Annotated in this window: 32 protein-coding genes and 1 tRNA gene; 15 read left to right on the top strand and 18 right to left on the bottom strand. The window is 66.4% G+C overall.

Annotated features, from left to right (window positions below):
- From ABZW74_RS14925 to ABZW74_RS14910, 4 genes are all read right to left on the bottom strand, one after another.
- The coding region (locus tag ABZW74_RS14925; protein WP_355277143.1) for an Mrp/NBP35 family ATP-binding protein at positions 1 to 1,071 on the bottom strand (1,071 nt) is incomplete at its 3' end.
- Between the two features lie 35 nt (positions 1,072 to 1,106).
- Positions 1,107 to 2,213, bottom strand: coding sequence for a lytic murein transglycosylase (locus ABZW74_RS14920; RefSeq protein WP_240858951.1), 1,107 nt, complete (start codon positions 2,211 to 2,213; stop codon positions 1,107 to 1,109).
- 263 nt (positions 2,214 to 2,476) lie between these two features.
- On the bottom strand, positions 2,477 to 3,004 hold the full coding sequence (locus ABZW74_RS14915; protein ID WP_240858952.1) for a DUF1003 domain-containing protein: 528 nt from the start codon (positions 3,002 to 3,004) through the stop codon (positions 2,477 to 2,479).
- Positions 3,001 to 4,326 carry a CBS domain-containing protein gene (locus tag ABZW74_RS14910; RefSeq protein WP_355277140.1) on the bottom strand — a complete coding sequence of 442 codons (1,326 nt, stop codon included), beginning with the start codon at positions 4,324 to 4,326 and terminating at the stop codon, positions 3,001 to 3,003. Before ABZW74_RS14910 ends, ABZW74_RS14915 begins: the two co-directional genes overlap by 4 nt.
- A 102-nt stretch (positions 4,327 to 4,428) precedes the next feature.
- Between ABZW74_RS14910 and ABZW74_RS14905 the strand changes: the two genes are divergently transcribed.
- From ABZW74_RS14905 to ugpC, 5 genes are all read left to right on the top strand, one after another.
- On the top strand, positions 4,429 to 4,917 hold the full coding sequence (locus ABZW74_RS14905; RefSeq protein ID WP_240858954.1) for a general stress protein: 489 nt from the start codon (positions 4,429 to 4,431) through the stop codon (positions 4,915 to 4,917).
- A 301-nt stretch (positions 4,918 to 5,218) separates the two neighbouring features.
- A complete protein-coding gene (locus ABZW74_RS14900) occupies positions 5,219 to 6,652 on the top strand; it encodes an extracellular solute-binding protein (RefSeq protein ID WP_240858961.1) in 1,434 nt (477 codons plus the stop codon).
- Between the two features lie 107 nt (positions 6,653 to 6,759).
- On the top strand, positions 6,760 to 7,887 hold the full coding sequence (locus ABZW74_RS14895; protein WP_276614977.1) for a sugar ABC transporter permease: 1,128 nt from the start codon (positions 6,760 to 6,762) through the stop codon (positions 7,885 to 7,887).
- Between the two features lie 3 nt (positions 7,888 to 7,890).
- A complete protein-coding gene (locus ABZW74_RS14890; protein ID WP_240858963.1) occupies positions 7,891 to 8,721 on the top strand; it encodes a carbohydrate ABC transporter permease in 831 nt (276 codons plus the stop codon).
- A 3-nt stretch (positions 8,722 to 8,724) separates the two neighbouring features.
- On the top strand, positions 8,725 to 9,894 hold the full coding sequence (gene ugpC, locus ABZW74_RS14885) for a sn-glycerol-3-phosphate ABC transporter ATP-binding protein UgpC (RefSeq protein WP_240858965.1): 1,170 nt from the start codon (positions 8,725 to 8,727) through the stop codon (positions 9,892 to 9,894).
- A 212-nt stretch (positions 9,895 to 10,106) separates the two neighbouring features.
- Here ugpC and ABZW74_RS14880 read toward each other — a convergent pair whose 3' ends face one another.
- Positions 10,107 to 10,964, bottom strand: a complete 858-nt coding sequence (locus ABZW74_RS14880) for a chromosome partitioning protein ParB (RefSeq protein ID WP_240860358.1) — start codon at positions 10,962 to 10,964, stop codon at positions 10,107 to 10,109.
- Complete coding sequence (locus ABZW74_RS14875; RefSeq protein ID WP_355277135.1) at positions 10,954 to 11,646, bottom strand: metallophosphoesterase; 693 nt, start codon at positions 11,644 to 11,646, stop codon at positions 10,954 to 10,956. The genes ABZW74_RS14880 and ABZW74_RS14875 overlap by 11 nt, the downstream gene beginning before the upstream one ends.
- A gap of 24 nt (positions 11,647 to 11,670) precedes the next feature.
- On the opposite strand from ABZW74_RS14875, the gene ABZW74_RS14870 reads away from it, so the two are divergent.
- Positions 11,671 to 12,246 (top strand): suppressor of fused domain protein, encoded by a 576-nt coding sequence (locus ABZW74_RS14870; RefSeq protein WP_355277133.1) that lies wholly within the window; start codon positions 11,671 to 11,673, stop codon positions 12,244 to 12,246.
- Here ABZW74_RS14870 and ABZW74_RS14865 read toward each other — a convergent pair whose 3' ends face one another.
- Positions 12,247 to 13,332 carry a magnesium and cobalt transport protein CorA gene (locus ABZW74_RS14865; protein WP_240860371.1) on the bottom strand — a complete coding sequence of 362 codons (1,086 nt, stop codon included), beginning with the start codon at positions 13,330 to 13,332 and terminating at the stop codon, positions 12,247 to 12,249. It lies immediately after the preceding gene.
- A gap of 95 nt (positions 13,333 to 13,427) precedes the next feature.
- Here ABZW74_RS14865 and ABZW74_RS14860 point away from each other — a divergent pair, with 95 nt between their 5' ends.
- Both ABZW74_RS14860 and ABZW74_RS14855 read left to right on the top strand, forming a co-directional pair.
- Positions 13,428 to 14,048 (top strand): MarC family protein, encoded by a 621-nt coding sequence (locus tag ABZW74_RS14860; protein WP_240860352.1) that lies wholly within the window; start codon positions 13,428 to 13,430, stop codon positions 14,046 to 14,048.
- A gap of 49 nt (positions 14,049 to 14,097) precedes the next feature.
- Positions 14,098 to 15,015 (top strand): glycine betaine ABC transporter substrate-binding protein, encoded by a 918-nt coding sequence (locus ABZW74_RS14855; RefSeq protein WP_355277130.1) that lies wholly within the window; start codon positions 14,098 to 14,100, stop codon positions 15,013 to 15,015.
- A gap of 10 nt (positions 15,016 to 15,025) precedes the next feature.
- Here the strand turns inward: ABZW74_RS14855 and ABZW74_RS14850 are convergent, their stop codons facing one another.
- The 5 genes from ABZW74_RS14850 to ABZW74_RS14830 all read right to left on the bottom strand — a co-directional run bounded on the left by ABZW74_RS14850 (position 15,026) and on the right by ABZW74_RS14830 (position 20,569).
- Complete coding sequence (locus ABZW74_RS14850; RefSeq protein WP_240860350.1) at positions 15,026 to 15,658, bottom strand: NifU family protein; 633 nt, start codon at positions 15,656 to 15,658, stop codon at positions 15,026 to 15,028.
- 7 nt (positions 15,659 to 15,665) lie between these two features.
- Positions 15,666 to 17,717 (bottom strand): ferrous iron transporter B, encoded by a 2,052-nt coding sequence (locus tag ABZW74_RS14845; protein ID WP_355277127.1) that lies wholly within the window; start codon positions 17,715 to 17,717, stop codon positions 15,666 to 15,668.
- Positions 17,714 to 17,962 carry a FeoA family protein gene (locus ABZW74_RS14840; RefSeq protein WP_240860348.1) on the bottom strand — a complete coding sequence of 83 codons (249 nt, stop codon included), beginning with the start codon at positions 17,960 to 17,962 and terminating at the stop codon, positions 17,714 to 17,716. The genes ABZW74_RS14845 and ABZW74_RS14840 overlap by 4 nt, the downstream gene beginning before the upstream one ends.
- A 216-nt stretch (positions 17,963 to 18,178) precedes the next feature.
- A complete protein-coding gene (locus ABZW74_RS14835) occupies positions 18,179 to 19,009 on the bottom strand; it encodes an SDR family NAD(P)-dependent oxidoreductase (protein ID WP_355277124.1) in 831 nt (276 codons plus the stop codon).
- Positions 19,010 to 19,030: 21 nt separating this feature from the next.
- Positions 19,031 to 20,569 (bottom strand): NAD(P)/FAD-dependent oxidoreductase, encoded by a 1,539-nt coding sequence (locus tag ABZW74_RS14830; protein WP_240860346.1) that lies wholly within the window; start codon positions 20,567 to 20,569, stop codon positions 19,031 to 19,033.
- Positions 20,570 to 20,702: 133 nt separating this feature from the next.
- Here ABZW74_RS14830 and ABZW74_RS14825 point away from each other — a divergent pair, with 133 nt between their 5' ends.
- Positions 20,703 to 21,287 (top strand): TetR/AcrR family transcriptional regulator, encoded by a 585-nt coding sequence (locus ABZW74_RS14825; RefSeq protein ID WP_355277149.1) that lies wholly within the window; start codon positions 20,703 to 20,705, stop codon positions 21,285 to 21,287.
- Between the two features lie 61 nt (positions 21,288 to 21,348).
- On the opposite strand, the gene ABZW74_RS14820 is transcribed toward ABZW74_RS14825, so the two are convergent.
- From ABZW74_RS14820 to ABZW74_RS14805, 4 genes are all read right to left on the bottom strand, one after another.
- Positions 21,349 to 25,209, bottom strand: coding sequence for a multifunctional oxoglutarate decarboxylase/oxoglutarate dehydrogenase thiamine pyrophosphate-binding subunit/dihydrolipoyllysine-residue succinyltransferase subunit (locus ABZW74_RS14820; protein WP_355277121.1), 3,861 nt, complete (start codon positions 25,207 to 25,209; stop codon positions 21,349 to 21,351).
- A 192-nt stretch (positions 25,210 to 25,401) separates the two neighbouring features.
- Positions 25,402 to 29,190: an ABC transporter ATP-binding protein gene (locus ABZW74_RS14815; RefSeq protein ID WP_355277146.1), complete on the bottom strand. Its 3,789-nt coding sequence runs from the start codon at positions 29,188 to 29,190 to the stop codon at positions 25,402 to 25,404.
- A gap of 74 nt (positions 29,191 to 29,264) precedes the next feature.
- Complete coding sequence (locus tag ABZW74_RS14810) at positions 29,265 to 30,005, bottom strand: hypothetical protein (RefSeq protein WP_240860345.1); 741 nt, start codon at positions 30,003 to 30,005, stop codon at positions 29,265 to 29,267.
- A 35-nt stretch (positions 30,006 to 30,040) separates the two neighbouring features.
- Positions 30,041 to 31,108: a glutathione S-transferase C-terminal domain-containing protein gene (locus ABZW74_RS14805; RefSeq protein ID WP_355277118.1), complete on the bottom strand. Its 1,068-nt coding sequence runs from the start codon at positions 31,106 to 31,108 to the stop codon at positions 30,041 to 30,043.
- Between the two features lie 97 nt (positions 31,109 to 31,205).
- Here ABZW74_RS14805 and ABZW74_RS14800 point away from each other — a divergent pair, with 97 nt between their 5' ends.
- From ABZW74_RS14800 to ABZW74_RS14780, 5 genes are all read left to right on the top strand, one after another.
- Entirely contained in the window at positions 31,206 to 31,868 is a 663-nt protein-coding gene (locus tag ABZW74_RS14800; RefSeq protein WP_240860343.1) for a PadR family transcriptional regulator, read from the top strand.
- Positions 31,865 to 33,379 (top strand): MFS transporter, encoded by a 1,515-nt coding sequence (locus tag ABZW74_RS14795; protein ID WP_240860342.1) that lies wholly within the window; start codon positions 31,865 to 31,867, stop codon positions 33,377 to 33,379. Before ABZW74_RS14800 ends, ABZW74_RS14795 begins: the two co-directional genes overlap by 4 nt.
- A gap of 56 nt (positions 33,380 to 33,435) precedes the next feature.
- Positions 33,436 to 34,665 carry an exonuclease SbcCD subunit D gene (locus ABZW74_RS14790; RefSeq protein WP_355277113.1) on the top strand — a complete coding sequence of 410 codons (1,230 nt, stop codon included), beginning with the start codon at positions 33,436 to 33,438 and terminating at the stop codon, positions 34,663 to 34,665.
- Positions 34,662 to 37,634 carry an SMC family ATPase gene (locus ABZW74_RS14785; protein WP_355277111.1) on the top strand — a complete coding sequence of 991 codons (2,973 nt, stop codon included), beginning with the start codon at positions 34,662 to 34,664 and terminating at the stop codon, positions 37,632 to 37,634. The genes ABZW74_RS14790 and ABZW74_RS14785 overlap by 4 nt, the downstream gene beginning before the upstream one ends.
- A gap of 56 nt (positions 37,635 to 37,690) precedes the next feature.
- A tRNA-Arg gene (locus ABZW74_RS14780) sits at positions 37,691 to 37,766 on the top strand.
- Positions 37,767 to 37,894: 128 nt separating this feature from the next.
- Here the strand turns inward: ABZW74_RS14780 and ABZW74_RS14775 are convergent.
- Entirely contained in the window at positions 37,895 to 38,695 is an 801-nt protein-coding gene (locus ABZW74_RS14775) for a DUF305 domain-containing protein (protein ID WP_240860322.1), read from the bottom strand.
- Between the two features lie 15 nt (positions 38,696 to 38,710).
- Positions 38,711 to 39,532: a DUF3105 domain-containing protein gene (locus tag ABZW74_RS14770; RefSeq protein ID WP_240860321.1), complete on the bottom strand. Its 822-nt coding sequence runs from the start codon at positions 39,530 to 39,532 to the stop codon at positions 38,711 to 38,713.
- Positions 39,533 to 39,720: 188 nt separating this feature from the next.
- Between ABZW74_RS14770 and argS the strand changes: the two genes are divergently transcribed.
- Positions 39,721 to 41,373 (top strand): arginine--tRNA ligase, encoded by a 1,653-nt coding sequence (gene argS / locus ABZW74_RS14765; RefSeq protein ID WP_240860320.1) that lies wholly within the window; start codon positions 39,721 to 39,723, stop codon positions 41,371 to 41,373.
- Positions 41,374 to 41,404: the final 31 nt, after the last annotated feature.

The raw sequence follows: 41,404 nt of genomic DNA, 5'->3' as shown, positions 1-41,404 counted from the left end.
GACGGCGCGCAACGCCGACCCCGACGGTGAGTCGGGCGCGGACAGGACGACGGGGACGCCGGCGTCGCCGCCCTCGCGCAGCGCCTGCTCCAGTGGGATCTGTCCGAGCAGTTCCACCGGCGCGCCCACTGCTCGTGTGAGCCGCTGCGCCACCTGCTCGCCGCCACCGGATCCGAACGGCTCCATCCGGGTGCCATCCGGCAGTTCGAGCCACGACATGTTCTCGACGACGCCCAGGATCTTCTGGCGGGTCTGCAGCGCGATGGCGCCGGCCCGTTCGGCAACCTCGGCCGCCGCCTGCTGCGGGGTCGTCACCACCAGGATCTCCGCCCCCGGGATCAGCTGTGCGATGGAGATGGCGACGTCGCCGGTGCCGGGCGGCAGGTCGAGCAGCAGAACGTCGAGATCGCCCCAGTAGACGTCGGCGAGGAATTGCTGCAGCGCACGGTGCAGCATCGGCCCACGCCACGTCACCGGAGTGTTCCCGTCGGTGAACTGTCCGATGGAGATGAACCGAACGTCGTGGCTGATCGGCGGCATGATCATCTTCTCGACCTGCGTCGGCTTGGCGTCGCTGCCGAGCATCCGCGGGACCGAGTGGCCGTAGATGTCCGCGTCGAGCACACCGACCGAGAGGCCTCGTGCCGCGAGTGCGGTGGCCAGGTTGACGGTCACACTCGACTTACCAACACCGCCCTTGCCCGACGCGACCGCATAGACCCGCGTCAGCGACCCGGGCTGGGCGAAGGGGATCACGGGTTCGGACTTGTCGCCACGCAGCTTCTTGCGCAGTTCGGTGCGCTGCTCGTCGTTCATCACGTCGAGGCCAACGCGCACCGTGCCGACACCGGGGACGTCGGCGACCGCGTGCTCGACCCGCTCGGCGATCTCGTTGCGCATCGGACACCCGGAGGTCGTGAGGTAGACCGCCACGTCGACACTCGCGTCGTCGTTGATCGAGACCGACTTGACCATTCCCAGGTCGGTGATGGGTTTGCCGATCTCCGGGTCGCGGACCTTGCTGAGGGCGGCGCGAACCGAGGATTCCGTTGGTGCGACTCCGGTTGTCATCAGCGCCAGTTTACCGGCGGCATCCGACGTGGGATTCAGCGCACCGGTACCGGCGTGGAACGCCCAGCGGACGGGTTCGCCGGCCGTGCGCCCGGATTGGGCGCCGTCCGCTTGGGGCTCGTGCGCGGCTGGCCGGGCAGTGGCGGCAAGGTGATGTCGGGCAGGCAGATCACCACACAGGGCTTGGTGGTCGTGGTGGTGCTCGACGACGAGGACGAATTCGACTTCGAACCGCTCTTGGAGGAGGACGGCTTGGATGGCTTCGACGACGACTTCTTGGAGGACGACGCCGCGTGCTTCGGTTCCGGGATCGGATTGGTCGGCATAACGCCCGTCGCATACGCCCCCGCCCAGGACAACACATTGGCCACGTACTCCATCGAGTGGTTGTAGCGCAGCACCGCGGCGACTTTGTTGCTGTCGTTCATGATGTCGGAGACGCCCGCGCACAGATAGCGTCCGGCCGAGTAGGTCGCGTCGAAGACGTTGTTGGGGTCGGCCTTTCCGTCGCCGTTGGCGTCGGAGCCCCAACTCGCCCAGGTGCTCGGGATGAACTGCATCGGCCCCATGGCGCGGTCGTGCGCAGAATCGCCGTCGATCCGGCCGCCGTCGGTGTCGTGGATGACGGCGTTGCCGGCCAGTGAACCGTCGAGCACGGGACCGGCGATCGGGTTGATGGTGGTGCCGTACTGGTCGACCGACCCGTTGCTCGCGTGGTTGGACTCGATGCGTCCGATGCCGGCCAGCAGGAACCATGGCAGCTTGCACTGCGGGGACTCGGCTCCGAGTCGATTTGCGGCGAGTTTGTAGGCCTGCAGGACGACGCCCGGGATACCGAGCGGACCGCTGGGCAGGTCGGTGGCGATCCGCAACTGCGGTGTCAGCGCAGCCGCTGCCTTGGGTGGTGGCGGAGCGAAACCGAGCACGGTGACCGGCTCGGACGCGACTACCGCGGCGACCACCACGGGTGTCTGTTCTTCGGCAGCGACAGCGGTCACGCCGCCATGCGCACTCGAGGTGGCGGTGCCGAGCACCATCGCACCCACCAGCACGCTGCCGGTGGCGACGCCGATGGCCCGCCGGGGTACCCGCAGCGGGCGACGCGGGCCCTGGGCACGTCTGAAGAGGTCACCTGGCCTCATCGCTTGCCACCCGCCATATCGGCCCCATCCACGATGCCGATCCCGCACGCTTGTGCAGACTCGCTCACGTCAGCTCCGTTGCTCGCACACATCACTCAATTCGCCCCCGACAGCGCATTGGAAAAACGTTGCGGGTCGCGATGCCGAACACGGACGGGCGACCCGAATCTGTGACCCACCATACATATGGGTCGCACGACCCAATGCAGGAACCGTCGCTTTGTGTGCTCACCTGCAGATGATCGGTCCTTGGACCTCGGAAGTTACTCAGACCGCCTTCTGGTGCGATCCGCCTTCGCCGAATCGTCGTCGCCGGCCGCGGTGATGCGTTCGGTCAGCTCGTCGAGCAGGTCGTCGAGTTCCTTGCGCAGGTAGTCGCGGGAGACGGTGTCACCGACGGCAAGTCGGACCGCGGCGAGTTCGCGTGCCAGGAACTCGGTGTCGGCCTTGGTTTGGGCGGCGCGGCTGCGGTCCTCGTCGAGCGCGATCCGGTCGCGATTCTCCTGCCGGTTCTGGGCCAGCAGAATCAGCGGGGCGGCGTACGCGGCCTGGGTGGAGAAGGCCAGGTTGAGCAGGATGAACGGGTACGGGTCCCACCGGATGGAAACCGCGATCAGATTCAGCGCCACCCACACGATGACGATGACGGTCTGGATCGCCAGATACCGGCCGGTGCCGAGGAAGCGGGCGATGCGCTCGGCATAGCTGCCGACGATGTCGGAGTCGAGGTTGAACGAGATCCCTCGACGCGTGCTCGGCTGATCCAGTTTGCGCCCGGACTGCTCGCTCATGAGCGGCCCACTCCGGGTACGTGGGTGCCCAGCCCGACGGTCGGGGTCTCATCGTCGTCGGGCTCGTTCTCGCGCCAGTCGCGGGGGAGGATCTCGTCGAGCAGGTCGTCGACGCTGACGGCGCCGAGCAGATGGCGCTGTTCGTCGACGACCGGCCCGCAGACCAGGTTGTACGTCGCGAAGTACCGAGTCACGGTCTCGAGGGAGTCCTCGGGCCGCAGGTTGGCCAGGTCGGTGTCGAGGATGCCGCCGACGATGTTGGCCGGGGGCTCACGCAGCAGCGCCTGCAGGTGCACGCAGCCGAGGTACTTGCCCGTCGGTGTGGCGGTGGGCGGTCGGACCACGAACACGATGCTCGCAGCGGCCGGGGTGAGGTCCGGATTACGGACGCGGGCCAATGCCTCGGCGATGGTGGTCGACGCGGTCACGACGATGGGCTCCGACGTCATGATGCCGCCGGCGGTGTCGGGGGAATGCAGCAGCAGTCGACGCACCGGTTCGGATTCCTGCGGGTCCATCTCCTCGAGCAGGGCCTCGGCCTCGGTGTTGGGCAGCTCGCCGAGGAGATCGGCGGCGTCGTCGGGATCCATGGCCTCGAGAATGTCGACGGCCCTCGCGCGATCGAGGTGGGCGAGGACGTCGGTTTGGTCGTCGGGCGGCAGTTCCTGCAGCACGTCGGCGACGCGTTCGTCGTCGAGGGCCGCGACGATCTCGTCGCGCCGTTTCGCCGGTAGCTCACGCAGGGCGTTGGCAACGTCGGCGGCGCGCATGCCCTCGAACTGGAGCAGGACCTGAGCCACTCCCTGGCCGGGCAGGTTCAGTGCGCTCTGGGTCAGCCCGCTGACATGCGACCACTCCACGACGTGTGTTTCACCGCGGCGCCGCAAGCCACGACGACCACCCCGGATGGCGACGCGCGACACGACCCAGTCGCGGGTCCGAGTCTGCTCGATGCCGAGATCGATGACGTTCACCTCGGCGTCGGCGAGTTCGGGTAGGTCGGGATCGTTCACCTTGACGTGACTGTCCAGGATCTGACCGATCGCGAGGGCCTCGCCGGGGCGCAGATGCAGGCGTCTGAGACTGACATTGCCGGTGTTCAGGGTCACCGCTTGGGGGTCGATCGAGGTGACGCGCAGCATCGGAACGAAAATTCTTCGGCGAGTGGTCAATTCGACCGCGAGGCCGAGCGCGCGAGGTTGTTGGCCGACGAGTCGGACGCTCACCACCACGTCGCGGACGCGACCGATGGATTCACCATCAGGACCAAGGACGGCCAATCCGACTAATCTGGCCACGAACACCTTGCTCACCGACGCCATGGGAGTAAGGGTAGTGGTAACGGCGCCGCGTGCGGTGTCGCCGACCGTCGTGTTGGGGATGTCGCGCGCCACACGTACAGGTGCGATCCAGAGGAGCCCGACATGACCAATCCGATGCGACCCGGCCAACAGACACCGGGCCTGCCGACTCCGCCCAAGGGCTGGCCGATCGGTTCCTACGCCACCTATGCCGAGGCTCAGCGCGCCGTCGACTACCTGTCCGACGAGCACTTCACCGTGCAGGACGTGACGATCGTCGGCGTCGACCTCATGCAGGTCGAGCGCGTGATCGGTCGGCTCACCTGGGGCAAGGTGATCGGTGGCGGCGTGGTGTCCGGAGCGTGGTTGGGCTTCTTCTTCGGTCTGCTGGTGTCGTTGGTGTTCACCGGCTCACCGTTTGTCCCGATCCTGGTGGGCATCGTCGGTGGCATCATTTTCGGCCTGATCTCGGCCACCATCCCGTACGCGGCGACCCGGGGTCAGCGCGATTTCGCGTCGACCATGCAGCTCGTCGCCGGACGATACGACGTGCTGTGCGACCCGAAGAGCGCGGAGAAGGCCCGCGACATGCTCGCCCGACTGGCGGTCTGAGGACCCTCGAGGGGTTATCCGAGTCCGATGCTGCGCGGACGCTGCCGAGCAGGACACGACCCGATCACAATCGGCGACGATGTGGCACGTCCATGCCGAATGTGTTGCATGTCACGAATCTTGCCGTATAGCGTAGCCCTCCAGACGCTCACGGTGCGGTCACGTCGTGCTGCACCGCGTACGACATCGAGGAGGCTCCGTGCGGAGTTCGGTCAGCGCTGGTGGTACGAGTCGTCGGGGATCCCCAACTGAACAGGCAGGCCCACCAAGACAGGTGGGCGCGACTGAGTCGCGAAAGTCGATGGGAACCAAACGAATAGGGCGCAAGGCCACCGTCGCGGTCGCAGCACTCGCGGCGGCTCTGCCGATCATCAGCGCGTGCGGGGACAGCTACTCACCCGGGGTCATCAACTTCTATTCGCCCGCCGACGGTGCGTCGACCTTCGCCAAGATCGGTGACCGGTGTTCCTCGGAGTCCGGCGGCGAGTACAAGGTGGTCACCACCGTCCTGCCGAAAAACGCCGACGACCAGCGACTTCAGTTGGCCCGACGTCTGGCCGGCAACGACAAGGGTCTCGATCTGATGTCCATGGACGTCGTCTGGACCGCGGAGTTCGCCGATGCGGGTTGGGTGGTGGCGGTTCCCGACCAGGTGGCCGCCGAAGTCACCGCGCGCACCCTTGGGGGTCCGCTGGAAACCGCGACCTGGCGCAAGAAAGACGAAGATCGCGAACGTCTCTTCGCGATCCCGATGTCGACCAACACCCAGTTGCTGTGGTACCGCAAGGATGTCCTCAAGACGATCGGCGCGAGAGGTCCGGCCAAGAACTGGGAGGGGATGCTCGTCGACGCCCAGAAGAGCCTTGCGGACGGCGGACCGTCGTACATCATGGTGCAGGGCAAGCAGTATGAGGGCCTGATGGTCTGGTTCAATTCGGTGCTCGTGAGCGCCGGCGGCCAGGTCGTCGATCCGGAGAACCCCGACAAGGTCACGCTGGTCGACACCCCAGAGCATCGGGCCGCCACCGTGCGCGCGCTGCAGATCATGAAGTCCATCGCCACGGCACCGGGCGCCGATCCATCCCTCACCAACTCCGACGAGGGGTCCTCGCGTACCGGAATGGAGAAGGGGCAGGCCATCTATCAGGTGAACTGGCCGTTCGTCTTCTCGGGGATGGCGACGAATGCGGCGGCCGGGTCGGTCGATTTCCTGCCGGACGTGAAGAAGTACGCGGACCTGTTCGACGCCGACGGGCCGAAGGAGGACACCACCGACGAGCAACTGGCCCCGGTGAATGCCGAGGTACGTAAGGTCTTCGACTTCGCCCAGTACCCGGGGGTCGGCGACCGGCCGTCGCGAACCACCTTGGGCGGATTCAACATCGCGGTCGCCAGCACGTCTGCGCAACAGGATCTTGCATTCAAGGCCGCCCAGTGCATCACCTCGGCGGAATCGCAACGGCAGTTCGCGCTCGAAGCCGGACCGCCGCCGGTGATCGGGGCGCTCTACTCCGATCCCGAGTTCCGGGCCGCCTATCCGATGGCCGACGACGTGAAGGAGCAGCTGGAGGCCAATCGCGCTGCAGTCCGGCCCAAGTCTCCTGTTTACCAATCCATTTCGACGCTGGTCACGGCCAAGTTGAGTCCGGTCGGGCAGTGGGACCCGGAGACGATGGCCGACGAACTCGCTGATGCGGTGCAGAAAGCGATCAACGGGGAGGGGCTGATCCCGTGACAACCGGAGACCACGAACCAGGCAGCGTCAACGAACCAGGCACGGTCGACGAACCAGGCGCCGGTGACACCGGTGACGATTCCCGGCCACGCGCCGGGCGGCACGCACTGCCCGACGACGCTCCGCCGGCGACCGGCGGAATTCCGTTGCGCAAGGACGAGTCCGGCACTCCTCCAGTGCACTCGGACATCTGGACCCCGCCGGCGTCCGCCGGGCATGCCGAACCGCAGAATGCCGACACCGTCGCGTCGCCGACGGTTGCCTCACCGGCAGCTGCGGTCCCCGCATCGGCCGCCACCACCGCTGTCGCCGAACGGACCGCCACACCGGAAACCCCGAGTGCCGGAGGCAAGATCAGCGAGGGCAAGTCCGCGGAGCGCCGGCTGGCCTTCTGGCTGGTCGCGCCCGCGGCGATCATGATGCTGCTCGTCACGGGATATCCGATCCTCTACGCGGTCTGGCTCTCGTTGAACAAGGCGAGCTTGTCGGCGCCGGGTGAGCGGGAGTTCGTCTGGTTCAGCAACTACGTCACGGTGCTGACCGACAGTTATTGGTGGACGGCGTTCTCGGTGACGCTCGGGATCACGATCGTGTCGGTGGCCATCGAACTGGTTCTGGGTATGGCGATCGCACTTGTCATGCACCGCACCATCTTCGGTAGGGGCACTATTCGCACGGTTGTGTTGATCCCGTACGGCATCGTCACCGTCGCGGCGGCGTTCTCGTGGTACTACGCCTGGACCCCGGACACCGGATACCTGGCCAACTTGCTGCCCGACGGGACCGCCCCGCTCACCGAGCAATGGCCGTCCCTGGCGATCATCGTGCTGGCCGAGGTCTGGAAGACGACGCCGTTCATGGCGCTATTGCTTCTTGCGGGCCTGGCGCTGGTACCCGACGACCTGCTCAAGGCTGCGCAAGTCGACGGTGCAGGTGCGTGGACGAGGCTGTGGCGCATCATCATTCCGCTGATGAAGCCGGCCATCCTGGTGGCGTTGCTGTTCCGCACGCTCGACGCATTCCGCATCTTCGACAACATCTACGTGTTGACCAGCGGATCGAACAACACCTACTCGGTGTCGATCCTCGGTTACGACAACCTGTTCGGGGCGTTCAACCTCGGTGTGGGCTCGGCGATCTCGATCCTCATCTTCGTCTGCGTCGCGATCATCGCGTTCATCTTCATCAAGGGATTCGGCACCGCCGCCCCGGGTAGCGACGAGGAGGGGAGGTAGTTCATGAAGCACAGTGCGAAATCCAAGGCGTGGTGGTCGATCGCCAACATCTTGGTGATCCTGTACGCGGTGATCCCACTGCTGTGGATCATCAGCCTCTCCTTCAAATCGCCGGCGACGGTTCTGGACGGCAACTTCATCCCGCAGGAGTGGACGCTGGAGAACTACAAGGGCATCTTCGACACCAGCTCGTTCACGTCGGCCCTGCGTAACTCCATCGGAATCGGACTGATCACCACGCTGATCGCGGTGATCCTGGGCACCATGGCGGCCTATGCCGTCGCCCGGCTGGACTTCCCCGGAAAGAAGCTGCTCATCGGGGCGTCCCTGTTGATCGCGATGTTCCCGCAGATCTCGCTGGTGACACCACTGTTCAACATCGAGCGTCGTCTCGGCCTGTTCGACACCTGGCCGGGACTCATCCTGCCGTACATCACCTTCGCGCTGCCGCTGGCGATCTACACGCTGTCGGCCTTCTTCCGGGAGATCCCCTGGGAGCTGGAGAAGGCGGCCAAGATGGACGGCGCCACCCCATGGCAGGCGTTCACCCGGGTGATCGCGCCGCTGGCCGCGCCGGGCGTCGTGACGGCCGCGATCCTGGTGTTCATCTTCGCGTGGAACGACCTGCTCCTCGCCCTGTCGCTCACGTCGACGGAACGAGCGATCACCGCTCCGGTGGCCATCGCCAACTTCACCGGTTCGAGTCAGTTCCAGGAACCCACGGGATCGATCGCCGCCGCCGCCGTGGTCATCACCATCCCCATCATCATCTTCGTGCTCTTCTTCCAACGTCGAATCGTGGCCGGACTCACCTCCGGCGCCGTGAAGGGATAACCCATGGCAGAGATCGTTCTGGACAACGTCACCAAGAAATACCCCGACGGTTCGACCGCGGTCCACGAGGTGAACATCGAGATCGCCGACGGCGAGTTCGTGATCCTCGTGGGGCCCTCCGGGTGTGGAAAGTCGACCACGCTCAACATGATCGCCGGCCTCGAGGACATCACCTCGGGCGAACTGCGCATCGGTGGTCAACGGGTCAACGAGCGTGCGCCCAAGGACCGGGACATCGCCATGGTGTTCCAGAGTTACGCGCTGTACCCGCACATGTCGGTGCGCGACAACATCGCCTTCCCGCTCACCCTGGCGAAGATGTCCAAGGACCAGATCGCGTCGAAGGTCGAAGAAGCGGCGCGCATTCTCGACCTCGGTCAATACCTGGATCGTAAGCCCGCCAACCTCTCCGGCGGCCAGCGCCAACGTGTGGCGATGGGGCGCGCGATCGTGCGCTCGCCCAAGGCATTTCTCATGGACGAGCCGCTCAGCAACCTCGACGCCAAGCTGCGTGTGCAGATGCGTGCGGAGATCGCCCAGTTGCAGAACCGACTGAACACCACCACGGTCTACGTCACCCACGACCAGACCGAGGCGATGACGCTCGGCGACCGTGTGGTGGTCCTCCGCGCCGGCTACGTTCAGCAGATCGGGACACCGCAGGAGCTCTACAACCACCCGGCCAACGTGTTTGTCGCCGGCTTCATCGGCTCGCCGTCGATGAACTTCTTGCCGGGCCGACTCGGCTCGGCGGGGATCGAAACCGCCATCGGCACAATCTCACTCGACGATCACCAGCAGGTGGTCTCCCGGGCAGGCGACGTGGGCAGCAACGGCGACGTGCTCGTGGGCATCCGGCCCGAGCACCTCGAGGACGCGGCACTTCTCGATGCGACCACGCGTGCGCGTGGCGGCACCTTCAACGCGACCATCGATGTCCTCGAGTCGATGGGATCAGACACCTACGCCTACTTCAGTGTTGACTCGGAGCGTGCGTCGAGTGATGCGCTCACCGAGTTGTCGGCCGACTCGGGAGCGGATTTCGGTGGCGGTCAGATGATCGCGCGGCTCTCGCCGGAATCAAGGGTCAGCCGTGGTTCGACTGCCGAACTGTTCTTCGACACCGCCAAAGTCGCTGTGTTCGACCAGAGTTCGGGCGCCAACTTGCGCTGATGCGAAGAGTACTGCTTTCGGCCGCCTGAACTGCGGAAATGCGTCATGGCGTGCTCGCAAAATCTAGGGGAAGAGTTTCTTCCCCTAGGTTCGAAGTCGTCCGCGAGATTTTTCTGGGGGAAGACACCAAGGGTAGGGGAAGAAGTCTCTTCCCCTACTTTTTGTGGGCGCAGGTTGCCTGGCACTTCAGCCGGCGGGAGGGACTTCCAGCGCTATCTCCGCCGCCGTCGCGAGTGGTCCCGCAGTTCGTCAAAGATGTCGTCGTCCCAGATGTGCTTGCGCACCAATCGGTATCGCTCGCATGCGACCCACATGTAGAGTTCGGCGTCGCTCTCGAGGTCGGGACGGATCTCGGCGCGGCGTGCCATGCGCACCACCGGCAGGAACTCTTCGCCGAACCATCGTCGCGCGGCGTCGACTCGGCCCAGGTACTCACCGGTCTCCTGGCTGCGCCGAAAACCCCACGCCTCAACGTTTTCGGCGAGCTCGGCGTAGTCGAACGGGTAGGAGAGCCGAATGGCGTCGGCCTGGGCACCGGTGAGTGGAACCCGTGAGAGGAACAGCCGCCGATGGTCTTTGAGCACGAGGTCGGACGGCGCATTGATGCCCTCCGGTGAGATTCGGGTGTGGATCTCGGTGACGTAGGCGTCGATCGTGGTGAAATGTCGCGCGAAGGCGATGGAGACGCGATGGTGCCCGTCGATGACGAAGTGCATCGATCCGATGCGATAGAGCTGGATCGGCGGAACCGACTCGCCCCGTCGCTGGGCTGCTGCGAGTCGTTGCCACCGTTCCCGGATCCGTGATGACGTGGGCCGGAAGTAGCGGTCGAAATCCCTGGTGCGGTCGACACTTCCGACGATCGAGGACACCTCGACCACCTGCAGGCCCAACGCGGTCTCGCCGGTACGGCCGAGAGCGGCGACGACTTCGTCGAACGGCAGGATCGTGTTGACGTCGGCCGGAGCGCGGGTGAACCAGTGTGCGAGACGGGACAATTCGGCCTGTCGGCGGAGACGGGCGAAGTCGTTCTCGGCGTCAGCGTCGGGAAACCCGGTGTCACGCGCCATGTCGTCGTCTCACCACCTCGAACTCGCGCGTGCCCGGCTCGATGTCGAACTCGCAGTAGCCGACCACGTTCATGGATATCGTCGCCTCGCCGACCATGCGGTCGCGTGGTGATCGGCCGTACGGATGGACGTGACCGTGGACCAACAATGTCGGGTCCAGTGACCGTATCAGCGGATGGAAACAGTCGAACCCGCGATGGCACGCGTCGTCGGCGTCGCCGACTCCACGGGCCGGGCTGTGCGTGAGCAGGATGTCGGGGCGGGCATCTCCCCGGGTCAGTGCCGTGGTGCAGCGCAGACGCCAGCCGCGAAGACGCTGCTGGGTGTCGGTGTACTGATTGGGCCCCGGGTTGTAGCGCCGGCTGCCACCGAGCCCGCTGATGCGCAGACCGCCGACGGTGACCGTCCGGCCGTCGGCATTGACGGCACCGTTGGGTCCGGGGTTCGACGTCGGAAGACCGGCTCGCGTCCAGCCGCCCCGACCCTCGCGATACCCGTGCAGATCACGATCGTGATTGCCGGGCACAAAGACGCACGGCGCATCACAGAGCTCGGAGAGGACCTCGAGGTAGTCGAACGGGAGGTCGCCGGCGCCGAGGATGACGTCGGGTTTCGCGTCGAGTCCGACGCCAAAGGTCAGCGATTCCACCACCTCGTCTGCCACCGCCAGAACTCGCACCACCGTTCCCACGTTAGTGTGTGCAAGGTGAGCGAGTCCGTTACCGATACCCTCGGCCGGTTTCTCCGGGATCGCATCGGTGTCGAACCTCAGCGCGCGTCGGTCACCTTTCTCGGTGTTGAACCCGTCGACGTCCTCCGATTCTCCACGTCCGAGCAGGTCGTGTACGTGACGTCCGGCTGCTCGCGCCACCCGATGTCGGACCCCACCGACCTCCACGCCGACCCGGTGCGCGGGCCGCGCGCCGAGTTGGTGGTGCGTATGGCAGCGGGCTCCTCGTTGCCGGGGCTGCACAAGCGGATGGCGACGGTGGCGGCCGCACCCGCGGTGGAAGGGCTGATCCTGGCTGCCGATGCGCTGGTCGACCTGGGTGAACCGCTGTGGGACACGGCGACGAGCACCGCGTTCCTCCTCGACGACGACGACCTGGGAGAAGTCCCTCTCACAGAACCGATGGACTCGATCCGCCTGCTGCGTGCCGTGCCGATCACCGCGAACGAGGCCGCGTGGGTACGCCTCAAGGGTGCTGCTGCATTGCGGGAGGCGTGGACGGAGGCGGGGATCGACGTGACGCACGCGGATCGGTCGTCGGCGAATCCCTGATCAGAGCCAGTGGTGGCGCCGGAACACCCAGAACAGGGTGGTGCAGGCGACGACGAGGCACAGCACGACGGCCGGGTAGCCGTAGCGCCACCCCAGCTCGGGCATGTGCGCGAAGTTCATGCCGTAGATACCGGCGACCATCGTCGGCACTGCTCCGATGGCGACCCACGCCGAGATCTTGCGCATGTCCGTGTTCTGCTGGATGCCGACTTTCGCGGCCGCGGCATCCAGCAGTGAGGTGAGCACCTCGTCGTACTCGACGACGCGCTCGACGACCGTGGTGAGGTGGTCCGCGACGTCGCGCAGATGACGGCGGATCTCCTTGGGGATCAACGGATTGTTGGTGTCGGTGAGTCGGGCGAGCGGCACCGACAGTGGTTGGACAGCGCGCCGCAGTTCGAGGACCTCGCGTTTGAGCAGGTAGACCGGGTCGATGTTGAGCCAGCGTTTCTGCCTGCCGAAGACCGACTCTTCGATGGCGACGACGTCGACCTCCATCCGCTCGGTCACCGCGAGGTAGCTGTCCACCACCTTGTCGGCGATGGCGTGCATGACCGCGGTGGGGCCGAGCGCCAGCCGCTCAGGGCGAGCCTCGAGTTTGCGTCGAACGCCTGACAGGTGGGTGTGGGCGCCATGGCGGACCGTCACGACGAAGTCGGGTCCGGCGAAGATCATGATCTCGCCGGTCTCCACCACCTCGCTGGCGTGTTCCATCGATTCGTGCTCGACGTACTTGACCGTGCGCAACACCATGAACTGGGTGTTGTCGTAGATCTCCAACTTGGGGCGCTGGTGCGCGTGCACGGCATCTTCGACGACGAGCTCGTGCAGACCGAACGCCTCACCGACACCGGCCATTTGTTCGTCGTCGGGAGCATGCAGCCCCAGCCACACAAAACCTTGTCCGGACTCTCGGACCTCGGCCAGCGCCTGTTTGTAACCGATCCGCCCCGGCTGTCGGATGCCGTCGACATAGACCGCGCAGTCCACCACCGCGCGTGCCACCGGCACCGGGATGCGCGGCAGCGGCGGCTTGTCCCGCCGCGGGTAGACAAAGCCGCGTCCGCCCGGACGGAGGTTCGGCATCGAGGGCACGTGATGGATGCTACTCGCGTGGTTGGTCACCGACCCGACCACTGACGGGGCTTCGCGATGGGCGGCGACTTTGTAGGATTCCGTCCGTGTCCTTCGACGTCACGGTCTACACCACGACGCTGATCACCCTGCTGGTCATCATGGATCCGCCGGGCCAGATCCCACTGTTCCTCAGCCTCGTCGGCCACCGCTCGCCCGAGTACCGGCGTCGGGCCGCGTGGCAGGCGCCGTTGGTGAGTTTGCTCGTGATCAGCGTGTTCGCGGTCGGCGGCAAGGCGATCCTGACCTATCTCCACATCGGGATCCCGGCGTTGCAGGGGGCGGGCGGACTGTTGTTGCTGCTGGTTGCACTTCAGTTGCTCACCGGGCTGGGAAATGCGGGATCACCACAGGCCTCCGAGGACGTGAACGTCGCCCTGGTGCCGTTGGGAACTCCGCTGCTCGCCGGCCCGGGAGCGATCGCGGCGGTGATCGTCGGGGTCAGTGCCGTGTCGGGCGATGCGGGCGGCTACCTCGCGATCGCAGCGGCCATCGTGAGCGTGCACATCGTGGTGATGCTGGTCCTGCGCTACTCGACCTATCTCATCCGCATCCTGGGCGTCGGCGGAATCACTCTGCTGGCCAAGATCGCGGGTCTGCTGCTGGCCGCGATCGCCGTGCAACTCATCGCCGACTCGATCGCCGGTTTCATCGCCGAGGGCGTCTGAGTGTTGGGAGGCCACACGCTACGGTGAAGCGGTGGTGAACGGGGCGCTGATGACAAGGCTGACGGCGGTGGGGCTGACCGCTGTGGCGGTGCTCGTGCTGCTCGTCGGCTGTGCGCAGCCGACCACGTCCTCGACGTCCGAACTGCATGTCGGATCGTCGTCGAGCCCCGCGATGCGCGTGATGGCCGAAATCTATGCGGGAGCGTTGCGCAACACCGGCACCGGGGTTGCGCGCGAGGTGATCGTCGGCGACGACCCGGAGTTGCTCGACGCCATGCAGAAGACCGACGTCGACCTGTTTCCGGCGTTCACCGGGCAACTGCTGAGCGTGCTCACGCCCGAGACGACCGCGGTGACCGCCGACGCCGTCTACAACGACGTCAATCGTGCTCTGCCGCAGGGTGTTTCGGTGGGGGACGCGACGCCGGTGTCGGCCTCGCCGCAGGTGGTGGTCGCCACCCGGGTGGCCGAGCCTGCGCAGGTGACCGGTCTCGCCGATTGTGGACGGCTACCGGCGGGATTGACGGTGGTGACGGTCGGTGCGCCCGACGACGCGGTGCTCCGCTCATTTGCCGACGCCGGATGCCGATTCGGGGCAGTCCAAGCCCTGCCGGATGCGTCGGCCGTCGTGGATCGGGTGGCCACCGGGACCGCGGTGGGAGTGCTCACACCCCTGGAATTGTCCGGTGACCGTCGCGGTTCGGCGACTTCCGTTCAGGCTCTGCGGGTTTCGACACCCGATACCGAGGGCGGACCGGTGAGTGCAGTCGTCGCAGCAGGTCCACGTGCCCAGACCCTCGTGCCGGTCTACCGCAGTGCGGCGTTGTCCAGCGACGACGTGAAGACCGTCAACAAGGTTGCCGGCGAGATCACCACGGCCGACCTCGCCGCGATGGCCGCGAGCGTCGCACGGGGGAACGACCCTCACGAGATCGCGGTCACCTGGCTGGGCGATCACGGTCTGTAGTGGTGCGTCTCTAGCGGCCGCGACGACCGACACCCGGCAACGAGAGCCACGTGCGCGGCGAGCGCTGGGGCGTCTCGTGGTCGCCGACCGTGTGCAGTGAGCGGAAACCGGGAACGCGAAGCAATTGTGCGGCCAGGTTGCTCTGCAGCGTGTTGTTGGCGGCGGCACACCCGTGGCAGTGGCCGGTCAGACGGACCGTCACGTCCCCGTTCTCGACGCCGACCAATTCGACGGCCCCGCCGTGTGACGCGGTGTACATGCCAAAGCTTCCGGCGAGAACTGCGCGAACGGCGTCGGCGACCTCCGCGTCGGCGGCCTGGCGGACCGCTTCGCGTTCGTCCGAGGCGATGGCTTCGTGTGCGTCGGGCCATCCACCGGGCGCGGTGAGGATCTCGTGCAGTGCGCCGCGGATGCGCCGACCATCCGCGGCTGCGGTGTGATCGGCGCCCAAACGAGTGCGTACTTCACCGGGTGTCACCCACACCGACTCGACGGTGCCCTCGGCGGCGAGGTCGGCGAGAGGAGTGGGCAGGTCCGCGGCGTCGACCTGGCCGGTCTTGCGAACCAGACCCGGCCCGACGCGCCACCGTACGAGAGCGGGATCGTCGGGGTCGGCCGGCATCGGCAAGAGGACGAGACTCATGGCGGCATCACCCGGTCACCGCGGCCGTGATGGTGTGACCGATGTAACCGGCCACCCACGCGAGGGCGAACATGTAGACCCACGCGATGATCGGCCATCGCCACGAATTGGTCTCGCGCCGCATCACTCCGATCGTCGACATACATTGCAGCGCGTAGACGAAGAACAACAGCATGGCCACGATCGTCGGCGGTGAGAACACGACCTCACCCTTGTTGGGGCCGTCCGTGTACGTCATTTGTTCCAGGGCCGACGTCGGGTCGTCGGGATCTTCAGCAACAGCGATCTGGCCCAGAGTCGACACGACGACCTCTCGCGCCGCGAACGAGCCGAGGATGCCGATGTCGATGCGCCAGTCGAATCCCAGTGGGGCAAACACGGGCTCGACGAACTTGCCGATGGCGGCACCGAAGCTGTTGTCCATCACATACGAACGCGACTCCGCGTCGCCGGCCGCTTCGGCTTCCTCCTGGGTCGCACCCTGCTGGAGTTGTACGGCGACGGTGTCGTTCTTGATCTGCTCCGCTTCGTCCGTGCGGGCGGGCAGCGACAGCAGAATCCACAGCACGATCGACGTGAGCAGGATGATCTTGCCGACCTTGCGCAGGAACATCCGAGTCGAATCCCACACCATCATCAGGACCGTGCGGGCCGCCGGGATGCGGTACGGCGGCATCTCCATGTAGAAGGGCATCAGTCCGCTGCGCAGCGCCGGAGTGCGTTTGAACACCGCCGCCGCCGTCATCGCCGACACCCCGCCGAGCAGATACAGGCCGAACATCACCGCACCCTGCATGCCGAACGGACCGAACTTCGCGTCGGGCGATACCAGCATTCCGATCAGCAGTACGTACACGGGGATGCGGGCCGAACAGGTGGCGAGCGGGGCCGCCATGGTGGTGGCGATGCGATCCTTCGACGACGGGATGCTGCGGGTGGCCATGATGCCGGGGACCGCACATGCGAACGACGACAGCATCGCGACGAAGGCGCGACCCTCGAGCCCGGCACCGCTCATCGCGCGGTCGGTGACGAACGCGGCGCGGGACATGTAGCCGACGTTCTCCATCAGGGCGATGAGCAGGAACACCAGCACGATCTGCGGCACGAACACGAGCACACCGCCGACGCCGCCGATGACCGCGGTGGACAGGAAGTCCGCGAGGATCGGCCACGTCACGTACTCGGTGACCAGGCCTCCGAGCCACCCGAAGAACGACTCGACCAGGTCCTGTAGTGGCGCCGCGACCGTGAAGACCACCTGAAAGAAGCCGAACATGATGCCGAGGAAGACCAACGTGCCGACCACGGGGTGCAGCAGGACACGGTCGACGGCGTTGGTGATGGAGTGCGAGCGGGGTGCTTTGTAGCCGGCCAGTTGCAGGACCGACGCCACCCAGTCCTCGTGTTCTTGGCCGTCGGCGACCGTTGGCGGCGCGACGGCAGGCCTGCTCCACGACTCCGGCGCGCCGAGCAGGGTCCGGACAGACTCGAGGGTCGACTTGCGAGTCCCGATGACGGCCCGCACCGGGACGCCGAGCGCTTCCTCGAGTCCCTCGGGGTCGGCCTTGCCTCCGCGAGCGGCCATTTCGTCGGTCATGGTGAGCACGATCGCGATGGGGATGCCGAGGTTCATCGCCTCTGCGACAAGTCCGAGTGACCGTTGGAGCACCGTCGAGTCGACGACGATCAACGCGGCGTCGGGCCTGTCGGCGCCCGATATCTTTCCGTCGAGCAGGTCGGCGACGACCTGCTCGTCGGGTGAGATGGGCTGGAGGCTGTAGGTGCCCGGGAGGTCTTCGAGATTGATCTCGATCGGTTTGGCGGCTCCGGCACCGGCCATGGCCGGGACCTTCGCCCGCCCGATCGATCGTGTCACGGTGACACCCGGGTAGTTGCCCGTCTTCTGGCGTAGCCCCGTGAGTCCGTTGAACACCGACGTCTTGCCGGCGTTGGGGCTGCCGATCAGCGCGACCGACGGTGCATCCGCCAGCGGCTTCTGGCCGCCGCCACCGTGTTCGTGGTGGTGCCCGCCGCCGGGATCGTGGCAGTCGCTCATGACGCCACATCGCATTCGATGAAGTCGGCTTCGTGTCGGCGGAAACAGATCTCGTAGTCCATCACCCGATAGACGCTCGGATCGCCGAGCGGTGCGCGGCGCATGCGGCACACGGTGGTGCCGTGGATGAAGCCGAGGCTGGCGAGCCGGTGACGTATCTCCGGTGGGCAGGACTCGCTGAATCCGTGTATCCGGGCGCTCTGACCGACGTTGAGTCTGGCCATCGGCATCGTGCTGGCTGCCATCGTCGCAGGCCGCCTTTCGAGGTAAATCGACCCTAACTCGATTTACTTTACGCGCGGGTAGGGCGGTTCTGGTCGCAACAGCGAGTCTTTGGGTCTTTAGCCCCGGAGCCGAACGGGCCGAATGTCACCGGTGGCGAACACGACACAGGGCCGCCTGCGCCTTGCGCGAGCGGCCCTGTGTGACTTGGGTTTTGGGCAGACCTGAGTCCTGTTGGGTCAGTTCACCTTCGACAGTGCCCAGCCGGTCACCTTGGCGGTGACCCACTGGTACTTCGACGCGACGATCCGCACCCAGATGTCGAGTAGCTGGGCGTCGGCGCCGACGAGGATGCGTGCCTTGTTCTTGCGCACACCGTCGATGATGATGTCGGCAGCCTTGGGCGAGGTCATCCGCGCGAGGTATTTGTCGAAGAAGGCGGCACTCGACTGCTGGTCGTGGTCGCCGGACACCGTGGCGTTACGCGCGATTGCGGTCTTGATTCCGCCGGGGTGGACACAGGTCACCTTGACGGGGTGCTTCGCGATGATCATTTCCTGACGCAGCGCCTCGGTGAAACCGCGGACCGCGAACTTGGCGGAGTTGTAGGCGGCCTGGCCTGGCTCGGCCAGCAACCCGAAGAGCGACGACGTGTTCACGATGTGTCCGTCGCCGGACGCGATGAGGTGGGGGAGAAATGCCTTGGTGCCGTTGACGACTCCCCAGTAGTCGACATCCATCACGCGCTCGATGTCTTTGAATTCGGTGCGTTCGATCTCACCGTGATGGGCGATGCCGGCGTTGTTGAACACGGCGTTGACGACGCCGTAGTGCGCGACGACGGTGTCGGCGTAATCGAGTACGGCCTCACGCTCGGCGACGTTGAGGATCTGGCTGTGCACCTGCGCGCCGGTCTCGCGGATCAGGTCCTCGGTGACCTGGAGGCCGCCGGGGTTGACGTCGGAGATCGCCAGGCGTGCACCGCGTTGCGCCAACTTGACCGCGAGGTCGCGGCCCATGCCCGACCCTGCGCCGGTGATGACGACGACCTTGTTGTTGAAGTCTTTCATCTGCTGCTCCTGTCTGCTGGGTCAGGCGGTGACGGTGTCGGTGATTGACGCCGTGCTCGCGGACGTGGTGTCAATGGGCGCCTTCGTCCGGGACACCTCGAAGGCGGAGATGTCGAAATGCTTTGTCGCACGACGGAAGTTGAAGGTGAAGCCGGGCCACAGTGTGGTGATGTTGCCTCTGGCGTCCTTGTACCAGGAGGCGCAGCCGCCGTTGACCCATACGCTGTTGCGCAGGGCGTGCTGGATGTCCCGGTTGAACCCGCGCTGTGCCGACTCGGTCACCTCGGTACGGGTGATGCCTTGGGCGCGTGCAGTTTTCAGGTAGTCGACCAGATAATTCAACTGTGATTCGATCATGTACACCATGGAGGTATGGCCCAGCCCCGTGGACGGTCCGACCATCAGCAGCATGTTCGGGAAGCCGTGCACGAAGGAGCCCTTGTAGCCCTGCATGCCGATCTCGTCCCAGACCGCTGCGAGGCTGCGGCCGTCCTTGCCGACGATCCTGCCGAACACCGGTGAATCGGTGACGTGGAACCCGGTCGCGACCACGACCACGTCGACGTCGCGCGTGGTGCCGTCCACGGTGGCGACGCCGGTGGGGGTGACGCGGGCGATGCCGTCGGTGACGAGGTCGACGTTGGAGCGGTTGATGGCGGGGTACCAGTCGTTGGAGCGCAGAATGCGCTTGCAGCCGACCTGGAAGGCCGGGGTGGCCTTCTTGCGAAGCGCGCGGTCGGAGATGCCGCGGGCAATGTTCGCGCGGCAGATCAGCTCGACGGGTTTGAGTGCCTTCGGCGAGTAGGTCAGACCGAAGGCGGTCGCTTCGTTGGCAGCGTAGATTGCGCCGCGCACGGCGGACTGGAAGCCGGGCACGTTTTCGTAGGCCCAGTGCTCCGCGCCGGTGTACGCGCGCTCGGTGCGGGGGACGATCCACGGCGCTGTGCGCTGGTACACGTCGAGGCGCTCGGCGACCTTCGCGAGCTCGGGGACGAGCTGGATGGCCGATGCGCCGGTACCGATCACGGCGACGCGCTTGCCGGTGAAGTCGTAGTCGGTGTCCCAGCGTGCGGAATGGATGATCTTGCCGTCGAATCCGTCGATGCCCTCGATGTCGGGGAGGTTGGGTTCGCACAGCGGGCCTACGGCGCCGACCATCACGTTGGCGCGGACCTGGGTGGCCTCACCGTCGCGCTCGGTGTCGATCAGCCAGACGCGCTGCTCGTCGTCCCACGCCGCGTGGGTGACCTCGGTGCCGAAGCGCGTGTTGGCGCCGATGCCGTAGGTGTCGGCGACACCGTTGATGTAGCGGTGGATCTCCGGCTGATGTGAGTAGGACCGCGACCAGGTCGGATTCTTCGCAAAGGAGAAGGAGTACAGCTGCGACGGGACGTCGCACGCCGCACCGGGGTAGACGTTGTCGCGCCAGGTGCCGCCGAAGTCGCGGCCCCGATCGAGGATGACGAAGTCGTCGAAGCCTGCCTGCTTGAGCTTGATCGCCGCACCGAGCCCAGAGAAGCCTGCTCCGATGATGGCAATCTCTACATCGTTCGTTGTCATGAAGTCACCATAGGAAGCTACTGAACTCATGTCAATAGCTTATTGAATCTGATTCAGTAAGTGGCTAGGGTCGGTGTGTGTCGACGGTGAGAGGAGGGAATCCGTGTCGGTGACCCAGGGTAAACGCACGCGGATGAGTCCCGAGGCGCGTCGCGAACAACTCATCGAACTCGGTCTGGAGATGGTGTCGGAGCGTCCGCTCGACCAGGTGTCGATCGAGGCGATCGCTGAGGCCGCCGGCGTCTCACGAGCGCTGCTGTTCCACTACTTCGAGTCCAAGCAGGACTTCCATGTGGCCATCGCGGCCACTCAGGCTCGGCAGATGCTCGAGTGCACAGCGCCCGACCCGTCACTCGAGGACCCGCTCGCGATCCTGCAGTCGTCGATGACCGCGTTCATCGACTATGTGAGCGAGAACCGGTCGTCGTACACGACGTTCATGCGCGGTGCCTCAAGTTCGGACGAAGCGATGCGGGCCATCTTCGACGGCACTCGTGCGGTGATGGCGCAACGCGTGCTCGACCATGTTCCCGCGCTCGGCCTCACCGTGACCCCCGTCGTCGAGATGACCGTGCACGGCTGGATCTCGTTTGTGGAGGAGACGACGATCAGTTGGCTCGGTGGTCCCCGGATTTCTCGGGACGAGTTGCTGGCCCTGATCACCGCGGCGTTGCCGGCGTTGGCTGGGGCGGCGGGTGTGGTGGTTCCCGAGGCCTGACCCCCTGAGGTGCGGGCGAAGCGAGCCCCGACCGCACCTCACGGCGGAGGGGCCGTCGCTACTAGGCGAACGCCTCGCCGATGATCTCCTGCTGCTCCACGGCGTGGACTTTGCTGGAGCCCGACGACGGTGCCGACATCGCGCGCCGCGAGATTCGACGCAGGCCGCCGAGCGTGTCCGGGAGCACCTCGGGCAGCCACAGGCCGAGGAACGGCCACGGTCCCTGGTTCGCCGGCTCCTCCTGGACCCAGGCGAAGTCGGTGGCGTTCGGGTACTGCTCCAACGTGTTGCGGAGTCGGCGGTGCGGAACCGGGTAGAGCTGCTCGATCCGGACAACCGCGACGTCGTCGCGATCATCCTTGTCGCGGCGTGCGGCCAACTCGTAGTAGAGCTTGCCGCTCACCAGCAACACCCGCTTGACCGTGCTGCGATCGCCTCCGCCGACATACTTCGGGTCGTCGATCACCGAACGGAACTTGTCGTCGGTGAAGTCTTCGACCGGGGAGACAGCGGCCTTGTTGCGCAGCATCGACTTCGGGGTGAACACGATGAGCGGGCGGCTGATGCCGTCGAGCACATGGCGGCGCAGCAGGTGGAAGTAGCTGGCCGGCGTCGACGGTAGGGCGACGGTCATCGATCCCTCGGCACACAGCTGCAGGAAGCGTTCGATACGCCCCGAGGTGTGGTCGGGGCCTTGGCCCTCGTGACCGTGCGGAAGCAGCAGCACGACGTCGGAGAGCTGGCCCCACTTGGCCTCACCGGAGGAGATGAACTCGTCGATGATGGACTGCGCGCCGTTCACGAAGTCGCCGAACTGCCCTTCCCAGAGCACCAGGGCGTCCGGGTTGCCGACCGAGTACCCGTACTCGAATCCGACCACCGCGAACTCGGACAGCGGCGAGTCGTAGACCATGAATTGGCCACCGCCGTGCTCACCGTCGATGGGCTTGAGATGGTTGAGGGGGGTGTACTCCGACCCGTTCTCCCGGTCGATCAGAACCGAGTGACGCTGCGTGAACGTGCCGCGGCGGGAATCCTGTCCCGACAGGCGCACGGTGCGACCCTCGAGGACGAGCGATCCGAACGCGAGAAGCTCGGCGAACGCCCAGTCGATACCGCCGTTGCGTGATGCCTCCTGCCGGCGGTCGAGCACCGGCTTCACGCGGGGATGCGGGGTGAATCCGTCGGGCACGTTGACGAAGGCATCACCGATGGTCTGCAGGGTCGTCTTGTCGACGGCGGTGACGAGCTTGGTGGGCAGCGTCTGGTCGGATTCGACGGACGGGCTCGGCTCGGGGCGGTACTTCTCCAGTTCTTTGACCTCGTTGAAGACCCGCTCGAGCTGTCCCTGGTAGTCGCGCAGGGCGTCCTCGGCCTCCTTGGTCGAGATGTCACCACGACCGATCAGGGCTTCGGTGTAGCTCTTGCGGACTCCACGCTTGGTGTCGATCACGTCGTACATCGCCGGCTGGGTCATCGACGGGTCGTCACCCTCGTTGTGTCCACGACGGCGGAAGCAGACGAGGTCGATCACGACGTCCTTGTGATAGGTCTGCCGGTAGTCGACGGCGAGCTTCGCCGCCCACACGCAGGCCTCGGGATCGTCGCCGTTGACGTGGAAGATCGGCGCGCCGATCATCTTCGCGACATCGGTGCAGTACTCGGACGAGCGCGAATGCTCCGGTGCGGTGGTGAATCCGACCTGGTTGTTGACCACGATGTGCACGGTTCCGCCGGTGCGGTAGCCGGGCAGCATGGCCAGGTTGAGGGTCTCGGGCACCACGCCCTGTCCCGCGAAAGCGGCGTCGCCGTGCAGCATCAGCGGCAGGATCGAGAACTCGCCCTCCTCGTCGAGCTGGTCCTGCTTCGCGCGGACCAGACCTTCGAGAACCGGATCGACGGCCTCGAGGTGACTCGGGTTGGCGGTGAGCGACACGGTGATCTCGTTGTCGCCGAACATCTGGTAGTACTTGCCCTCGGCGCCCAGGTGATACTTCACGTCGCCGGAGCCGTGCGCCTGCGACGGGTTCAGGTTGCCTTCGAATTCGGTGAAGATCTTCGAGTAGGGCTTGCCGACGATGTTGGCCAGGACGTTGAGCCGCCCGCGGTGCGGCATACCGATGACGACCTCGCCCAGGCTGTGCTCGGCGCTCTGGTCGATGACGGCATCCATCATCGGGATGACCGATTCCGCGCCCTCGAGCGAGAACCGCTTCTGCCCGACGTACTTGGTCTGCAGGAAGGTCTCGAAGGCCTCTGCGGCGTTGAGCTTCGACAGAATGTACTTCTGTTCTGCGACAGGCGGTTTGGAGTGCTTGATCTCCACGCGCTCGCGCAGCCACTTCTGCTGGTCGGGCTCGAGGATGTGGGTGAACTCCACGCCGACGTGGCGGCAGTAGGCGTCGCGCAGAATCGACAGCACGTCGCGCAGCTTCATCTTCTCCTGGCCGTGGAAGCCGCCGACGTTGAAGGTGCGGTCGAGATCCCAGAGCGTCAGACCGTAGGTCAACACGTCCAGATCGGGGTGGCTCGCCCGGGCGTCGCTGTCCATCATCAACGGATCGATGTCGGCCATGAGGTGGCCGCGGCTGCGGTAGGCGGCGATCAGTTCGAGCACTCGGGTGTTCTTGTCGACGGTTCCCGCGGGGATGTCGCGGCGCCACCGGATCGGCTCGTAGGGGATGTGGAACGCGGTGAAGATCTCGTCGTAGAACGCGTCGTCGAGCAGCAGCTCGTGGATCCGTCGGAGGAAGTCACCCGACTCGGCACCCTGGATGATGCGGTGGTCGTAGGTGGACGTCAGTGTCATCAGCTTGCCGACGCCGAGCTCGGCGATCTGCTCGTCGCTGGCTCCCTGGAACTCGGCCGGGTACTCCATGGCGCCCGCGCCGATGATGGCGCCCTGACCCTTCATCAGGCGAGGAACCGAGTGGACGGTCCCGATGGTGCCCGGGTTGGTCAGCGAGATCGTCACGCCGGCGAAGTCGTCGGCGCCGAGTTTGCCGTCGCGGGCGCGGCGGACGATGTCCTGGTAGCCGGAGTAGAACTCGGCGAACCCCATCGTCTCGCATTCCTTGATGGCGGCGACGACCAGCGTGCGGTTGCCGTCCTTGCCGACCAGGTCGATGGCGAGCCCGAGGTTGGTGTGTGCGGGCGTCACCACGTTGGGCTTGCCGTCGACCTCGGCGAAGTGCCGGTTCATGTTCGGGAACGACTTGATCGCCTGCACGATCGCGTAGCCGAGAATATGGGTGAAGCTGATCTTGCCGCCGCGGGTGCGGGCCAGATGGTTGTTGATGACGATGCGGTTGTCGATCATCGCCTTGACGGGCACGGCGCGAACGCTGGTCGCGGTCGGGATTTGCAGCGACGCCGACATGTTTTTCGCGATCGCGGCCGCGGGACCACGCAAGACCTTGTTCTCGTCGGCCGATTCGGACTTGTCGGTCGATGTCGCCGTCTTGGCGACCGGGCGGCTCTGCGACCGCGCCGATCCGTCGCGGCTCGCCACGCTCTGCCCGGAGGCCGCCTTGGTGGCGGTGGCCTCCTTGGCCGGTGCGCTCTTGCGCGCCGCGGGACGGGTGGGTGTCTGGTCGAGGGTGACCTGCTTGGACGCAGAGCCCTCGGACGATGCCTTGGTTGCGGCCGGCTTCGCAGCGGACTTGCTCGCAACAGGTTTGCTTTCGGCGGTCTTGCTCTCGGGAGCCTTACTCGGGGCGGGCTTGTTCGACGAGGCAGTCGCGGGGGCCGACCCGTTGCCGTTGGCGTTCGATCCCGACTCGGCGCCGTTGGCTGACGGCTTGTAGTTCTTCAGCAGGTCGTGCCAACTCGGATCCACCGAATCAGGGTCCTGGATGAACTGCTGGTACATTTCCTCGACCAGCCACGTGTTCTGCCCGAAATCGGATAACGAACTGCTCACAGCGGTATCTCGCCTCAATTCCCAAAAAGGTGCCGGGTTTTCTGCCACCGAGGTCTCTCGTGAAGACTATCGGTGAACCACCTGCAGATGGTACGCGCGTGAAAGCAGTCCGTGCGCACCGACCTGCTACTTCACGGTCAGTTCCACACGTCGTCCACACGAGGACAGAGCCTCGTCATCTGGCTCGGACTTTCACGCTGTCGTGGGGCCGGCGTCGTTGCCGGATGGGCCCACCGGAATCGGCGATTCGTCGGGATCGACACCTGCATCCCAGAACGCTCGATACCTTCCGGTCAACGACAGCAACTCGTCGTGTGTTCCCATTTCGACGATGCGTCCGTCTTCGACAACGGCAATCAGGTCGGCCCGTGCGGCGGTGGCAAGTCGGTGCGCGACGATCACCGACGAGCGACGCCTGGTGACCGCGGCGCCCGCAGCGAGCACGAGCGCTTCGGTTGCCTGATCCAGTGTTGCGGTGGCTTCGTCGAGAAGCAGCAGATCGGGTTCGACGAGTTCGGCACGCGCCAGAGCGACGAGTTGCCGCTGGCCTGACGACAGGCCCTGGCCGCGCTCGCCGAGCGGATGATTCATGCGTCCGGGAAGTGACCGGATCATGTCGATGGCACCGACTGCCGCCGCGGCCCGAGCGATCGTCCGGTGGTCGGCATCGGGCCGGCCGTAGGCGATGTTCTCCGCGACCGTGCCGGTGAACAGGTGTGGTTCCTGGGGGACAAGTCCGAGGCGTTGCCGGTAGGCCGACAACGTGTACTCGCGGATGTCGACGCCGTCCATTCGCACCGAGCCGGAGGTCGGGTCGTAGAACCTCGCCAGCAGTTTGACGATCGTCGACTTGCCTGCGCCGGTGCGCCCGACCAGGGCCACCGACGTGCCCGGCGCAATGGCCAGGTCGAGGTCGGTGAGTGCGTCGCCGGCGGCACCGGCGTAGCGGAACGAGACGTGATCGAGCGTGGCAGCCCCGTCGAATCGGGCCGGGCCGGGTTCGGTGGCCGACGGCGACGCGGCCAGCGAACTCGGTGTCGACACCAGATCGCCGATCCGTCGCAATCCCACGGCGGCCTGCTGGTACCCGTCGAAGACCTGCGTGAGCTGCTGCACCGGGCCGAACAGCATCGCGAGATAGAGAATGAAGGCGACCAGGGTGCCGGCCGACATCGCGCCCGTCGACACCTGATGGGCACCCACCGCGACGGCGACGGCGGTCGCGAGATCCGACATGAAGGTGATGAACGGGAAGTAGATCGAGATCGCGCGTTGGGACACCATGCGCGCGTGCACCCAGTCAAGGGTCCGCGTGGTGAATCGTGCGTCGGCGACCGCGACGTGACGGTAGGTCTGCGTGGTCTTGATGCCGGCGATGTTCTCTTGGAAATCTGCGTTGACCGCACTGACGAGTTCGCGGGACCGGGTGTACGCGCGCGCTGCGATGCGCCGGAACACCACGGTGGCCACCACGACGACGAGAAAGACCGGGAGGATCAGCGCGCCCAGGACCGGGTCGGTCACGACGAGTGCGATCGTGACGCCGATCAGCGTGAGTGCGGCGACGATGGCCGAGGAGAGGCCGGTCTGCAAGAACGTCGACAGCGCGTCGACGTCGGTGGTCATGCGGGTCATGATGCGGCCCGACAACTCACGCTCGTAGTAGTCGAGTCCGAGGCGTTGCAGGTGCGCATACGAGCGGATGCGCAACCCGTACAGGACTCGCTCGCCGGCCCTTGCCGAGGTGATCGTCACCGCCGAGGTCGCCACCCAACCCAGGCCCACGAGCGCCACACCCACCCCGGTGGCCCACCACAGTGTCGCCTCGTCGGCGTTGGTGGCAGCGTCGATCACGGTCCTCGCGAGGGTCGGGAACATCAGCCCGATCAGGGTGTCGGCGGCGATCGCCACGATCGCGGCGACCATCAACCACCGGACCGGTCGAAGGATGCCGCGCAGAGTGAAGTGCGGGTTCTCCCGGCGCGCGGCGACCGTGTCGACCTGCGGGTCCTCGGTTGCCGGTGGCAGCGCGGCCACCGCCTCGGTGAGTGCGGGCGTGGCAGGCATCGACCCGAGGGCGGAACCGATGCCCGGGCCGCGTCCCATGCCGCCGGTGGCCGGGGCCGGATTCCGGATCGGTCGAGCCGGGGCGTCGGCGCCGGTCGGAACCCGATCGGGCCAGAGATCCTCGGCGGAGTCGGGAGACATGGTGATACCGGCCGGGACCTCGGGCATCGTGGGTGACACCGGCGCCATGAGGTCACGGAAGCGTGGTGACGTCGTCTCGAGTTCGGCCACGGTGCCGACCGCGGTGATCACGCCGCCCTCGATCACGGCGACACGATCGGCGAGGGTCAGGGTGGAGCGTCGGTGGGCCAGAACGAGCATCGTACGGTGCTGGGCGCGGAGACCGCGCAGGATGCGGGCCTCGGTGGCGGCGTCGACCGCCGACGTCGCGTCGTCGAGGACGAGGATGCGTGGGTCGGCGAACAAGGCGCGTGCGAGGGCGATGCGTTGACGTTGTCCGCCGGACAGGGTGAGTCCTCGTTCGCCGACGACCGTCGCGTACCCGTCCGGGAGGTCGTCGATGAACTCGGCCGCGTCGGCGCGTTGTGCTGCGTCGACGACGCGCTTCATCACCGCCGCATCCACGTCCTCGGCGGCGACGTCGAGCGCGATGTTCGCGACGATCGTGTCCGAGTAGAGGAACGGCTCGTCGAAGACCACCGCGAGCGCGTGGTGCAACGCGTCGGGGGCCAGCTCCGACACCGGATGGCGGCCGTCGGCACCGACGATGTCGATCGACCCGGCGTCGGGTGTCAGGTATCCGCTGACGAGGTCGGCCAGCGTCGACTTGCCCGAGCCGGGCGGCCCGACGATGGCGACGCATTCGCCGGGTGCGATGCGCAGATCCACGCCGTCGAGGACCGCCGGTTCGGAATCGGGATCGTCGTATCGGTGGTGTCCGAAGCGGACGGCGTCGAGTTCGAGTCCGAGTGGTCCCGGCGGCAGTGTGCCGGTGTTGCCGATCGCCGGGTCGCGGGGATGCTCGGTCACGTCGAAGACACGCTCGACCGCGGCTCGCGCCAGCTGTGCGTTCACCACCAGGTTGGTGAGGAGTCGGGCCATGGCGGTCATGCTCGCCACATACGTCGTGAAGGCGAGAAAGGTTCCGGTGGTGATGTGGCCATCCATCGTCAGATAGCCCCCCACGGCGATCACCGCGACCATGCCGATCTGCGGGATCGCGGCCATGGTCGGTGCGAATCGTGCGTTGATCCGGGCGGCGCGCAGTCGCCGTGCGTAGAGTGCGGCACCGAGGTCGACGAGTTCGTCGACCGCGCGCTGCTCCTGCCCGAAGCCCTTGACGACGCGGACACCCGTGACCGTCTCCTCGACGTGCTGCGCGACGTCGGCAGCGGCTTGCTGAGCCGACCATGTGGCAGCGAACAGACGCCGACGAGTACGCCAGATGACCAGTGCAACAACGGGAATGATGAGCAATGTGACGGCGGTCAGCAGAGGCGACAGGTAGGCCATGATGCCGATCGCGATGACCACCTGGACCGCGGCGCCCGCCGACAGGGGAACCATCGCCAGCAGCCCCTGCAGGATCTGGAGATCGGAGATCGAGCGGGAGACGATCTGCCCGGTCCGGATCTCGCGCTGCGCCAGGCCATCCAGATGCAGCAGCGTGTCGAGCAGTCGCAGGCGCAGAGCGTTCTGCACGTTGATGGACAGCCGGCCGGCCGTGATGCGGCGTCCGTACTGGCAGGCGTACCGGACGAAGGCGAGCACCACGAGCATCGTCACGATCGCGGTGATGGACAGCCCGTGGGTCGCGACGCCGGTGGCGTTGTCGACGGCGGCCTTCGCCAACAGGGGAGTGGTGAGGTCCACCGCGACGGCGATCGCGGTGGCGATCAAGGTCGTGACGACCAGCCGCCGGTACTTCCACGATTCGGCGGCCAGGCGTCGGATCCATCCGGGTGATGTCGCGTCGGCCGCTCTCTCCTCCGACGGGGACGGCTGGACTTCGTTGTCGAGGGCCGTCGTCACCACCGGCGCACGGGCGGCAGGCCGGCGTCGTACACGACCGTCGAATCGACATGCCACGCGACCGGCGGGGGTCCGAAGACCTGCCGGGAGTTACGCACCACTCGTCGGCCGATCGCCCGACTGCCGGCACCACCGATGACGGCGCCGATCCCGGCGGGCATCAACTTGCCGAGCACCAACGGCGCCTTGCGATATGCGTACTTGCGCGACAGTTTGGCGACGAGCTTCTTGTTGAGTTTGGTGATCGCGCTCTGCGGGACCGACGAGCGGCCGAGTCGGCGCAGCACGCCTCCCCGGGTCCCGACCACGCGTCCCAGCGCGAGCACACCCTCTTCGCCGAGCGCGACGGTGAGCACCAACGTCTTGCGTCTTTCGTTGTCGTGCAACGGAATTCCATGGACCTCGGCGATTGCCAAGGCAAGTAGCGCGGAGGCCTCGATGAAGAAGGCCGATTCGCCCGTCATCGCACCGAGTGCGGTCATCGTCCCGACGCCCGGGATGGCCGCAGTGGCACCCACCGCGCCGCCCGAACCGGTGACGGCGTGCAAGTAGCGCTTCTCGAGACGTCGGATGAGTTGCGCGGGTGAGTCGTTCGGGTACTTCGCGCGCAACGATTCGACGTACTTCTTGACCCGGGGGGCCTGGAGTCGTTGGGCGCGGTCGAGCACACCGCCGGCCACCTCGACGGTCCGACGCGACGTCGGAGGTTCGGGCTGTTCCCACTGGGGCTGTTGCATGTTCTGTGGCTGGGGCGGGTATCGGGGGTCGAATGTCATGAGAGGGGTACCCAATCTCGAGCGGGGACGACTTCGGTTGCCGGCGGTGGCCCGGGTGGCGTGCCATCTCCGAATGGCCGTCCGCCGAGTTCTTCGCGATGGTGCGGCGTCAGCCATCCGCGCAGGTCCGGGCCCTTGGGAACGATCTGCGTCGGATTGATGTCGCTGTGCACGATGTAGTAGTGCTGCTTGATCTGGGTGAAATCGGTGGTGTCGCCGAACCCGGGCGTCTGGAACAGGTCGCGAGCATACGCCCACAGAACCGGCATCTCGCTGAGCTTGGTGCGATTGCACTTGAAATGGCCGTGGTAGACGGCGTCGAACCGGGCGAGCGTGGTGAACAGCCGCACGTCGGCCTCGGTGATGGTGTCGCCCACCAGGAATCGTTGCGTGGACAGCCGTTCGGATAGTTCGTCGAGCTTGGTGAACAGGCGGTCGTAGGCAGCGTCGTAGGAGTCCTGGCTGCCGGCGAACCCGCACCGGTACACGCCGTTGTTGACTTCGGTGTAGACGCCGCGGTTCACCTGGTCGATCTCGTCACGCAGGTGTTCGGGGTACAGGGCGGGTGCACCCTCGCGGTGGTAGGCGGCCCATTCCAGCGAGAAGTCGATGGTGATCTGCGGAAAGTCGTTGGTCACCACTTCGCCGGTGGCGATCTCGACGATGGCCGGCACGGTGATGCCCTTGGGGTAGCCGGGGAATCGCTTCTCGTAGGCGTCTTTGAGTCGCGGGATGCCCAGGACCGGGTCGACGCCGCCGGGGTCGAGATCGAAGGTCCACGAGTTCTTGTCGTGCGTCGGACCGCACAGGCCGAGCGAGATCACGTTCTCGAGTCCGAGGAGCCGGCGCACAATCAGCGTCCGATTGGCCCACGGGCATGCACGGGCGGCGACGAGACGGTAGCGACCGGGTTCGACGGGATACCCGTCGCGACCGTCGGCGGTGATCCGGGTCTCGATGTACTTGGTGTCGCGCACGAACTCCTGACCGGTGGTCACATAGCTGCCCTGCTCGGCGTCGCCGTGTGTCGTGCCGGTGTCTCTCGTTCCGCTGTCGGGGGCCATGCCTCACACAGTAATGATCTGTACCGACTCTTGGCATCGGTTGCCCGGCGCGGTATATTCCAGTCGGAATATTTGGTCGGAAACATGGAGTTGGGACATGGGTGAACACGGCTCGGCGCAGCCTCTGCCGCCGATCGCGATGCTGATCCTCGGTTTGCTGGCCGAGCGGCCCATGCATCCCTACGAGATGTTCCAGACCACCGTCGAACGCCGGGAGGACAGGTTGGCCAAGATCCGGCCCGGCACCATGTATCACTCGGTGGACCGTCTGAATTCCAAGGGACTCATCGAGATCCAGGAGGTTCGACGCGAAGGCAATCGGCCCGAGCGGACCGTTTACGCGATCACCGAACACGGACGTGAGGTGCTGACCAGAAGCCTGGAGCAGATCCTTGCCCGGCACCCGGAGGAGTATCCCGAGCTCTATCTGGCTCTGTCCGAGGCGCACGGGTTGCCCCGGGCCCGGGTGATCGAGTTGGTCGGCGAACGAATCGAACGGATGCAGACCGAGCTCGCCGAGTACGAGGCGGCGGTCGCGGTGGCGCAGGCCTGCGGCAAACCGGAGATGTTCCACCTCGACGCCGGCTGCAAGATGGCCACGCTACGCACCCAGATCGACTGGCTCACCGATCTCGTCGACCGCATGCGAACCTCGCGGATCGCCTGGCTCGACGACCCCGACTTCCTGACCACCATCAACGGCCTGCCTGCGGGGGCGGCGGCCGATCCCGAACGCGCACAGAAAGAGAACACACCATGACCACCTCTCCGCCCTCAGCTGGGCAGATCACCAGCCGGCCATGGGTCGCACTGCTGGCGCTCTGTGTCGGCTTCTTCATGATCCTCGTCGACATGACGATCGTCGCGGTGGCGCAGCCGCAGATTCAGGCCGCGCTGGACACCGACGTCAACGGGATCGTCTGGGTGTCGAGCGCCTATCTGCTCTTCTACGCGGTGCCGCTGCTCATCACCGGCCGGCTCGGCGACAAGTTCGGGCCGAAGAACGTCTACCAGCTGGGTCTGCTGGTCTTCACCGCCGCCAGCCTGTGGTGCGGTCTGTCCGATTCGATCGGTGAGCTGATCGCGGCCCGAGCCCTGCAGGGTATCGGCGCGGCGCTCATCACCCCGCAGACGATGGCACTGATCACCCGCATCTTCCCGCCGGAGAAGCGCGGCGCGGCGATGGGTGTGTGGGGCACGGTTGCCGGTGTGGCCACCCTTGTCGGTCCACTGCTCGGCGGCATCCTCACCGACAGTTTCGGCTGGGAGTGGATCTTCTTCGTCAACATCCCGGTCGGCATCGTCGGCCTGGTCCTCGCCGCCGTGCTGGTGCCCAGCGTCGAAACTCATGACCACCAGTTCGACTGGATCGGCGTGATCCTCTCGGCGGTCGGTCTGGCGGCCCTGGTGTTCGGCATCCAGGAGGGTGAGACCTACAACTGGTCGGCGTGGATTTGGGCACTCATCGTGGGTGGCGTGCTGGTGATGGCGTTGTTCGTCTACTGGCAGTCGCGGATTCGCACCGAGCCGCTGGTGCCGCTGTCGTTGTTCCGCGATCGCAACTTCTCGCTCTCCAACATCGGTATCGCCACCATGGGCTTCGCGATCTCCGGTCTGATGATCCCGACGATGTTCTTCCTGCAGCTCGTCGGCGGTATGTCGCCGACCCAGTCGGCGGTGATGATGGTGCCGATGGCCGTGCTCACCGGCGTCCTCGCGCCGATCGTCGGCCGCATCCTGGACCGCGTCCACCCACGCGTGATCATCGCCTCGGCCCTGCTGCTCAACGCCGTCGCGGTCGGACTGCTCGGCATGCTGGCTCAACCGGATACTCCGGTGTGGCAGTTCGTGATCCCGCTCTGCATGATGGGTATCGCGTCGGCCGGGATCTGGGCCCCGTTGGCCGCCACCGCCACCCGAAACCTGCCCTGGCAGCAGGCCGGCGCCGGCGCCGGCGTCTACAACACGACGCGGATGATCGGTTCGGTGCTCGGCGCGTCGATGGTCGGCGCACTGATGCAGACACGACTGGCTGCGGAGCTGCCCAACGTGAACACCAACGAGCACCGGGACACGGTCGCCCAGTTGCCGGCCTTCCTCCGGGAAGGGTTCGCCGACGCCATGGGGCAATCGCTGTACCTGCCGGCCGCGGTGCTGCTGATCGGTGTGGCGGCGACGGTGTTCCTGGTGCGGCCCAAGCACCAGACGCCTCGGGCGGCCACGGAGGCACTGCTCGCCGAAGGTGAGGTGGAGGGAGCAGGCGCGGCCTGAGGACGCGCGTCGTCGCCTCCCGAATCCTGTCGGTGCCCGGCCGTACCGTGTAATCCATGCGGATCTTGCACACCTCGGACTGGCACCTGGGCCGGACCTTTCACGGTGTCGAACTGCTCGACGACCAGCGACGTGCCCTGACGCAGCTGGCCGCGATCGTGGCCGAGGAAGCCGTCGACGTGGTGGTCGTCGCGGGCGACGTCTATGACCGGTCGGTTCCCTCGGCAGACGCGATCGCCACCTACGACGCGGGCCTGGCCGAGATCGCCGCCGCCGGGGCACAGATCGTGATCACCTCCGGCAACCATGATTCGGCGACCCGGCTGGGCTCGGCATCCGCCTTCGCCGCTGCGGGCGGACTGCATCTCCGTACGACGATCGCCGGCATCGACCGTCCGGTCGTCCTGTCCGACCAGTTCGGTGACGTGGCGATCTACGGCATCCCGTATCTCGAACCCGATACCGCGCGTGGCGAACTCGGCGTCGAACAGGATCGCGGGCACAGCGCGGTCCTCGCCGCGGCGATGGATCGGATTCGGGCGGATCTCGAGGGCCGGTCGGCGCGATCGGTGGTCGCTGCACATGCATTCGTGGTGGGTGGCATCGCCTCCGAGTCCGAGCGGTCGATCAGCGTCGGAGGTGTCGAAACGGTGTCCGCAGATACTTTCTCGGGCGTCGATTATGTGGCCCTGGGGCACTTGCACTCGCCGCAGCGGCTCACCGACACGGTGCGCTACAGCGGCTCGCTGCTGCCGTATTCGTTCGGTGAACGTACGCACCGGAAGTCTGTGTGGATCGTCGACCTCGACGCGCGTGGGGTGTCGGAGGTCCGTGCACACGACCTGCCTGGGGTGCGCGAACTCACTTGTCTGCGTGGCACTCTCGACGACCTGCTCACCGACCCGGCCCTGGAATCCGCCACCGACCACTACGTGGAGGCCGCCCTGACCGACAAGGTGCGCCCCGTCGACGCGATGCGCATACTGCGGCAACGCTTTCCGCACGCGGTGCATGTGCGGTGGGAGCGTCCCGAGCAGGGTGAGGGTGTCGACTATCGCTCACGAGTTCGGGGTCGCACCGATGCCGAGGTGGTCACGTCGTTCATCACCGATGTCCGGGACGAGCCGACTCCGGGTGAACTGGCGATCGTCGATCGTGCACTGCGCGCGGTGGTCGGTGAGACCCAGGCGGACGGTGTCGGCGCCAGCGCACCGGAATCGGTTGCTTCGGAAGGGGAGTGGGCCCTGTTTGATGTCGGGGTGGTCGATGTGGCGGAATCCGCGTGAGACTGCACAGACTCCGCATGCGCGCCTTCGGGCCGTTCGCCGAGGACACCGAGGTCGACTTCGATGCGCTGTCCGCCGAAGGCCTCTTCCTGCTGCACGGTCAGACGGGTGCGGGAAAGACGACGGTGCTCGACGCGGTTGCCTTCGCACTCTATGGCCGGGTTCCGGGAGCTCGCGACATCAATCGGCGGCTGCATTCGGATCATGCACGCCCGGAACAGGTCCCGGAGGTCGAACTGGAGGCGACGATCGGTGGGCGCCGGATGCGGATCATCCGCTCACCCGAACACCACCGGCCCAAGAAGCGGGGCCAGGGCACGCGCAAGATCAACGCCTCCGCCACGCTCCACTGGGTGGACGGTTCGGGACCCGATCTGACGCGTTTGCCGGACATCGGCGATGTCGTCGTACGGCTGATCGGTATGAGTGCGGAACAGTTCTTTCAGGTGGTTCTGCTTCCCCAGGGTGAGTTCGCGAAGTTCCTGCGGGCCAGTTCCGAGGATCGGGAACGGTTGCTGGAGAGGCTGTTCGACACCGAGCGCTTCGGTGACCTGGAAGAATGGCTTCGCGACTGTTCGCGTGCGAGCGAGGCGACCGTGACCGAGCGAGTGACAGCGCTCGACCGCATCGCCGGGCAGATCGTCGCGCTGGGAGGGGTGGATGCGCCGCCCGCAGCGCCGGACCTGGACTGGGCGCAGGAGTGTCTCGACGCTGCGCGTTCGGTGTGCGACAGTGAACAGGCGGCCCTCGATGCCGCCAGGGCCGCAGTCCACGTCGCACAGGCCGCACACGACGCAGGAGTGCAGCGCGCCGAACATCGACGCCGAGGGAGGCAGGCCACCGAGCGGCTCGATCAGCTCCGCCTCGGTGAGGCCGATCGCTCGAAGGTGGCTTCGGCTCTCGACGCAGCACGGCGGGCTGCGCCGATCGCATCGCTGATCGACGAGCACGAACATGCCTGTAGCGCTTACGATGCCGCCACCCGCGCATGGGAGAGCGCTCGCGCGGCCATGGCGGCAGTAGCCGGCGGTGAGGCGGTCTGCGACGCGAACGAAGCCGAGTTGCGGGTGGCGGTGGACGGCTGGACCGCCGAGTCCGGTCGGTGGGAACCACTGGCGGCCCGGGTCGCAGAGAGGCCGGCGTTGGTCTCCGACATCGAGACCCTGAAGCGCGACGTCGGTGCCGCGCAGACTCGTCGTGCGGAATTGGCCGGACTGTTGGCGGCGGCTCCTGGTCGCCGTGACCAGGTCCAAGCTGCGCTCACCACGGCGCTCGAGGCGCGTGGGCGAATCCCGCAACTCGAGTCCGAGCGCGAGCACGCCGAACGGATCGCCAGGGCGCTGCTGGCCCGCACGCAGGTCGATCAGTCTCTGCGGCAATCGGATACGGCAGTTCTCGAAGCCCGCGAGATCCACGTGGCCGCCCGCGAGCATCTGCTCGACCTGCGTACACGCAGACTGGCCGGGATGGCCGCCGAACTCGCGGCGGAGTTGGTCGACGGGGAGCCGTGCGTCGTCTGTGGGTCGCAGGAGCACCCGCAACCCGCGCGAGCGGGGGACGCGTCACCCGTCGGCGATGCGCAGGAGTCAAGTGCTGCGAACGCAGAGCAGCGTGCCGCGAAAACACGCGCACGGGCCGAATCGGACCGCGCCGCTCTGGTCGAACGCCGCAAGAGCCTCGACGAGACCGTCGGAGACGCAGACGCCACGGACACCGAGCATCGGCTGCAACGGATAGGTGAACAACTCGCGGATGCGCGTCGTTGCGCCGAAGGTGTTCCGGCGCTGCAGGTTGCGGTCGAGAATGCGGCCGCGGAGTCCGACGCTCACCGGGCAGAGGCAGCCGACCTCGATTCGGCGCAGTCGGCGCGCAATGAACGGTTGTCTGCGTTACGGACCCGTCTGGCCGAGCTCGACGCCGAGGTCCTCGAGGCCACAGGCGGACGCGTCGGAGTGACCGAACGGCGTCGTGAACTGGCCGACCTGTGCCGCCTTGCGGGACAGTTGCGCGATGCCCTGCGGGAGCGGGAGTCGGCCCGGGTCCGGCGTGACGAGATCGCCGCGCGCCTGCGCGATAGGTGTGTCGACGCCGGCTTCGAGGATCATGCCGGCGTCCGGGCCGCACTGGCCCCTGCCCAGCAGATCCAGAAGTGGGAATCGACTTTGCAGCAGGCGATCACGCTGCGCTCGGCCGCGCTCGAGACGCTCGGCGACCCCGACGTGACATCCGCCCTCGAGGGCGATCCGGTCGACACCGGCGCCCTGGCAGCGAGTCTCGCGCTCGCACGCGGCGCGGCAGACAAGGCGGCCAGCAGTCATGCGGTGGCGGCCCGGCGAGCGGCAGATCTGGAGCGATACGTCGCCGAGTTCTGGGCGGCGTCGGATGCGCTGGCGCCGCTGCAGGCCAAGTGCGCGGAACTGTCGGGGCTCGCCGAACTCGTCAGCGGACACGGCCAGAACGCGCGTCGGATGTCGTTGCATTCGTACGTGCTGGCTGCGCGTCTGGAGGAGGTGCTGGTCGCCGCGTCGGCCCGTCTGCACCAGATGTCCTCCGGACGTTACGAATTCGTGCACACCGATGCCGTCGGACCGCGAGGACGCCGGGGTGGCCTGGGTATCGAGGTGCGTGACGAGTACACGGGTGCGGTACGCGCGACGACGACCCTCTCCGGCGGTGAGACCTTCTTCGCATCGTTGGCGCTTGCCCTCGGTCTCGCCGACGTGGTGTCGGCAGAGAGTGGCGGTCGGGTCCTCGACACGATCTTCATCGACGAGGGTTTCGGCACTCTCGATCCGGAAGCACTCGACTTGGTGATGGGCGTCCTCGACGACCTGCGTTCCGGTGGGCGAGTGGTGGGAGTCGTGAGTCACGTCGACGAGTTGCGCGCTCGAATTCCCGCTCAGCTGCAGGTGGTGCGGGGCGACAGCGGTTCGACGGTCCGGATGAGTGAACTGCTGCGCGTGTCGTGAGCAGCCCGATTGGGGATCGCCCGAGCCCGTGCGCTACTCTGTGTTTCGCCCGTTGAGCCCCCGTAGCTCAGGGGATAGAGCGTCTGCCTCCGGAGCAGAAGGCCGCAGGTTCGAATCCTGCCGGGGGCACCACAAAATCTGGGGGAAGAACTTGTTCCCCGGGGTTCTTAGTCGTCCCCTAGAAGTTTCTGGGGGAGGACTCCAAGGGTAGGGGAAGAGTTTCTTCCCCTACTTTCTTCGGCGACGTGCCTGGGTGGAGATCAGTTCATCGGCAACGGCTGCGCATTGCGTTGCGCCAGCATCGTTTTGATGGTGTTGATCTCGTTGCCCTGGGTGTTGATCATCGACGTGGCGAGGGAGCGCACGTAGTCCTCGTCGACGTTCTCCGGGTTCGCGGCGTACTGCATCATCGGCGTGCCGCCCTCGTGGTGGCGCAGCATGAGTTGCAGGAAGTAGGTGTCGGCCTCGGCGCCGCGCAGGCTGTACAGCTTGGCCATCTCGGCCTGAGTCGCCATGCCGGGCATCATCGGCTGATCGGTGGCTGCGGGAGCCGGAGTCCCCGACGGCATCGGCATGCCGCTCATGTCGCCGTGATCGTGATGGTGGCCGTCCTCGGACATACCGCCCATGTCGTGGCCCATCCAGGCCATGTGCTCACCCGGGTTGTCGAGCGGATAGCCCCACCGCGTAAGCCACGACTGCATCTGCCCGATCTCGTTGCTCTGCGTGGTCAAGATGTCGTAGGCGAGCGATCGCACCTGGATGTCCTCGCCGGTGCGGTAGATGATCGACGCCATCTCCACACCCTGCTGGTGGTGAGCCGACATGTCCTGAGCGAAACCGACCGCGGCCGAGTCGGCGGCGGGTCGGTCCTCGGTGCTCGCGTCGTCGGCGAAGCTGGCCTGGATCACCAGCCCGAGTCCGACGCCGACGAGCAGGATCGCCACGCCGGCCAGGGCGAGCAGGAGTCGACTGCGCGAAGCGGGCTCGGCTGCCTCGGCAGATTCGGGCTCGGCAGCGACGGTCGTCGCGTCATCGTGAGATTCAGGGCTCTCGGTCATCGAATTCACCTTCTCCTAGCCGGTCGGCATCGGCTGCGTCACGGGCGCAGCGGGCTTGCCGTCCATCGGGAAGGCGTCCGGCCCGGGCGGGCCCTGGTCGGCCGGCGGCGGGTTCGACGGGTCGAAGCCCGGGGTCGGCCCACAGGTCGCCTGAACCTCGGGGTACGCCGATGCCTGCGGATTCTCGCGGTACACATTGGTCATGGGGTTGCGTCGCAGCGCGGTGATGAACTGGTTCACCCGCGGATCCTTGGCGGAGTCGAGCTTGAGCTGATGTCCCCAGCTCTGCAATGACAACGGCGTGCTCAGGCCCGGGTAGGGCGACATGAACAGGTACTGCTCGCCGCGAACCAGATTCTTGAGGTAGTCGAGATCGCCCGACGAGATCGTGTCCGGGTTGTAGGTGATCCACACCGACCCGTGCTCGAGTGCGTGGACCGCGTTCTCCGAGCGGATCGGGTTCGGGTAGACGATGCCGGTACAGGTCGCCCAGATGGCGTCGTGCGGACCGCCGAACGGCGGCGACTGGTCGTAGGCGACCCGCTTCTCGGTGTGCGTGGCGGCCGGGTAGTAGCGCTTGACGATGCCCTCGATCTTGTCGGAGGGATCGGGATTGGCCGGTGTCGGAACGAACTCGGAGATGGTTTCCGGCGCGATCCGCGCGGCCTCTTCCTCGGCACGCTTGTCGAGGAACCGCGGCACCAGATAAATGGCGAGTCCGGCGACCAATGCGACGACCACCACGACCGCGCCCACCATCATCCAGTCGATGCCGCCCGACGGCGACTTGCCGCTCTTACTGGTCTTGGGGACGTGTGCCCCGGCTTTGCCCGCCATGTATCTCTCTCTGTATCCCGCTACTCGACACCGCGTTGTGTTACCGCTTGGCGCCACCATCGACCACCCCGGGCGCCGTCATGCCACGCGGCGTGGACAGTCTACTTGTGCGCCGACGCGTGCCCGTTGTGGCCACTGGGACCGGGCGATTGTCTGCGTGAGTCGGCGGGCCAATAAGATGGTGCTCTGTGACTCCCGCCGACCTTGCCGCGCTGCTCGCGGCCGTGACACTGACCGTGGTTCGTGACCACGGTCTGGACGAGACGCTCGTACCCGATTCCGTCGGCGTCGAGCGTCCACGTCATGCCGACCACGGCGACTACTCGACCAACATCGCGCTGCAATTGGGCAAGCGCCTCGGCGTTGCTCCGCGCGAGTTGGCCGGGTGGCTCGCCGAGGCCTACTCGGCCGCCGACGGCGTCGAGAAGGCCGAGATCGCAGGGCCCGGGTTCGTGAATCTGTGGCTGGCGGCGGCCGCGCAGAACACCGTGATCACGACGGTCCTCGAGCAGGCCGAACGCTACGGCCGGGGAGACGACCTGGACGGATCGGTCATCAACCTCGAGTTCGTGTCGGCCAACCCCACCGGGCCCATCCACCTCGGTGGCACGCGCTGGGCGGCCGTCGGCGATGCACTCGGACGGGTTCTGCAGGCCCGCGGTGCCGACGTGACACGCGAGTACTACTTCAACGACCACGGCGCGCAGATCGACCGGTTCGCGCGGTCCCTGGAAGCGGCGGCCCTCGGGCAGCCGACCCCCGAGGACGGCTATGCCGGGGCCTACATCGCCGACATCGCGAAGCAGATCGTGTCGCGGGTGCCCGACGTCCTTGACCAAGCGGCCGATGAGCGGGTCGAGACCTTCCGGTCGGTGGGCGTCGTGCTCATGTTCGACCACATCAAGGAGAGCCTGCACGAGTTCGGCACCGACTTCGACGTGTTCACCCACGAGGACAGCATGTTCACGTCCGGCCTGGTGGACGAGTGCATCGCCGAGCTCAAGGCCAACGGCAAGATCTACGAGAAGGACGGCGCCTGGTGGCTCCGGTCCACGGAGTTCGGTGACGACAAGGATCGGGTTGTCATCAAGAGCGACGGCAACGCCGCCTACATCGCCGGCGACATCGCCTATATCCGCGACAAGCGCAACCGCGGCTTCAACCTGTGCATCTACATGCTCGGTGCCGACCACCACGGCTACATCAGCCGGCTCAAGGCTGCCGCGGCCGCGCTCGGCGACGATCCCGACGTCGTCGAAGTACTGATCGGGCAGATGGTGAACCTCGTCCGCGACGGCAAGCCGGTCCGGATGAGCAAGCGCGCGGGAACCGTCATCACCCTCGACGACCTCGTGGAGGCCGTCGGCGTCGACGGCGCGCGCTATTCGCTCATCCGGTCGTCGGTCGACGTCAACATCGACATCGATCTGGATCTGCTCACCAAGCAGTCCAACGAGAACCCGGTCTATTACGTGCAATACGCGCACGCACGTCTGAGTGCGTTGTCGCGCAACGCCGCCGAGCTCGGACTTGCCGCCGACGTCGCGCACATCGATCTGCTCGACGATCCTGCCGAGGGCGAATTGATCCGCACCATCGGCGATTTCGACGAGGTGGTGGCGACCGCGGCGACCCTGCGCGAACCGCATCGCGTCTGCCGCTACCTGGAGTCGCTGGCAGGTGCCTATCACCGCTTCTACGCACGCTGCCGGGTGCTCCCACAGGGCGACGAACCGCCCGCCGACATCCACCGCGCTCGACTGGCGCTCTGCTCGGCGACCCGTCAGGTCCTGGCCAACGGTCTCGACCTGGTCGGCGTGAGCGCACCGGAGCGCATGTGAGCGCGCACCCGGCCGGACCCCGGCACGCCGA

Source organism: Gordonia sp. NPDC003585 (assembly GCF_040610755.1).
Classification (GTDB): domain Bacteria; phylum Actinomycetota; class Actinomycetes; order Mycobacteriales; family Mycobacteriaceae; genus Gordonia.
This window is presented reverse-complemented; position numbering and strand designations above follow the sequence as displayed.

Excerpts from the sequence above, each read along its gene's own strand:
- ABZW74_RS14775 (WP_240860322.1), bottom strand. The coding sequence starts at position 38,695 with ATGACCGAGAGCCCTGAATCTCACGATGACGCGACGACCGTCGCTGCC.
- ABZW74_RS14880 (WP_240860358.1), bottom strand. The coding sequence starts at position 10,964 with ATGGCGCGTGACACCGGGTTTCCCGACGCTGACGCCGAGAACGACTTC.
- ABZW74_RS14855 (WP_355277130.1), top strand. The coding sequence starts at position 14,098 with ATGACAAGGCTGACGGCGGTGGGGCTGACCGCTGTGGCGGTGCTCGTG.
- ABZW74_RS14835 (WP_355277124.1), bottom strand. The coding sequence starts at position 19,009 with ATGAAAGACTTCAACAACAAGGTCGTCGTCATCACCGGCGCAGGGTCG.
- ABZW74_RS14900 (WP_240858961.1), top strand. The coding sequence starts at position 5,219 with ATGGGAACCAAACGAATAGGGCGCAAGGCCACCGTCGCGGTCGCAGCA.
- ABZW74_RS14770 (WP_240860321.1), bottom strand. The coding sequence starts at position 39,532 with ATGGCGGGCAAAGCCGGGGCACACGTCCCCAAGACCAGTAAGAGCGGC.
- ABZW74_RS14865 (WP_240860371.1), bottom strand. The coding sequence starts at position 13,332 with ATGCCGAACCTCCGTCCGGGCGGACGCGGCTTTGTCTACCCGCGGCGG.
- ABZW74_RS14890 (WP_240858963.1), top strand. The coding sequence starts at position 7,891 with ATGAAGCACAGTGCGAAATCCAAGGCGTGGTGGTCGATCGCCAACATC.
- ABZW74_RS14905 (WP_240858954.1), top strand. The coding sequence starts at position 4,429 with ATGACCAATCCGATGCGACCCGGCCAACAGACACCGGGCCTGCCGACT.
- ABZW74_RS14920 (WP_240858951.1), bottom strand. The coding sequence starts at position 2,213 with ATGAGGCCAGGTGACCTCTTCAGACGTGCCCAGGGCCCGCGTCGCCCG.
- ABZW74_RS14790 (WP_355277113.1), top strand. The coding sequence starts at position 33,436 with ATGCGGATCTTGCACACCTCGGACTGGCACCTGGGCCGGACCTTTCAC.
- ABZW74_RS14825 (WP_355277149.1), top strand. The coding sequence starts at position 20,703 with ATGAGTCCCGAGGCGCGTCGCGAACAACTCATCGAACTCGGTCTGGAG.
- ABZW74_RS14845 (WP_355277127.1), bottom strand. The coding sequence starts at position 17,717 with ATGAGCGACTGCCACGATCCCGGCGGCGGGCACCACCACGAACACGGT.
- ABZW74_RS14915 (WP_240858952.1), bottom strand. The coding sequence starts at position 3,004 with ATGAGCGAGCAGTCCGGGCGCAAACTGGATCAGCCGAGCACGCGTCGA.
- ABZW74_RS14805 (WP_355277118.1), bottom strand. The coding sequence starts at position 31,108 with ATGGCCCCCGACAGCGGAACGAGAGACACCGGCACGACACACGGCGAC.
- ABZW74_RS14910 (WP_355277140.1), bottom strand. The coding sequence starts at position 4,326 with ATGGCGTCGGTGAGCAAGGTGTTCGTGGCCAGATTAGTCGGATTGGCC.
- ABZW74_RS14810 (WP_240860345.1), bottom strand. The coding sequence starts at position 30,005 with ATGCAACAGCCCCAGTGGGAACAGCCCGAACCTCCGACGTCGCGTCGG.
- ABZW74_RS14850 (WP_240860350.1), bottom strand. The coding sequence starts at position 15,658 with ATGAGTCTCGTCCTCTTGCCGATGCCGGCCGACCCCGACGATCCCGCT.
- ABZW74_RS14795 (WP_240860342.1), top strand. The coding sequence starts at position 31,865 with ATGACCACCTCTCCGCCCTCAGCTGGGCAGATCACCAGCCGGCCATGG.
- ABZW74_RS14840 (WP_240860348.1), bottom strand. The coding sequence starts at position 17,962 with ATGGCAGCCAGCACGATGCCGATGGCCAGACTCAACGTCGGTCAGAGC.
- ABZW74_RS14830 (WP_240860346.1), bottom strand. The coding sequence starts at position 20,569 with ATGACAACGAACGATGTAGAGATTGCCATCATCGGAGCAGGCTTCTCT.
- ABZW74_RS14800 (WP_240860343.1), top strand. The coding sequence starts at position 31,206 with ATGGGTGAACACGGCTCGGCGCAGCCTCTGCCGCCGATCGCGATGCTG.
- ugpC (WP_240858965.1), top strand. The coding sequence starts at position 8,725 with ATGGCAGAGATCGTTCTGGACAACGTCACCAAGAAATACCCCGACGGT.